The sequence below is a fragment of the Rhizobium mesoamericanum STM3625 genome, from assembly GCF_000312665.1.
GTDB classification, from domain to species: domain Bacteria; phylum Pseudomonadota; class Alphaproteobacteria; order Rhizobiales; family Rhizobiaceae; genus Rhizobium; species Rhizobium mesoamericanum.
In genome coordinates this window covers 2,300,007-2,356,478 of record NZ_HF536772.1, presented here as the reverse complement: position 1 = coordinate 2,356,478, position 56,472 = coordinate 2,300,007, and the positions used below count along the sequence as shown (strand labels likewise).

The following is a 56,472-nucleotide window of genomic DNA, read 5'->3' as shown; positions in this document are numbered from 1 at the left end:
GAACACGGCAACCGAATTCTCGATACGGGCAGCGGCAGCGACCTGGGGCAGAAGCGTCGAGCCAAGCACCAGGGAGAGCCCGGCTGCACGCAGGAGCTGGTTCCGCGTGAAAAGCGTCATATCTGCCCGTCTCCACAGTATCTTAAAATCGGAAGGCCGCAATCGCTGCGGCCATTCTGCGGGTAATGGTCAATTGTGGCCAAAAGCGGGGCCGGCACCGCCTGCTCAGTTGCCGGGTGTCCAGGCATCGTAGTCGCCAGTCACCCTTGGACGTTCGCCAGGAACGACCAGCGAACCAGGCGGACGATAAGCCTGCGGCGAACCCGTCGGGTTTGCGCGATGCGGCTTCTGCCATTCCTTGGCAACGTAGTTTTCCTGGCTTGGCGGAACATTCGTGCGGTGATGCATCCACCCATGCCAGCCCGGCGGAATGGCCGAGGCTTCGGCATAGCCCTTATAGATTACCCAACGTTTCGGAAGGCCGTAGGACGACATGCCGCCTTCGTAATAAACGTTGCCAAACTCGTCTTCACCGACGCGCTTGCCAAAACGCCAGGTCGCGAAACGCGTACCGATCGTCTGACCGTTCCACCAGGTGAAGATTTGCACGAGGAGATTCTTCATGTCTTTTCCTTGAGCTAGCCGGAGGCAAGCGGGACCAGAATTTGATCCCTCGCTTATGCCGCCAGCGATCCGCGTTGTCCAGTGATTCCGGCGCAACACCGGCTCATTTCAGCGCCATCTTGAAACCGAGATGCGATTGCTTGAAGCCGAGCCGCTCGTAGAAGCGGTGTGCGTCCTTGCGGCTGGCGTTCGAGGTTAATTGGACAAGCCGCAGGCCGCGACGTTTTGCCTGCGCGATGGCGAACTGGATCATCTGCGCGCCGATACCCTGCCCACGCATGTCGGCGCGCGTCTGCACCGCTTCGATAATCATCGACGACGAGCCACGACCGACAAGCGACGTCACGATCATCGTCTGGAACGTGCCGACAACCTGTTCCTCGCGCTCGGCGACGTAGAGCGCCTGATCGCTTGACGAAGCGACCCGCTCGAAAGCCCTGAGATAGTCGCCAAGGGCCTCGGGAGCCGTCGTATCGCCGTGCCCGCCGAGTTCATCGGCAGCGAAGATGGCGACGAGTGCGGCCACGTCGGCGCTACGCGCCTCGCGAATGATGATGGGGGTCATGATCTCACGGGCGCTAGCGCAGTTCGAGAGTTTTTTCGAGGATGAGCGTCGGGATGCCGGATTGTCCCGGCCCGTCATTTTCGTTGCGGCCGACATCCTCGAAGCCATGGGCATGATAGAAGGCGATTGCCGTCGTGTTCCGTGGCTCGACCTCCAGGCGCATAATTTCGGCGTCGGGAAAGCAGGTTTCCAGCTCGGCAAAAATCTCGCGCCCGATGCCCTGGCGATGCAGCGGCGGTCGGACATAGAGCAGATGGAGCATGACAGTCTTCGTCATTTCATCCGACATGGCGGCATAGCCAACGCCGCCGATATCCTTGCCGTTGTCGGCAACGAGGAACTCGGCATTCTTCTTCGCCAGCCGCGCCTGCAGCGCCGCCGGCGAAAACAGATGCGCAACGAGCTCCTTCACCTTCGCTTCGCCATAGATGCCAGCATAGGTCGCGCGAAAACCCTCATCCAGCAAGGTGCGCATCTTGCTGAGATCACTCTCGCTGGCGGTGCGCACGAAATACACAGTCTTACTCCTCGATGCCGAGTTTCGCCTTCACGAGAGCCTGGACCGCCTGCGGATTGGCCTTGCCGCCGGTAGCCTTCATGACCTGACCAACGAACCAGCCTGCAAGCGTCGGCTTGGCCTGAACCTTTGCAACCTGATCCGGGTTGGCAGCGATGATCTCGTCGACCGCCCGTTCGATCGCGCCGGTGTCGGTCACCTGCTTCATGCCCCTGACTTCGACGATCTCGGCTGGATCGCCGCCCTCGTTGAGCACGATCTCGAACAGGTCCTTCGCGATCTTTCCAGAAATAGTCTCCGCCTTGATGAGGTCAATGATCGTGCCAAGCTGAGCCGGCGAAACAGAGGTTTCCTCGATGCTCTTGCCGGTGCGGTTCAGGGCACCAAGCAGATCGTTGATCACCCAGTTGGCGGCTGTCTTGCCGTCGCGGCCATCAGCCACGGCTTCGAAATAGTCGGCGATCGCCTTTTCCGAGACCAGAACGGAAGCGTCGTAGACCGAGAGGCGGAGTTCGCGCACAAAGCGCTCCTTCTTGTCGTCGGGCAGTTCCGGAAGGTCGGCTTCGAGCCCCTTGACGAAGGCATCGTCGAACTCGAGCGGCAAAAGATCCGGATCCGGGAAGTAGCGGTAGTCGTGCGCATCTTCCTTCGAACGCATCGAACGCGTCTCACCCTTGTTCGGGTCGAAGAGACGGGTCTCCTGCTCGATCGAGCCGCCGTCCTCCAAAATGCCGATCTGACGCCTGGCTTCGTATTCGATCGCCTGGCCAATGAAGCGGATGGAGTTGACGTTCTTGATTTCGCAACGCGTGCCGAATTCTTCGCCCGGGCGGCGCACGGAGACGTTGACGTCGGCGCGCATCGAGCCCTCGTCCATGTTGCCGTCGCAGGTGCCGAGGTAGCGCACGATCGAGCGCAGCTTCGTCATGTAGGCCTTGGCTTCCTCCGACGAGCGCATGTCAGGCTTGGAGACGATCTCCATCAGTGCGACGCCCGAGCGGTTCAGATCGACATAGGACATGGTGGCGTGCTGGTCATGCACCAACTTGCCGGCGTCCTGTTCCAGATGCAGGCGCTCGATGCCGATCTCGATGTCCTCGAACTGGCCCTGGCGATCCGGGCCAAGCGAGATGATGATCGTGCCCTCGCCGACGATCGGATCCTTGTACTGCGAGATCTGATAGCCCTGCGGCAGGTCCGGATAGAAATAGTTTTTGCGGTCGAAGACCGAACGCTTGTTGATTTGCGCCTTCAGACCAAGACCCGTACGGACGGCCTGCCTCACGCATTCCTCGTTGATGACAGGCAGCATGCCGGGCATGGCCGCATCGACGAGCGACACGTTGGAATTCTGCGGCTTGCCGAATTCCGTCGCGGCGCCCGAAAACAGCTTCGAATTGGACAGCACCTGCGCATGGACTTCCATGCCGATGATGACTTCCCAATCGCCAGTGGCGCCGGGAATGAAGCGTTTCGGATCAGGCGTGCGAACGTCGACAATGGTCATTGGGATGCTCTTTTTGAGGCTGTTCTTTTCAACTGGTGAGGTAACGGAAATGGCTTGCCGGTGCAAGGCTTTCGGCTATGCGTCGCGGCAACCCGGCCGGTTTGGCGCGTGTTAACGCATCCACAATAGCCTGCCCCGAACATGGCAACCCATTTTCTGATGATCATTGCGCTTTTTATGGCACTCAACGCCCTCGCGTTCGCAGCCTATTTTCTGGACAAGCAAGCCGCCCACAAGCGTCGGAGGCGGATCAGGGAGAGGACGCTTCTGACGCTGGCACTCATCGGCGGCAGTCTAGGCGCCGTTTGCGCGCAGAAACTGCTACGTCACAAGACACAGAAGGAGCCTTTCCGCTCGATCCTGAAGGCCATCATTGTCTTTCACGTCGCGGCCGCTCTGCTCCTATCGGTCGGTTACGTCGTACTAGCCTAATAGGCAAAACCTGATGTGCCGTGCTCCGCGGTTTCCAGAGACTTTGACAGACCGACGGACGGCACATCACGATCGAGCTTCGGATTGTAGGCGATCGACAGCCAATGAATTGCGTATCCCCGCTTCTGGAAGAAGCTGATTGCTTCAGAGTTCCCGGAGTGTGTCTGCATCATCGCCGTATCGAGCCCCTGTACGGCGATGTCTTTTTCGATATTTTGTAGGAGCGCCGTGCCGAGACCATGACCAGTAAAGGCAGGATCGATCCAGAAATCTGAAATCTTCTCGTCGAGGGTCTCACGCGCGGCCCATCCTGCCGGATGTCCGTTCCACTCGATGACGGTGGCGGTGATCCAGCTACCTGCGACGAAATTGAAGAACGCGCTTCGCGCGGCATCGACCATGGCATCCCCCTCGCCGAGGGACGCCATCGCCTTCTGCCAAGCCCTTACACCGATCTCGCTCAGGAGTTCGGCTTCGTCTTCGCGGGCATTGCGAATATGGATCACCGGTACCTCCACGTTTCCACTGAAGTAAAACACCGAATCACCGCATTTTCAAAGCCTCGCGTTTTGCGCGTTGCCAGTCGCACAATCCTCCATCGGTTGCAAAAACTTGACGGGATCTCGAGCAGCCGTTATGACGACCAAATGTTGAACCTGTCTTCTCAGACCCGGTAGTGGCCCCTGCCCGCAGGTTTTTACTTGCGCGCACGGGCCCGAAAAGAACGAAGCCCTGACGTCCGATCGGACGCCAGATCGTTTTTGTACGCCCCTCGGGCGTTACCACCGGATCAACATTCCATGGATATTTCACGCACGGAGCAGCGCATCCTCCACCTATTGGCCCAGGGTGGCCGCATTGAAATCGAACGCGACGAAAACCGAAAGATCGAGGCGGTGAAGTGCTTTACACGCGATGGCTGGGTTTATCCCGGCTTCGGCCTCGAGCTGTTTCGCAAGCTGAAGCAGAAGCGGGCCATCAAGTCCTCGGGGGGCGGGCCCTATCGCATCACAGAACGGGGATTGGTTCTGGTGAGAGCGGAACAGGATAATAGATAGCTTTCGAATTTGGCTGCGCGTCGATTCGGCGCGCGGCTCTTCCTAACGGTGGGTGGAAAGCTCGGCTCTCATCGCAGACCACTCCTCGGCCACCGGCCGGTTCTCGCGGCGCTTGCCCGCTCGCCGGTACCAGTAGTCCGCATTCCACTCGTCGCCTTCGATACGGTGGCAGAGCGCGTGCCCCCAGTCGAAAGGCGCTTCTCCTTCATGCGCCTGGCAGATCTCGTGAACGGCCCGCCATTGCGCACCCATCGTGAAATCCGCCGCCGCCAAGCGGTCGAACGCTTCGATCATATCCACCAGCTGCTGTTTGGACATAAGCCTCCTCCCGAGATTGCGGCCTTAGCCGAGACGCTCCTAAAAGTGCACCTTTTCGAGCGGAATATGGAGTTGCGCATCGATCTTCTCATCACGCCAGGCAATTAAGAAGCCCGCTCGCTCGACGATCCTGCCTTCGATTTCAACAACGGCGACATCGCCCTTTCGCCCGCAGCGGGATAATGGAAGAATGTTTGCGGGCACGTTAAATGACATGTGCCTGGTGGAAGCCAACCTCTTTGGCGTCGCTCGATTTTCCCGGCGGCAAAACCGACTTCGCCGACCATGTTATGGTCGGCGACGGTCATTTCCCGGATTTTAAGCTCGCTTACCACCACTTGGCAGGCGTGAACTTGCCTGCGGCCCGTTCGATTACGTGCGCCGTCTTGAACAGCGTCTCTTCGTCGAAGGGCTTGCCGATCAGCTGCAGGCCGAGCGGGAGGCCCTTATGGTCGAGTCCAGCCGGAACTGCGATGCCCGGCAAACCGGCCATGTTGACCGTGACCGTGAAGATGTCGTTCAGATACATCTTGACCGGATCGGAGGCGAGGTTCTCGTCGGCGACGCCGAAGGCCGACGACGGCGTCGCGGGCGTCAGGATCGCATCGACACCTGCGTTGAAAGCCAGTTCGAAGTCACGCTTGATCAGCGTGCGGACCTTCTGGGCCTTGATGTAGTACGCATCATAGTAGCCGGCGGAAAGAACGTAGGTGCCGATCATGATGCGGCGCTTGACTTCTTTGCCGAAGCCGGCAGCACGCGTCTTTTCGTACATGTCGATGATGTCCTTGCCATCGACGCGCAGGCCATAGCGGACGCCGTCATAGCGCGCGAGGTTCGACGAGGCTTCCGCCGGAGCGACGATGTAGTAGGCCGGCAGGGCGTACTTTGTGTGGGGCAGCGAGATGTTGACGATCTCGGCGCCGGCGTCCCGCAGCCAGGCAATTCCCTGCTGCCAGAGCGTTTCGATCTCCTCCGGCATTCCATCGACGCGGTACTCGTTCGGAATGCCGATCTTCATGCCCTTCAGCGACTGCCCGAGTGCTGCCTCATAATCCGGAACCGGCAGGTCGACCGAGGTCGTGTCCTTGGGATCGACCGACGCCATCGACTTCAACAGGATCGCGGCATCGCGCACGTCCCGCGCAATCGGGCCTGCCTGATCGAGCGAGGATGCGAAGGCGACTGTCCCCCAGCGCGAGCAGCGGCCATAGGTCGGCTTGATGCCGACCGTGCCGGTGAAGGCGGCAGGCTGGCGGATCGAGCCGCCCGTGTCGGTTGCCGTTGCGCCGGCGCAAAGGTGGGCTGCAACGGCAGCTGCAGAGCCGCCCGAGGAGCCGCCGGGTACCAGTTGCTGGTTGGAGCCAGCCGAACGCCAGGGATTGATCACCGCGCCGTAGTAAGACGTCTCGTTGGAAGAGCCCATGGCGAACTCGTCCATGTTGAGCTTGCCGAGCATGACGGCGCCATCGTCCCACAGGTTCTGCGTCACGGTCGACTCGTAGTGCGGCTTGAAACCATCGAGAATGTGGCTGCAGGCCTGGGTGTGAATGCCCTCGGTGGCAAACAGGTCCTTGATGCCGAGCGGAATACCTTCGAGCTCGCCGCCCTTGCCGCCAGCGAGCCGTGCGTCGGAGGCTTCTGCCATCTGCAACGCCTTCTCGGGCGTGACCTTGATATAGGCGTTGAGCTTATCGTTGGCCGCTTCGATCGCCGAAATATAGGCTTCGGTCAGTTCGGTCGCTTTGATTTCCTTGGCGCGCAGCTTCGTGCGGGCTTCGGCAATGGTCAGGCTGGTGAGTTCGCTCATGGTAATTCGCTTCAAATGTGGAACGGCAACGGAGGTCGGAAAGCGGCGAAAGCCTTATTCGACGACTTTGGGTACCAGGAAGAAATTCTGATCGGTGACGGGCGCATTCGATACGATGTCGGCGGCCTTGTTGCCGTCGGTCACGTCGTCCGTGCGCTTTTTCATCTCCACCGGCGTGACCGATGTCATTGCCTCGACGCCCTCGACGTCGACCTCGGACAGCTGCTCGACGAAGCCTAAGATGCCATTGAGCTCACCCACCATGCGATTTGCTTCTTCTTCGGAGACGGCAATACGGGCAAGGCGCGCTACGCGCTTAACGGTGGCAAAGTCGACGGACATGGTATTCTCCGGATAGGATTTTTCCTACCCGCTATAAAGGCCATGCCCGCTATGCGCAACGGGCATGCCTTTGGATCACGTAGAATTCCGCCGCCGAAATCGACGTGATTTCGGCAGGACCTCGATCAGAGAGAAATGCTTTCGCCCGGCTTCGGCGCCTTCACTGCCGTCTTCGATCCCTCCATGCCGGAGACGAACTTCTCGGGCGTCTGGTCGATGATCGGGAAGGTGCCATAGTGGCAGGGAATGGCGGTCTTGAAGTTGAAGTAGCGCTGGCAGGCGAGGGCTGCCACCGCGCCGCCCATCGTGAAGCGGTCACCGACCGGCACGAAGCCGATATCCGGCTGATGCAGTTCGTCGATCAGCGCCATGTCCGAAAAGAGGTCGGTGTCGCCCATTGCCAGGATAGAAGCTTCCTCGTCGAAGTGCAGCATCAGGCCGTTGGCATTGCCGAGGGCGTGCGAAACGCCGTCCTCGGTGATCTGCGCGGAGGAATGCAGCGCATTGGTGAAGGTCGCCGAGAAACCGTTGAACGAAATCGTACCGCCGGTGTTGCCCGGTTCGATCTTCTTCAGGCCCTTGGAGCCAAGCCAGGCTGCAAGATCGGCGTTGGCGAGAACGACCGCGCCGGTCTCCTTGGCGAGTGCGACGGTATCACCGACATGATCGCCGTGACCATGTGTCAGAAGGATATGTGTGATGCCGCTCGCCACATCCTTCGCTGTCTGGCCGGCAAAGGACGGATTGTGCGACAAGAATGGATCCAGCAGGATTTTCGCCTTTCCGATCTCGATGCGGAAAGCGGAGTGACCAAGCCAAGTGATCTTCATGAAATTCTCCCTTTATTACTGGATGCAAAAGCCTGCTTTGCTGGTTATGGACATATCGGATGCCGCTACAAAGAAAAGCGGCATTACTTCAATTTCTTTTGACGGGATGAAACGACGATGACGGTGCTGACGATCGAGGAACTTGCGACGGTGCTACAGCCGGGACAGGCGATCGCCGGTCTCGATCTCGGCACGAAGACAATCGGTCTTTCGATGTCTGATCTCGGACGGCGCTTTTCGACACCACGGCCGGTCATCAGGCGTGAGAAATTCGCGATCGATGCGGTCACACTGCTGGAGTTCGCCGCAAGGGAAAAGGTCGCAGCCTTCGTTATCGGTCTGCCGATGAATATGGACGGATCGGCTGGACCCCGTGTCCAGGCAACACGCGCCTTCGTGCGCAATATGGAGCAGAAGACCGATTTGCCCTTCGTCTACTGGGACGAACGACTGTCGACGGTTGCCGCCGAGCGCGCGCTCTTGGAAATGGATGTGTCGCGCAGGCAGCGTGCCGAGCGGATCGACTCGGCCGCGGCAAGCTTCATTCTTCAAGGAGCGCTGGACAGGCTGTCCTTGCTCGGCAGAGCAGCATCGGACGACTTGGACGCCTGACGCGCACGCCACCAGGCGGCGATTGCCTTGCGTCGGCGGAACCCGATGATTGCAAAGACGACGAGGCTGTCGATGGCGATTGCGCGGGCGACCAGCGGCGGAATAGTTTCCGGCGGAATGCCAAGGACCTTTCCATAGATCTGGAACGTCAGGTCATGAACCTGCCTGCTCAGCATAAAGATGCCGAAGTTCATGTCGTAATAGGAAAGCCAGTACCATCCCGCCAAAAACACAATGGGACCGGCCCAGAAGATCAGAAACCACTTCATGCGGTCGTCTCTCGTTCTTTTCGAACGGATAGTCCCTCGTCAGAAACCAGCCATATCGACATAGCCATCGAACCCAGAACCAGCGCCGGCACAGCGATATCCAGCGCAAGCACAGCGAAAAACATTATCGCGGCAACAAGAAACGCGGCTCTCGCGATTTTGGTTCCCATGGTTCCAGACACCCGACATTTTGGACTGCCCTGCAACCTGACTTCTTAACCGGAAAGGCGCAACGTAAACCATTTGTTAAGGTTAACGCGGGGCCCTCGCACCTGTGGAAAGATCCTCTCTGCTTCAGCCGTAGACGCCGCGAACGATGCGTTTGAGAGCGGTCGCCGCCTTCTCCCAATCCTTCGACGTTTTGAGGGCCAGTCCGGCGCACTGGCCGCCGGCGGATGCGGAAAGGACGAGATGCTGGATGGCTGCGATCAAAATCGCATTGACGGCCACGACGTCGACTCCCTTCGGCGGCGTCAGCGATCCGCGCATGCGGTCGAGCCAGTTTGCCAAGGCCTTCGACCGCGCCTCGGACAGTCGACGGACCTGCTCGGTGCTTTCGGAGACCTCCCAGGCAACAATGCGACGAACAAGCGGATCATCCCGCAACGCTTCCAGGAAAAGCAGCGATAGCCGCTCCATCAGATCGCCGTAGGTCAGGAGGAACATGCCGCCGGTGTCCTCGGGAATGCGGTCCCTAACCCAATTACCAAGATCGGCACCGATCGCCTCCACCAGACCGTTCAAGCCGCCATAGTAGCGATAGATCAGCTGTTTGTCGCATCCTGCGCGGCGGGCAACCGCATTGATCCCGAAATTCTGGAACCCCTCCTCCGCTAGCAGCGACTTGGCTGCCTTCAGGATGGCCTTCTCGGTCGCGCTCCGGTCTCGGATACGCTTTTCCGGCTCGACACGGATTGCCTCGGTAACAGGCGCCAGCACCATGGGATCATTGAGCATTGGGATTCGGTCCGAATTGTCACTTTGTGGTGAGTAGCAACCTCACCCACCACCGGCAACGGACAAGCCTTTGAAAGATTGTGGACAGCATGCCAAAGACGCCGTCAGCAACTGACGTCACCGTTCGGCGACACGATGGTAACTAGAGCTTCTGCCCAAACCACGCAGTCGGATCGGACGCATCCACCAAAGGAGGTTCGAGGCGGACAAACCCACGCGCCCCCCAGAAGCGCAGCGCATCATGGTTGTTAGCGCTGGCGCCGAGGTGGACAGCACTTACGCCAGCCTCTCGGGCATTCTTCAACCATCTCTCAAGAAGCATGGTGCCTACCCCCTGCCCCTGACGGCGCGGCAGAAGGTTCATGTGAATATGGGCGGGAAAGACGTCGACGATCGCAGCAGGCACGTGGGGCGGGTGATGGATTGACGCGGCATACGCCTCATCCGCGTTCCAACTGGAAGGATCGCCCTGCGGGTCGGTATAGATCTTGCGAAGCGAGGGCCACCACTCGCGTTCGAGGCGCTGCTCGAATCCGACCGTGTCGAAAGCACCGACAATGTAGCCGGCAACGCCTTGCGTATCTTCTGCCACGAAAGCCGTTTCGGGACTGAGCGAGACGTAAGGCGCTGAGTAGACATGCCCGATCAGCTTGCCGTCGCGATGCAGCCCGGACGCATCGCGGCCTGCATGGCCCGTCACCAGCGAGATTCGATAGATCTGTTCGAGATCATCGGCTCGGACGGGGCGCAGTACAGTCATCAGCTTGCTGGCGGATAGAGCAGATCGACGATGTAGCTGGCGTCGAAGCGCGAATCCAGCATGCCATAGGTGGAGCGCCAGCCGCCTGCCAGACGGGTCTCGATGAAGGCGTCGGCGATCCGCCCCGCTCCCAGACGATAGAGTTCGGCAGCGCCGGCGGCCAGTGCCAGTTGTTCGACCAAGAGACGCGCAGCGCCCTCGTCCCGCTCGCAAAGCGCCATGGCGGCGCGCAGCACGTCGATGGTCTTCTTGCCCGCAGGCCCGAGATCACGCGCGAGCCCGGCAAAAACCGTCTCGAAGAGATCCTTGCCGCGGTCAAGGATGCGCAGTACATCCAGCGCCATGACGTTGCCCGAGCCTTCCCAGATCGCGTTGACCGGCGCTTCCCGGTAATGGCGGGCGATCGGACGCTCCTCGATGTAACCACTGCCGCCGATGCACTCCATTGCCTCGTAGATCAGTGACGGCGCGATCTTGCAGCACCAGTATTTTGCAACCGGCGTCATGACGCGGGCGTAGGCCGCCTCTTCGGCACTGCCCCGCGCCCGGTCGAACGCATCGGCAAGGCGGAAGGACAGCGCCGTGGCGGCCGCCACATCGAGCGCCATATCCGCCAAAACCCGCGTCATGATCGGCTGGCTCACCAGCATCTTGCCGAAAACGCTGCGTCCGCGGGTATGATGTACGGCCTCAGCGAGCGAGGCACGCATGATGCCCGAGGAGGCGAGCGCGCAGTCCAGGCGCGTCAATGTCACCATGTCTAGAATGGTTCGGATACCGCCATCCGGCGTGCCGAGCAGGAAGCCGAAGGTATCGCTGAATTCGACTTCAGACGAGGCGTTGGAGCGGTTGCCGACCTTGTCCTTCAGACGCTGGAAGTGCAGGCCATTTGCCGAACCGTCTTCGAGAAGACGTGGAACGAGGAAGCAACCCATCCCATCCTTCGTTTGTGCCAGCATCACAAAGGCATCGCTCATCGGCGCCGACATGAACCACTTGTGACCGGACAGGCGGTAGATGCCTTCGCTGACCTTTTCGGCCGTCGTCTTGTTGGCGCGAACGTCGGTGCCGCCCTGCTTCTCGGTCATGCCCATGCCGATCGTCACGGAGGATTTCTGCATGGCGGGCTTGTTGGTGGAATCATATTTGCGCGACAGGATTTTCGGCGCCCAGTCCTTCTGCACGCCAGGCGAAGCAGACAGCGCTGCCACGGAGGCACTCGTCATCGTCAGCGGGCAAAGGTGGCCGCATTCGAGTTGCGCCGTGAGGTAGAAGCGGGCCGCCCTGACCTTGTGGGCCTGATTTTTCGCCTCCGTATCCGACTGCGGATCCCATACCGACGAATGGAGCCCCGATGACATCGAACGGCGCATCAGTGCGTGCCAGGCAGGATGGAACTCGACGACATCGAGCCGCTCGCCGCGCGGACCATGCGTGCGCAGCTGCGGCGTGCCCTGATTCGCCATGCGCGCCAGCTCCTGGGCCTCTGGCGATGTCACGTAACGGCCCATATTGTCGAGATCGTCGCGGATCCCGCGCGGCAGCGTTCCCGTCAGGTCGACGATCAGCGGATCGGACCTGTAGGCATTGATGCCGGACCACAGGCTCGGCTGGTTGAGTTCGGCAAGTTTCTCTTCGGCGGGCGTCATGAATCGCTTCTAGTGCAAGAGGCAGGCAAAGGGAAACCGGAAGTTATAATTTCCCTATCCTCTGCAATAGTTGAATTCGGGTAAAATTGCAGGGGGAGACGGTTCTTTGCCCACAGCGCAAGCTTGCCGCCGCCAGGCTCACTCTTTATAGACCCCGCAGACGACAGCAAGAGGCAGGTTCATGGTCTTCTTTCCCCACCGCCACCTCATCGGTATCAAAGGGCTCACAGAGCAGGATATCACCTTTCTCCTCGACAAGGCGGACGAGGCCGTCAAGATCAGCCGTCAGAGAGAGAAGAAGACATCGACGCTGCGAGGCCTCACGCAAATCAACCTGTTTTTCGAAGCCTCAACGCGCACGCAATCTTCCTTCGAGCTCGCCGGAAAGCGCCTCGGCGCCGACGTGATGAACATGTCGGTCGGTAACTCTTCGGTGAAGAAGGGCGAGACGCTGATTGACACGGCAATGACGCTGAACGCGATGCGGCCCGATGTGCTCGTTATCCGCCATTCCAGTGCCGGTGCCGCTGCCCTGCTTGCACAGAAGGTATCCTGCTCGGTGGTCAACGCCGGCGACGGCCAGCACGAGCATCCGACCCAAGCGCTGCTCGACGCTCTGACAATCCGCCGCGCCAAGGGCAAGCTGTCGCGGATCATCGTCGCGATCTGCGGCGACGTTCTGCATTCGCGCGTGGCGCGCTCGAACATCCTGCTGCTGAACGCGATGGGCGCGCGCGTGCGTGTCGTGGCGCCCGCAACGCTGCTGCCTGCCGGTATCGCCGAGATGGGCGTCGAGGTCTTTCATTCCATGAAGGAGGGCCTGAAAGACGCTGACGTGGTGATGATGCTGCGCCTGCAGCGCGAGCGCATGTCCGGCGCCTTCGTGCCGTCGGTGCGCGAATACTATCATTTCTATGGTCTCGACGCGGAGACCCTCAAGGCGGCAAAGGAAGATGCCCTTGTCATGCATCCCGGCCCAATGAACCGGGGCGTCGAGATCTCCTCCGAGGTCGCCGACGGCCCGCAGAGTGTGATTGCGCAACAGGTGGAAATGGGAGTTGCCGTGCGTATGGCCGTGATGGAGACGCTGCTGGTCTCGCAGAACCAGGGTCCCCGAACCGAAGGAGCCGGCGCATGAAGAACTCGATCGTCCTCAAGAACGTTCGCATCGTCGACCCCTCGCGCAATCTCGACGAAGTCGGCACGATCATTGTCAAGGATGGTTTGATCGTCGCGGCTGGCGCGGACGCGCAGAGCCAGGCAACGCCAACTGGCGCCCACGTACGCGATTGCACCGGCCTCGTCGCCACACCAGGCCTCGTGGACGCACGCGTCCATATCGGTGAACCCGGCGCGGAACATCGCGAGACGATCGCGTCGGCAAGCCGTGCGGCTGCAGCCGGCGGCGTCACCTCGATCATCATGATGCCCGACACCGATCCTGTCATCGACGACATCGCACTGGTCGAGTTCGTCAAGAAGACGGCGAAGGACAAGGCGCTCATCAACGTCTATCCGGCAGCGGCGATCACCAAGCATCTTGCCGGCGAGGAAATGACCGAGATCGGCCTGCTGATGGAGGCCGGCGCCGTCGCGTTCACCGATGGCCGCTCGAGCGTCCATGACACGCAGGTCCTGCGCCGGGTGATGACCTATGCGCGGGAATTCGGCGCGGTGATCTCCTGCGAGACCCGCGACAAGTATCTTGGCGCCACCGGAGTCATGCATGAGGGACTGTTCGCCAGCTGGCTCGGCCTCGGCGGCATCCCGAAGGAAGCAGAGCTCATCCCGCTCGAACGTGACCTGCGTATCGCCAAGCTGACGCGCGGCCACTATCACGCTGCGATGATCTCCGTGCCGGAATCAGTCGAGGCGATCGAGCTTGCCAGGACCCGTGGGGCCACGGTGACCTGCGGCATCTCGATCAACAATCTCTCGCTCAACGAAAACGACATCGGCGAATATCGCACCTTCTTCAAGCTCTACCCACCGCTGCGTTCCGAGGACGACCGTGTGGCGATGGTGGATGCGCTGGCGCGCGGCGCGATCGATATTATCGTCTCCTCGCACGATCCGCAGGATGTCGACACGAAGCGCCTGCCTTTCGGCGAGGCAGCGGACGGCGCCGTCGGCCTTGAAACGATGCTAGCTGCGGGGCTGCGCCTTTATCATAGCGGTCAGGTCAGCCTGATGCGGCTGATCGATGCCATGTCAACGCGGCCGGCGCAGATCTTCGGCCTCGAGGCCGGCACGCTGAACCCGGGCGCCAAGGCAGATATCACGCTGATCGATCTCGATGACCCTTGGCTTGTTTCGAAGGACATGCTTCTTTCCCGCTCGAAGAACACGCCGTTCGAAGACGCGCGCTTCAGCGGACGGGCTGTTGCGACCTACGTCGCAGGACAGTGCGTGCACACGATATAAAGAATAAAGACCACCGGAGGGAACATGGTCTCGGATCTCATGACCTGGCAGATCACGCTGCCGATCGCACTGGCGGCAGCTGCCATCGGCTACCTGCTTGGCTCCATCCCTTTCGGCCTGATCCTGACAAAGGCGGCCGGGCTTGGCGACGTGCGCAGCATCGGATCCGGCAATATCGGCGCGACCAACGTACTCAGAACCGGCAACAAGAAGCTCGCGGCCGCAACGCTTCTGCTCGATGCACTGAAGGCATCCGCCGCAGTCTGGATCGTCGGCTACTTCCTGGGCAACGAAGCGGCGCTGATTGCAGGCTTCTTTGCCTTTGTCGGTCACCTCTTCCCGGTCTGGATCGGTTTCAAGGGCGGCAAGGGTGTTGCCACCTATATCGGAACGCTGCTCGGCGTTGCGCCGATCATGGTTCTGGCTTTCGCCGCGGTCTGGTTGGCTGTCGCTTTCACGACCCGCTACTCGTCGCTTTCGGCACTGGTTGCAATGCTTGTCATTCCGATTGCATTGTGGATACTGGACGCCGAGAAGGTTGCAGCGATCATGGCAATCATGACCGTCATCTCCTATTGGAAGCACAAGGCCAACATCTCCCGCCTGATCAGCGGGACGGAAAGCAAGATCGGGGCGAAGGGATAAGATGGACGCTCGCAGCGCAAGGCCAAGGGAATTGCGCTGACGGAACACCAACACATAATCATGTGGCTCTGTCTCTTCGTTCCGACAATGTCGGGCCGGCGAACTTTCGCGACCTCATCAGTCACTTGGAACCCGCCAAGAGGGCGCTTGCCGCCCTCTCCGAACTTTCCGCTCATGGGGCGCGACTATACTATCTCTCACTCGTTGTATCGCGTTGCATCGCGTAAAAATGAAGTCAAACCACTTGACCGAAGCGATTTCCCTGTCCATGTCGAGGGACCGGTTATCTTGGCGCGGCTGGGATTCCATCTGTTTATCCGCCGGCCTGGCACGTTTTTTAGAGAATCATGATGAATGTTGTAGTGGTAGAATCGCCTGCCAAGGCAAAGACGATCAACAAGTATCTGGGCTCCGGATACAAGGTGCTCGCCTCCTTCGGCCACGTCCGCGATCTACCTGCCAAGGACGGCTCAGTTCTTCCGGATCAGGATTTCGAAATGCTGTGGGAGGTCGACGGCGCGTCGGCCAAGCGGCTGAAGGATATTGCCGACGCGGTGAAGTCGTCCGACGGCCTGTTCCTCGCGACCGACCCGGATCGCGAGGGTGAAGCGATTTCCTGGCACGTCCTCGACATGCTGAACAAAAAGCGCGTCCTGAACGGCAAGACAGTGAAGCGGGTCGTTTTCAACGCAATCACGAAGAAGGCCGTGCTCGATGCCATGGCCGATCCGCGCGATATCGATGTGCCGCTGGTTGATGCCTATCTGGCGCGCCGAGCACTCGACTATCTCGTCGGCTTCAACCTGTCGCCGGTTCTCTGGCGCAAGCTTCCTGGCGCGCGTTCTGCCGGCCGCGTTCAGTCGGTGGCGCTACGGCTCGTTTGTGATCGTGAATCCGAGATCGAGCGCTTCATCTCCGAGGAATACTGGAACCTTTCCGCTCTCCTGAAAACACCGCGGGGCGACGAGTTCGAAGCAAAGCTGGTTGCAGCGAACGGCAAGCGGTTGCAGCCTCGCTCGATCGCAAATGGCGAAGAGGCTGGCACGCTCAAAGCGCTTCTGGAAGGCGCGACATACGTCGTTGACACGGTCGAGGCAAAGCCGGTCAAGCGCAACCCGGGACCACCCTTCACGACTTCTACGCTGCAGCAGGCCGCCTCCTCGAAGCTAGGCTTTTCGGCGTCGCGCACCATGCAGATCGCCCAGAAGCTCTACGAGGGCGTCGACATCGGTGGCGAGACGGTCGGTCTGATCACCTATATGCGTACGGACGGCGTTCAGATGGCGCCGGAAGCCATCGATGCGGCACGCAAGGCCATCGTTGATCAGTTCGGCCAGCGCTACATGCCGGAGAAGGCTCGTTTCTATTCGACCAAGGCCAAGAACGCACAGGAAGCGCACGAGGCGATCCGCCCGACCGATTTCAACCGCTCGCCCGACCTGGTCCGGCAGTTCCTCGATGCCGACCAGCTAAGGCTTTACGACCTTATCTGGAAGCGCGGCATTGCGAGCCAGATGGCCTCGGCTGAGATAGAACGCACGACAGCTGAAATCACTGCCGACAACAAAGGCGAAAAAGCCGGTCTGCGCGCTGTCGGTTCGGTGATCCGTTTCGACGGTTTCATCGCCGCCTATACCGACCAGAAGGAGGACGGCGAACAGAGCGATGATGGTGACGAGGATGGTCGCCTGCCCGAGATCAACGCGCGCGAAAACCTCGCAAAGCAGAAGATCAATTCGACGCAGCACTTTACCGAGCCGCCGCCGCGCTATTCGGAGGCTTCGCTGATCAAGAAGATGGAAGAGCTGGGCATCGGGCGTCCGTCGACTTACGCTGCGACACTCGCGACGCTGCGCGATCGCGAATACGTCACCATCGACAAGCGCAAGCTCATCCCCCAGGCCAAGGGCCGGCTGGTGACGGCCTTCCTCGAAAGCTTCTTCACCAAGTACGTCGAATATGATTTCACCGCTGATCTTGAGGAGAAGCTTGACCGGATCTCGGCCGGAGAGCTGAACTGGAAGCAGGTGCTGCGCGATTTCTGGAAAGACTTCTTCTCCCAGATCGAGGACACGAAGGAACTTCGCGTTACCAACGTCCTCGATTCGCTCAATGAGGCACTGGCGCCACTCGTTTTCCCGAAGCGCGAAGACGGCGGCGATCCGCGTATTTGCCAGGTCTGCGGCACCGGCAATCTTTCTCTGAAGCTCGGAAAATACGGCGCCTTCGTCGGCTGCTCAAACTATCCGGAATGCAACTATACCCGCCAGCTTTCTTCCGAAGGTGGATCGGAAGCCGAAGGTGTTGCGTTGAACGAGCCGAAGAATCTGGGTGTCGACCCGGTGACCGGCGAAGAATTGACGCTGCGTTCGGGACGCTTCGGCCCCTACATCCAACGTGGAGACGGCAAGGAAGCCAAGCGTTCTTCCCTGCCGAAGGGCTGGAAGCCTGAGGACATCGACTATGAAAAGGCGATGGCGCTGATTTCGCTGCCGCGCGATATCGGCAAGCACCCGGAGACCGGCAAGATGATTTCTTCCGGCATCGGTCGCTACGGGCCGTTCCTTCTGCATGATGGTGGATACGCCAACCTTGAAAGCGTCGAAGACGTCTTCTCGATCGGTCTCAACCGAGCTGTGACAGTGATCGCTGAGAAGGCGAACAAGGCGCCTGGCGGACGTGGGCGAACGGCTGCGGCGGCGCTGAAGGAGCTCGGCGAGCATCCAGACGGCGGCGCGATTACTGTTCGCGACGGCAAGTACGGTCCCTATGTGAACTGGGGCAAGGTCAATGCGACCCTGCCGAAGGGTTCCGATCCGCAGGCTCTGACTGTCGAAGAAGCGCTGGTGCTGATTGCCACGAAGGCGGGCAAGGCACCAGCATCAAAGAGCAAGGCAAAGCCGAAGGCGAAGGCCGCCGCGGCTGAAACCAAGACGACCAAGACCGCCGCCAAGCCGAAGACGGCGAAGGCCAAGGCACCGGCAAAGACGAAAAAGAGCAAAGAGTGAGCAAAATCCCGCGGGAAAGAACGAAGGGCATGGGCAAGCGTCCCGGCAAGATCGGACGCGCCAGCCAGCAACCCGCGGCCGACCCGTTGAATATCGCCCACGGGTCTCTGCCCTCCCGCGAAGTGATTTTGCGTTTTATCGCCGATCATCCGCAGAAGGCGTCGAAGCGAGAGCTCGCGAAGGCCTTTGGGCTCAAGGGAGAAAACCGCGTCGAGTTGAAGCACCTTCTGCGCGAACTGGAGCAGGAAGGAATGCTCCAGAAGACACGCAAGTCACTGATCCGGCCGGGCGCACTGCCGCCGGTCACGGTGCTCGACATCACGACACGCGACAAGGATGGCGAACTGATCGGTCGTCCGGCAGAGTGGCCTGACGATCAAGGGGTTGCACCTGCCGTCGCCATTCGCCAATCGACGTCTCCGGCCGGGCGCAACGGCAAGGGCAAGGCCCCGGTTGCCGGGATGGGTGATCGCATCCTGGCCAAGATCTTTCCGGCCGCCGATCGCGGCGGCCCAGCCTACACGGCGCGCATCATCAAGATCCTCGACAAGCGCCGCGGTGCACTGCTCGGCGTGTTCAAGGATGCGCCAGGCGGAGCCGGCCGCCTGCTGCCGATCGACCGGCGTGGCGAGGAGATGGTGATCGACCCTGACTACAAGGGCGAAGCCAAGGACGGCGATCTTGTCGAAGTCGAAGTCGCCCGTCTCGGCCGCTTCGGCCTGCCACGCGCGAAGGTGCTGTCGATCATTGGTTCCGTTGCATCGGAGAAGGCGATCTCAATGATCGCAATCCATGCGCACGGTATTCCCTACATTTTCCCGCCTGCCGTTGTCGCCGAAGCCGACGATGCCAAGTCGGCGACGATGTCGCATCGCGAGGACTGGCGTGATGTGCCGCTAATTACCATCGATCCGGCGGATGCGAAGGACCATGACGACGCCGTTTATGCGCAGGCGGATCCTTCGCCCGACAATCCGGATGGGGTGATCGTTACTGTCGCCATCGCCGACGTTTCCTATTACGTGCGGCCAAACTCGCCACTCGATCGCGAAGCTTTGAGGCGCGGCAACTCGGTCTATTTCCCCGACCGGGTGGTGCCAATGCTGCCGGAGCGGATCTCGAATGATCTCTGCTCGCTGAGAGAAGGCGTCGATCGACCCGCGCTTGCCGTTCGCATGGTATTTTCGAAGGAGGGACGAAAAATCGGCCACACCTTCCATCGCATCATGATGAAGAGCGCGGCCAAGCTCTCCTATCAGCAGGCGCAGGCGGCGATCGACGGCAAAGCCGACGACAAGTCCGGCCCGCTTCTGGAGCCTATCCTGAAGCCGCTCTGGAATGCCTACAGGATCATGACCCGCGGCCGCGAGCGCAGGCAGCCGCTCGAGCTTGACATGCCGGAGCGTAAGATCCTGCTGAAGCCTGACGGCACCGTGGATCGCGTCTTCGTGCCGCCGCGCCTCGATGCGCACAAGCTGATCGAGGAAATGATGATCCAGGCCAACGTCTCGGCTGCCGAGACGCTGGAGAAGAAGCGGCAGGTCCTGATCTATCGTATTCATGATGGGCCGACACTGGCAAAGCAGGAAGTGCTGCGCGAGTTCCTGGCGACGCTTGGCATTTCGCTCGCCAAGGGCGGCAACATGCGCGCCAACAATTTCAACATGATCCTCGCCAAGGCGGATGACACCCCGCACCAAACGATGGTCAACGAAATGGTGCTGCGCTCGCAGAGCCAGGCAATCTATAGCCCCGAAAATATTGGGCATTTCGGCCTGAATCTGATGAAGTACGCGCACTTCACCTCGCCCATCCGCCGCTATGCGGACCTCATCGTGCACCGGGCGCTGGTTGGCTCGCTTGGCTTCGGTGAAGGCGCAATCACGCCCGATGAAGAAGCAGCACTCGACGATATTGCCGCCGAGATCTCGACGTTCGAGCGCCGCGCCATGGCCGCCGAGCGCGAAACCGTGGACCGGCTGATTGCGCATCATCTTGCCGGCCGCGTCGGCGAGGAATTCGAAGGACGCGTATCAGGCGTGACGAAATCGGGACTATTTGTCACTCTCCCGGACTATGGAGCGGACGGCTTCGTTCCTATATCTACGCTCGGAACGGACTACTTCATCTATGATGAGGCGCATCAGGCGCTGTCTGGCGAAAAGACCGGGCTCGGATATCGCCTCGGCGACAGCGTCACGGTCAAGCTCGCAGAAGCCATTCCGCTTGCCGGTGCGCTACGCTTCGAGATGATCAGCGAGGGGCGCAAGATGCCCACCGCTGTACGTTCGTTCCACAAGGGGCGCCGTCGCGATGCAGGCCGCGCGCGCAAGCAGGTCGGAACAAGGCCGCCAAGAGGGCGGCGATAGGCGTATAGGGACGCCGCGAAAGGAAACGAACGATGACGACCACCTCGACCGACCAGGCAATCCGTTACGGAGGAAATGAGGAGGTGGAACGTCCGCTTGGCCGCTCTATCAAGCGCGGCATGCTGAACACCTGCCCCGCATGCGGCAGCGGCAAGCTCTTCAAGAGCTTCCTGAAGCCGGTGGACAATTGTGCAGCCTGCGGCGAGGCCATGTACCATCATCGCTCGGACGACCTTCCGCCTTACCTCGCGATCGTCATTATCGGCCACCTCATCATTGGCGGATATATGGCGACGGATCTCGTTTGGCCAATGCCGCTCTGGCTGACATTTGCAATCTGGACGCCTATAACGCTGGCGGCAACATTGCTGATCATCCAGCCGATCAAAGGCGGCGTCATCGGTCTGCAATGGGCACTGAGGATGCACGGCTTTGGTGGGCATACCGACGATCACGACGCCTACGAGATACCGGGCCGCAAACGCTAGGCGTACCTGCCCTGCCCTTCACCTTCACGACACAATTGACGTGTAGTGGCACGCTCCAACGGTCCCTTGGCCCCGCGGGCGAAATCTCGTGCTTATTCGGTAAGGCTCTTTGACTACACCAATTCAAGATCATCCAGGTTATTGCCGCCAGCGCGTTTCATCTTGTAAAGCACAGCCGTCACTTGGATTTGGTACGACTGTGCCTTTCTATGGTGCTTCGCAGTGAGCGATTCTGTGCAGCAAGTCTCTAAGGATGCGTATATGTCTCAGCCGCGAAACGGCACAACACCAGGCGACGTCGAAGAAATTCATTGGCCTTCGCTGGTGGCAGCCGTCTCGTCAATTTCCGCTGTTGGCATCGCAATCGGTCTGGGACTACCACTCCTCAGCATCATTCTCGAAAAGCGCGGCATTCCCTCGACACTTATCGGATTGAACACGGCGATGGCCGGGATTGCCGCAATGGCGGCGGCTCCGGTCACCACGAAACTGGCGCATAAATACGGTGTCGCGCCGACCATGATCTGGGCTGTCGTGATTTCGGCGATCAGCGCCCTCGGTTTCTACTACGCCCGGGATTTCTGGATGTGGTTTCCGCTGCGGTTCGCCTTTCACGGCGCGACAACGACGCTGTTTATTCTGTCGGAATTCTGGATCAATGCCGCTTCCCCGCCTTCGAAGCGTGGGTTTGTCCTTGGGATCTATGCAACTGTGCTATCGCTAGGATTTGCAGGCGGGCCGCTGCTTTTTTCGATTCTCGGCAGTGATGGTATCCTGCCCTTTGCGGTCGGCGCTGGCGCCGTTCTGTTGGCTGCCATTCCGATCTATATCGCGCGATACGAAAGCCCGGTTCTCGAAGAGAAGCCGGAGCTGCACTTCATGCGCTATGTCTTCCTGGTGCCCACCGCAACCGCTGCCGTCTTTATCTTCGGCGCGGTCGAAGCTGGCGGCCTGGCGCTATTCCCGATCTATGCGGTCCGCGCTTCCTTTACAGAAGCGCAGGCCGCCTTGCTGCTGACCGTGATGGGAATCGGCAATGTGATTTTCCAGATTCCGGTTGGCCTGCTTTCGGACCAGATGAAGGACAAACGCCCGCTGCTGGCCGCAATGGCCTTCATGGGGCTGATCGGCGCTTTGATGTTGCCGGTCCTCGTGCATAGCTGGCTTCTGATGGCAGCCATATTGCTCTTCTGGGGCGGGTGCGTTGCAGGTCTCTATACCGTTGGTCTCAGTCACCTCGGTTCACGCCTGACCGGCTCCGATCTTGCAGCAGCCAACGCAGCGTTTGTATTCTGTTATGCCGTTGGCACGGTGGCCGGGCCGCAGGTGATCGGTGCAGCCATCGACGTTGCCGGCAACAACGGTTTTGCCTGGGCTATCGCCGGGTTCTTTGGGCTTTATGCCCTGCTTTCGGCCGTCAGACTGCTTTTCCTCCGAAAGCGGGCTTGACTTTTCGGGCGGGATTCGTAGTTTCGCGCCAGAATTTGCCGTGGAGCCTATCCGGCCTGCCACGGCTTTCATTTTATTAAAGGCAGGACGACCATGGCCAAGGCTACCACAATCAAGATCAAGCTGCTGTCGACGGCCGACACCGGTTTCTTCTACGTCACGACGAAGAACAGCCGTACGATGACCGACAAGATGACGAAGACCAAGTACGACCCGATTGCTAAGAAGCACGTCGAGTTCAAGGAAACCAAGATCAAGTAATCACTTGATCTGACCGTTTCAAAAAAGGCGCGCGCCACCGGCTGCGCGCCTTTTTTGTTTGCCGGCTTTACGGCTTGATTTCGCTGCTCAAAACAGAAACGCCGTCCTCCCGAAAATGCGGAAAGGACGGCGTTTTCTTGAAAGGGGGTCGACCAGCAAGCAACGCGGCACGAGGAACCGCTTAATGTTGCAAACCAGCCGACCGACCCCACGACCCAGGAGATGCGGCGGACCTGAGCATCATGGGGTATCTCGGACTCCTCACAGGGAGTGCTTATCTCTTATGGTCCGATAATTTGCTCGAAAACGAAAGAAAATCAACAAATTCTTAATGGTTAGTTTTGCGAGGCTGATTTTATGGTTAAAAGTACGGCTTTAGGACAGTTTTTAGACCTGCGATTCGAGTTCAACGGGAAGAATAGCGCTAAAGTTGGCAAGGAACGTCGCAATATAGGTCAATAGTGTTAGTCGCGAATACTGCAGATCATGACTTGAGCATGACCCATGCGCAGCCGAATGCCGGCTAAATCTGACGCATCGTCACATTTAGCGCGGACCGACATCAAGGTTTGCTTGGAACAATAGGTTTCGAGCAAGCTGGAATGCGATCTTATGACCGGCTTTCTCCTCGAACTACTTCATTCCAGCGCCTCGGCGCATAGCTGTGGATGACGCGAAAACCGGGCTAAAAGGCCCGCTCAGGCGGCGGCAACAACCCGATTTCGACCGCCCGTTTTTGCCTGGTAGAGTGCCAGATCCGCCTGCTTCATCAACTGCCCCGGCGTGATCACCGATGAGATCCGCGACGATATGCCGAAGGAGGCCGTAACGCTCAACTCCTGCCCCGACGACTTCAGCTGGAACGGTGTCGTCTCGACCACGGAGCGCAGTCGCTCCGCGACTGTGGCGGCCACCTCGGGTGAAGTATCAGGCATGACGACCACGAATTCCTCGCCGCCATAGCGGCATGCAAGATCGGCGCCGCGGACCGTGGATCGAATGCGGTTCGCAAACTCCCGCAGCACGTCATCCCCCGCATCATGCCCATAGGTGTCGTTGACCTGTTTGAACCGATCGATATCAGTAATCAGCACCGCCAGCGGACGCCCCCGCGCCATCGAGCGACTAAACAGAGTGCTCAGGTGATTATCCAGGTAGCGGCGGTTGCTGAGCCCGGTCAACGGATCCGTGACAGCAAGCTCGATCGTCTGCTTGACACTCGCGCGTAGGCGATCGTTGTAGCGTTTGCGGCGCATCTGCGTAAGGCTGCGCGCCACGAGTTCGTTGGGATCGACTGGCCGAACGATATAGTCGTTGACGCCGAGTTCCAGCGCCCGGACGACCATCTCGTCATCCCCCTGTTCGGTGATGATCAGGATCGGCAGAAAACGCGTGCGCTCAAGAGAACGAAGCTGCGAGCACAGACGCAGGGGGTCGTAATCGTCGAAGTTGGAGTTGACGATAACCAGTTCAAAGGGATTTTCCGAAGCCTCGAACAGAGCCGCCTGCGGATCCGAGATTGCCGACACATCGGCGATCGGCTTCAGAGCCTTGATAATGCGTTCCTGCGAATTGGCACGACCATCGACCAGCAGCACCTGGCCAGATTCGTCGCCACGACCCTCGCCGGAGCGCAGCAGTTCATCGATTCCCATCGTATGGGCGGTTTCAGCGCGAATCCGTAATTCGTCGCTGAGCGTCTTTAATCGCAAGAGGCTCTTCACCCGCGAGATCAACTGAAGGTCATTGACCGGCTTGGTGAGAAAGTCATCGGCGCCGGCCTTCAGTCCACGCACGCGATCGGCCGGCTGATCCAAGGCCGTCACCATGACAACGGGTATGTGCGACGTCTTTGGATTGGCCTTCAGGCGCTCGCAGACCTCGAAGCCGTCCATCCCCGGCATCATGATATCAAGAAGGACAAGATCGACCTGATTGCGCTCGCAGATTGCCAGAGCTTGGTAGCCGTCACCAGCGGTCAATACGTCGAAATACTCGGCGACCAGCCGAGCCTCGAGCAACTTGACGTTGGCCGGAATGTCATCAACCACGAGAATGCGCGCAGTCATAGCTTCTTTCCGATGCGTCAGGCATCGCCCAGATAAGTCTTAATCGTCTCAATGAACTTAGGAACGGAAATGGGTTTGGAGACATAGGCTTCGCAGCCGCCCTGGCGGATACGCTCCTCGTCCCCTTTCATGGCAAATGCTGTAACGGCGATAACAGGAATGACGTGCAGGTCATCGTCTTCCTTCAGCCATTTGGTGACCTCGAGACCAGAAACTTCGGGGAGCTGAATGTCCATCAAAATCAGATCGGGCCGGTATTTGCGCGCGAGATCGAGCGCTTCCATGCCGTTTCGGGTCTGGATCGTCGTGTAGCCGGACGCCTCGATGAGGTCGCGAAAGAGCTTCATGTTGAGCTCGTTATCTTCTACAATCATTACCTGTTTGGGCATGACACGCGTCCTACGTCCGTTCTGGTACCGCTTCCCCGCATGAAGAAGACTTATGCGGCGGCATGGTTCCATAGAACCGATGGCGGCACACTATCGCTATTTGGTTGAAAAATAGGTAATTTACCCAGAGAAATGCAGAGCAACTTCAAGACTTCAAAACAACTCGCGGCCGACCCGCAGGAGACCGTGATCTCCGTTCTTGCCTGGCTTGCCAACGAACCGGATCTATTCGGTCGTTTCCTTGCATTGACAGGCGTCCAACCGGCGCAGGTCCGCCACGCTGTCAACGATCCCGGGTTTATTTCGGGCATGATGGACTTCATCATGCAACATGAGCCAACAGCGATGGCCTTTTGCCAGGCGACTGGCGTCGCGCCCGACACATTGAATGCAGCATGGCTGCACTTTTCACCGCCGGGACTTGGCTCGGGAGAATATTGAGCATGGATATTGCCACCAACGTCAGCCAGGTGCGGCTCGGTGACCGGCCTTTGGTGGTCTGCGACATCGACGAAGTGGTTCTCGAGTTCCTCACTCCCTTTACCGCTTTTCTGCGCTCGCATAGTTACGACCTCCTGCCGCGGTCGTTCCGCCTCTACGGCAATATCGTTTCGCTGCTGGATGGCAGGGAGTTGGAAAAAGCGGACGTCGATGCGTTCGAGGAAGTCTTCTTTGCGAACCAGCACCTCTGGCAGAAGCCAGCGGAAAAGGCCGTCGAAACACTGCAGTCGCTTTCGGCCGACGCCGACATTGTCTTCCTGACCGCCATGCCACCTCGCCACCACGGTATCCGGCGCGAATTTCTCGACCAGCTTCACCTCTCCTTCGATCTGATCGCCACGCAAGAGGCCAAAGGACCGGTTGTCGCAAGGCTCCATGATGGTCGAAGCCTTCCGGTCGCCTTCATCGATGATATGCAACGCAATCTCCTTTCCGTTGCCGATCATGTGCCCGATTGCCTGCTCCTGACCATGATGGCCAACGCCGATTTCAAGGCTTTCGCACCACCGCCAGTTGGAAACATCGTCGCGGCGACTGGCTGGGACCATGCCGCCGAGTTGCTAAGGGCACATTTCGCTGCCGATGTTCTCACGAGTGCAAATCCAGCCGCATGAGCGGGCGGCTATCCTTCCGTTTTGCCACGATCTCAAATCCGGCCGCATCGAAGATCGCGGTCGACCCTGTACAGAGCGTCACCGATTTCGATTGCTTGACCTGGTCGATCGGGCAGCCTTCGAGATAGCGAGCGCCATGGCGCCGCGCATGGTCAATCGCACCGGCAAGGAGACGGTGACTGAGCCCGTGCCCGCGCAAATGCGAGGTCAGGAAGAAACAACTTACCGCCCAAAACGACGGATCGTGCGCATCCCGCTCTTCCACCGGTCGGGACACGGTTCGAGGTGAATTGAATTGCGGCACGTCGTGCCTTGGCCCAACCTGAACCCATGCGACCGGCTCGTCATCGGCGTAGGCGAGAATTCCTGGTGGCGGCCCCACGGCTATCCGTCCGAACATGTGTGACTTGCGCTCATCGGGCCGCATCTTCGTGCGGACGGCATGAGGCAGGCGAAGCGCGACACACCAGCAGTCACAGAAGGCTCCGCGGGCACCGAAAAGCCGTTCGAAGTCGCTCCACCGGTCTGCAGTCACCGGCTCGAAACGGAGATCAATATCCAATGCAACCTCCCAACCTCTCTTGAGACTCAAAAGTTTAGAGGCTAGTGTTGCGATGTTCAATCTTTGTTCTTGCCATGACACCTGCGTACGCCAAGACACCCGGCTTCTGTCGCGACTGCCTTGCCGAGCAGAAGGCCGACACGCGCCGTTGCTCGGCATGCGGAAGTCCTCGTCTCCTGCGACACAAGGAACTCTATGAGCTGACGCTGGCGCACATCGATTGCGACGCCTTCTACGCTGCAATCGAGAAGCGCGACAATCCGGAACTCGCCGACAAGCCTGTCATCATCGGTGGTGGCAAGCGCGGGGTGGTTTCCACAGCCTGCTATGTCGCCCGCATCCATGGTGTTCGCTCGGCAATGCCGATGTTCAAGGCTCTCGAGGCCTGTCCACAGGCAGTCGTCATTCCACCTCACATGGAAAAATACGTGAAGGTCGGACGCGAGGTCCGCATTTTGATGGAGGAACTCACTCCGTTGGTTCAGCCGCTTTCGATCGATGAAGCCTTCTTGGAACTCGGCGGCACCGAACGCCTGCATCACGATCCGCCGGCGCGCACACTCGCCAAGTTCGTGCAGCGGATCGAGAAGGAGATCGGTATCACCATCTCCGTTGGTCTTTCCTACTGCAAATTCCTCGCCAAGGTCGCGTCCGACCTGCAGAAGCCCAGAGGCTTCTCGGTCATCGGTCGGGACGAGGCGGTTTCCTTCCTTGCGCCCCGACCGGTGACGACGATCTGGGGTGTCGGCAAGGCGTTTGCAGCAACGCTCGAGGCAGATGGCATCCGAACGATCGGCCAATTGCAGACAATGGAGGAAAGCGACCTCATGCGCCGATACGGCAGCATGGGGCAGCGGCTTGCACGCCTCTCACGCGGCATCGACGATCGCGAGGTTCATCTCAACGACGCAGCAAAAAGTGTTTCGTCCGAAACGACCTTCTTCGATGATATTTCCCGCCATGACGAACTCGTCCCGATACTGCGCAGCCTTTCGGAAAAGGTTTCCTGGCGGCTGAAGAAGCATGATATCGCCGGTCGGACGGTGGTTCTGAAATTGAAGACGGCGGACTTCAAGTTGCGCACCCGCAATCGCAAGCTCGAAGACCCGACCCAGCTTGCCGACCGAATATTCCGCACGGGGCTGGAACTCCTCAAGAAGGAGACGGATGGTACGAAGTTTCGGCTGATCGGGATCGGCGTGGCCGATCTTTGCGACCCCGCGCGCGCCGATCCGCCCGACCTCATCGACGTGCAATCGGGTCGCAGGGCTGCCGCGGAAGCTGCGATGGACAAGCTTCGCGACAAGTTCGGAAAAGGCACCGTCCAGACTGGATATACCTTTGGCGGGAAGCGCGATGACTAGCATGTAAGCCTGCTTCAATTCCGCTATTTCAAGTTTTCCTTAAGCTTCGGCGTCTAGGCTCGCGCTTCAAGTATTGCGTATCGGTTGAGTCATATGTTGTCGCGTCTCGTTTTCGGCCTTGGCTTGCTGTCGGCCACCGCAATCGTGCACCCCGCGCTTGCCGCGGATTCACGCACGCTGCAAATTTTCGTATCGAAGGATGCCCAGTCGCTTACCCTCTACGACGGCAGCGAGATCGTGGCGACTTCGAAGGTTTCGACGGGAAAGACTGGCCATACGACGCCGAGTGGCATCTTTTCCGTCATCGAGAAGCAGAGGTATCACGAGTCGAATATCTATTCGGCTGCACCGATGCCCTTCATGCAGCGCCTGACCTGGTCAGGAATTGCGCTTCATGAGTCGAACGCCGTGCCCCGCTATCCAGCATCGCATGGCTGCGTCCGGATGCCAGCGGCTTTTGCAAAGCACCTCTACAAGATGACGGGAGTGGGCGTACCGGTTGTCATAACCGACGCCGAACTAGCGCCGGAACCGATCGATCACCCGACGCTCTTCCGGCCGGACGCTCCAGCGTCCCCGGCGTTGCTTTCCGATGCTGCTTTGCGACCCGCGATCGGGCAGGCTCCCGTTCAGGTCGCCATGAACGACGTCGCACTACCGTCTCCCCAGGTCCCGGCGGCAAGGGCTCCCGAGAACGACACGCCGATCCGCATTCTCATTACGCGCCGCAGCATGCGCGAGGAGATCATCGATCTACAGACATACCTCAACGAACTCGGATTTGCTGCGGGTGAACCCGACGGCTTGCTTGGCACGGCAACACTGCAAGCGATCAGTGATTTCAAATTGAAGTATCCGATTGAGCCTACGGTAGACAAGTCACCGATGAGTGACGCACTCCTCAAGGCCGTCTATGCCGCGGCGGGCAAGGGAGCGCCACCGAACGGCGTCCTCATGGTTCGCCAAGGTTTCCAGCCGGTCCTTGAAGCGCCGATCTCGATCGAGAACCCCGGGCTTGCCCTCGGCACGCACTTCTTCTTTGTCCATAACGTCGATTTCGAAACGGGTTCGGCGGACTGGATGGGAGCAACGCTTCCCAACACGCTCTCGCGCGCAACCATGACGCGGCTCGGCATCAGCAGCCTCGAAAGCTCGATCATATCTGGCACACCGATCGCCAATGCCCTCAGCCGTATTGATATTCCCGAGGAAACACGGCGCAAAATCGACGCCATCTTGACGACCGGCTCGACGCTGACAATCTCCGACACTGGCCTCGGCACCGAGACGGGCGAAGGGACGGACTTCATTACCCTTACGAAGGGGTGAGGTCAGACCAGCTCGACGTCGATGACGCCCGGTGCTGCACGAAGGGCTGCGGCAATCTCAGCCGTGATGCGGTACTTCTGCGGAAGCTCGACCTCCACCTCGCGCTTGCCTTCCTCCTTGATCACGATGAAGGAGACCAAGCCGTCGCCCTTGGCATTCAGGTGCGATGCAACCGCCCGCAGAGGCCCTGAATCCCGCACGTAGACGCGGAGGGCCTTTTGCATTTGTAGCGATTTCTCTTCAAGCGACTGGATGGTCTGCAGGCGAAGGCCGACGCCCTCCGGCCGCTCCTCCCCCGTCGCCGTGATAACGAAGGACTTTCCCGATTCCAGCACGTCACGATACTGGTTCAGCATTTCGGAAAACAGCACAGCTTCGAACTGACCCGAGGAATCCGAAAACACGATGATGCCCATCTTGTTGCCGGTCCTTGTCTTGCGCTCCTGCTTGGAGATAACCGTCCCTGCAAGGCGGCCGTTACTCGCGCCCTGCTTCACCGCGGCCGAAAACTCGGCGAAGGTCTGGACCCGCATCCTCTGCAGAATATTCTGGTAGCTGTCGAGCGGATGTGCCGTCAGGTAGAAGCCCAGGACCTGAAACTCCTTGAGCAGCTTCTCGGAGGCCAGCCAAGGCGAAAACGGCGGCAGCGAGATTTTCTCCGGCCCGGACGAAAGCGCGCTGCCGAAGATATCCGATTGGCCGCTCAGCTTGTTCTCCTGCGCACGCTGAGCATAGCCCATGATCCGGTCGAGACCGCCTGCAAGTTGCGCCCGATCAAGCCCGAAGCAATCGAAAGCACCGGCAAAGATCAGGCTTTCCAGCACACGCCGGTTGACCTGTCGTGGATCGATGCGCAGGCAGAAATCCTCGAGGCTCGCGAACGGGGTGCCGCCCCGAACTTCAACGATGTGATCGACGGCCGATTCGCCGACACCCTTCAGCGCCGCCAGCGCATAGTAGATCTTGTTGTCGCCGGTTTCGAAGTGGCGGAACGAGGTCTGCACCGAGGGTGGAATTACCTCAATGCCGAGGCGCTTGGCGTCCTGGCGGAAGTCGTTCACCTTCTCGGTGTTCGACATATCGAGTGTCATCGACGCGGCAAGGAACTCGACCGGATAGTGCGCCTTCATGTAGGCGGTCTGGTAGGAGACAATTGCGTAGGCGGCGGCGTGTGACTTGTTGAAGCCGTAGTTTGCGAACTTTGCCAGCAGTTCGAAGATGTTCTCGGCCTGCGGCTTCGACACGCCGTTCTTGACGGCGCCATCGACGAAGCGCTCGCGTTGCTGATCCATCTCCGCCTTGATCTTCTTACCCATGGCGCGGCGCAGAAGATCGGCTTCGCCGAGCGAATAGCCCGACAGGACCTGGGCGATCTGCATCACCTGCTCCTGGTAGACGATAACCCCCTGCGTTTCCTTCAGCAGATAGTCGATCGTCGGATGGATCGACTCGACCTCTTCCTCACCGTGCTTGCGAGCATTGTAAGTCGGAATATTCTCCATCGGACCCGGTCGATAAAGGGCTACAAGCGCGATGATATCCTCAATGCAGTCCGGCTTCATGCCGATCAGCGCCTTGCGCATCCCAGCACTTTCGACCTGGAACACGCCGACGGTCTCGCCACGCGAAAGCATCTCGTAGGTCTTCTTGTCATCGAGCGGGATCGAGGCGAGGTCGACCTTGGTGCCGCGCTTGGCGACGAAATCGACGGCGACCTTCAACACCGTCAGCGTCTTCAGACCGAGGAAGTCGAACTTAACGAGGCCGGCCTGCTCGACCCATTTCATGTTGAACTGGGTGACCGGCATGTCCGAGCGCGGATCGCGATACATTGGTACCAGCTTCGACAGCGGTCGGTCGCCGATGACGATACCGGCGGCGTGGGTGGAGGCGTGGCGGTACAGGCCCTCGATCTTCTGGGCAATGTCGAGCAGGCGCGCAACGACAGGTTCCTTGTCGGCCTCCTCCTGCAGTTTCGGTTCCTCCTCGATCGCCTTTGACAGCGGCGTCGGGTTCGCCGGGTTGTTGGGAACCAGCTTGCAGATCTTGTCGACCTGACCGTAGGGCATTTCGAGCACACGGCCGACGTCACGCAGTGCCGCGCGCGCCTGCAGCGAACCAAAGGTGATGATCTGCGCCACCTGCTCGCGGCCATACTTGCGTTGCACATACCGGATCACCTCTTCGCGGCGATCCTGGCAGAAGTCGATGTCGAAGTCCGGCATCGAAACGCGTTCCGGGTTGAGGAAGCGTTCGAAGAGCAGCGAGAAACGCAGCGGATCGACATCGGTGATCGTCAGCGCATAGGCGACCAGAGATCCCGCACCCGAGCCGCGACCGGGGCCGACGGGAATGTCATGCTGCTTTGCCCACTTGATAAAGTCCGAAACGATCAGGAAGTAGCCCGGGAACTTCATGCGTTCGATAACGCTGAGTTCAAACTCCAGCCGCTCGCGGTAGTCCTTCTCCTCGTAGCCAGGCGACATGCCGAGTGTCGCAAGGCGACTATCCAGTCCCTCCACCGCTTGCCGGCGCAGTTCGAGCGCCTCTTCGCGCTCCGCTTCCTCAGGATCGGCCGTTGCGCCGGTGAAGCGCGGCAGAATTGGCTTGCGCGTCTTCAGGATGAAGGAGCAGCGCCGCGCGATCTCGATGGTATTTTCCAGCGCTTCGGGCAGATCGGCAAAAAGCTTTGCCATTTCGGCGCGGCTTTTCAGGTAATGATCAGGCGTCAGACGGAACCGCGTATCGTCAGAAACGATCGCGTTATGGGCGACCGCCATAAGCGCGTCATGCGCATCATAGTCGTCACGGGTCGGAAAAAAGGCTTCGTTTGTGGCGACAAGCGGCAAATCGTGCTTATAAGCAAGGCCGATGACCTTCTGCTCATGGCGCTTGTCATATGTGCCGTGCCGCTGCAGTTCGACGTAAAGCCGGTCGCCGAAATGACGCTTCAAGAGCAGGAGGCGGGCCTCCGCCTGAGCTGTGTGCCCATCCTTGAGCGCCATGTCGATCGGCCCCGTTAACGCCCCGGTCAAAGCGATCAGGCCTTCGGTTCCGATCTCATCGAGCCAAGCGGCGCGGATGTGGATGGATTGACCATTGCCCTCGCCGCCGAGATAGGCGCGGCTGACGAGATCCACCAGGCGCTCGTAGCCATCGTCCGTGGCCGCCAAGAGGACCAGCGACGGCAGCTTGGCGGGCGCCTGCTGGCCGCCGCGCCGCTCTGTCTCCAGACCATCTTCCATATCGATCGAGACCTGACAGCCGATGATCGGCTGCAGTCCTTCATCCATCGCCTTCTGCGAAAACTCGAGGGCGACAAACAGATTGTTGGTGTCGGTGATCGCAATCGCCGGCTGGCTGTCACTCGAGGCCTTATAGAGGATCTTCTTGAGCGGCAGCGCGCCTTCGAGCAGCGAATAGGCCGAGTGGACACGAAGGTGAACGAAGCCCGGCGTACCGCCGATGAAACCACTTGCCGCGTCTATCTCCGCACCCGCCATGCCATGCCTTCCGATCACCTGAATCAAATCAGGTCTATTCTCAGCATTGGGGGGATGATGTCCAGACAAGGGTCGCGTTCGGACCGCATGACAGCCATGCGGTCCCCGAAATTCTTACATTGCCATGCAGATCAACGAGAAGCTGGCAACGAACATTGCGATGGAGGTGAATGCTGCGATATCACGGATCATGTCAGTCATTTGGCTCTCCTGTTCTCTTATGTTTTCAGTTTGTTCCGCTATTGTTCTATTGTCAACAGGATTCTTTTCCGCTCTTCTGGCCGCGTGGCGATAGGAGAAAAGCATGTTTAAGTTTGTATTAATTGCGGGATTGGTTCTATCGACAGAGTTTACCGCAAGAGCCGAGGAGATCGATCCCGCCCGCATCGTCGAGGCGGCGACAGGCGATTGGGATGGCGACGGGCGTGCGGATCTCGCGCTGCTGCGGCTTTCCCTGAGCGCGCCAAACAAGATTTGGGGCAGCACCAGCGCTGACGGCGTCTTTGGCCAGGAACCGTCGTTGAAAGCCGCTGGCAAGTCGTCGATCGCGATACACTCACAGAACAGCGCCATCGGGCGCGACCGCTGGGACCAGACACTGACGGTGGCCTACCGCAACAAACAGTTCGTTGTCGCAGGTTACACCTACAATCAGTACGACACGCTCGACCCCAACGCCGGCGGCACCTGCGACTACAATGCGTTGACCGGCAAGCTGCAGAAGAATGGCAAAGACATCAAGGCCGAGCCGCGCGTTATCCCAATTACCCAGTGGAATGACGAAACAGCGCAAGCGGTCTGCAGGCAATAGGTTTCGTTCTTATTTTGTCTTCACAATCAGCACGGTTATTGAGAGGCTGCCGGCCAGGAGGAAACAGGCCATGAATATTGCCGCGTTAAACAGTTTCATCGTGGAGGCAAAAGCCAATACCTATGTCGGCGGCGGAAGCCCTGCACCCGCTTGCCGGACGGGATCGCACGACATCGGTTATCAGCGTGGGCCATGGCGTTACCTCGACAGTTATTTCGGTGGAGCCGATTTCGCCGGGCAGGAAGTAGTCTGGCTGGACAGCGAACCGATCTGGGCGATGAATTATTTCGGCCGCATCGTCGAGCATGCGCTGATCGACGGAGAACGGGCGGGGACGGTGATCAAGGCCGCACTGTCAAAAATGTATGCCGAGCACCGACGCTTTCTCGGCGGTTTGGAATTCGATCATGCCTTCGGCTTCTATGCCGATCAAAGCATGGGCGACTGCAGTCATTTCGCCGGCCGCGAAGTAATCGTCGTGAACGAGCGCAGGGCCTATGAACTGGACTACCGCGGCGGCCTGATACGTCCCTGATCAGAAATCCACGACCTTTCCGTCGGTGATTGTGACGCGCCGGTCCATGCGGCCGGCGAGCTCGTGGTTGTGGGTCGCAATCAGCGCCGCAAGACCGGACTGGCGGACCAGCGCTTCAAGCGCGTCAAAGACATAGCTTGCGGTTTCGGGATCCAGATTGCCCGTGGGCTCGTCCGCCAAAAGCAAGCTTGGTGCATTGGCGACGGCGCGGGCAATCGCCACACGCTGCTGTTCGCCACCGGAAAGCTCCCCAGGTCGATGAGCGCCGCGATGGCCGATGCGCATGTACTCGAGCAATTGCCCGGCTCGCTCCTTTGCTTCCTTGCGCGGCAGTCCTGCAATCATTTGCGGCATCATGATATTCTCGATCGCAGAGAATTCCGGCAGCAGGTGATGGAACTGGTAGACGAAGCCGATCTCGTTGCGACGGATCGCGGTGCGCTTGTCGTCCGGCAAGCCGTCACAGGCGTGGCCATTGATGATGACCTCTCCCCCATCAGGGTGCTCGAGAAGACCGGCAACATGCAGCAGCGTCGATTTACCCGTGCCTGACGGGGCGACGAGGGCGACGATCTCGCCGCTGTTCAGCGTGAAATCCGCCCCCTTCAGAATCGAGAGCAGCGTCTCGCCCTGGCCATAGTGGCGCTCGACACCGGAAAGCTTGAGAACGGTATTCCGCTTCATGAAGAGAGCATTCCTTATTCGTAGCGGAGGGCTTGCACGGGATCGAGCTTGGAGGCCCGCCATGCCGGGAAGATGGTGGCGAGGAAGGACAGCGTCAGGGCCATGATGACGACGGAGAGCGTCTCCCTGAGGCTCATTTCTGCCGGTAGTTGGCTGAGGAAATAGAGCTGCGGATCGAACAGCACCGTGCCGGAAACCCAGGAAAAGAACTCGCGGATCTTCTCGATATTGACACAGACAATGACGCCGAGCAGGACACCGGCGAGCGTACCGACAACGCCAATGGCGGCACCCGTCATGAAAAAGATGCGCATGATCGCGCCGGAGGTTGCACCCATCGTGCGCAAGATTGCGATGTCGCTGCCCTTATCCTTTACCAGCATGATGAGGCCGGAAATGATGTTCAGCGCTGCAACGAGAACGATGAGCGTGAGGATCATGAACATGACATTGCGCTCGACCTCAAGGGCGGAGAAGAAGGTCTGGTTGCGTTGCCGCCAGTCGGTGATCGCAATCTGGCGGCCGGCCGCAGCTTCCACCTTCGGCCGCATGGTGTCGACGTCGTCGGGATTGTCGACGAAGAGCTCAATGGATTGAACCAGCCCCTCGGCATTGAAGTAAAGCTGTGCTTCCTCGAGCGGCATGTAGATGATCGTCGCGTCGTACTCCGACATACCGATCTCGAAAATGCCGGAAACCTTGTAGGATTTGACCCGCGGATTGACGCCCATCGGCGTGACGTCGCCCTCCGGCGATATCAACGTGATGGTGTCACCGGCCTGGAGGCCGAGCTGTGTTGCCATGCCCGAGCCGATCAGGACACCTTGCCCGGCGGCAAAGCCGACAAGATCCCCGGACTTGATGTTGCCCGAGACCGTCTTCACCTTGTCCAGGTCTTCAGGCCGAATACCGCGTACCAGCGCGCCTGTGCCGGCACCGCCCTGCCCGGAGGCCAACGTCTGCCCCTCCACGAGCGGCAGGGCCAGCTTGACGCCCGGCACGGCGCCAAGCCTGTCGGTCAGCGCCGGATAGTCGTTGAACGGCGTATCGACAGGCTGAACGATCATGTGGCCGTTGATGCCGAGAATGCGGGAGATCAGCTCCGTGCGAAATCCGTTCATCACAGCCATGACGATGATGAGCGTGGCAACACCAAGCATAATGCCGATGAAGGAGAAGCCGGCGATCACCGAAATGAACGCCTCCTTGCGGCGTGCGCGCAGATAGCGCCACGCCACGAGCCGTTCGAAGGCTGAAAATGGCCGCCCGGCCGGCGAGGAGCCGGATCTGGAACCCTGCCGCTGGCTCACCGCTGCATCTGCCATCTTGCCTCCCGCCCTTCTCAGCCCAAGAGCTTGTTGATCGCCGCGTCGATGGTCATCGTTTCGCGGGCTCCCGTTTTCCGGTCCTTCACTTCGACTTCGCCGCTTGCAACGGCACGCGGGCCGGCAATGATCTGCAGCGGAACGCCGATCAGGTCGGCGGCCGCGAATTTCGTCCCGGCGCGATCGTCGGTATCGTCATAGAGGACGTCCTTGCCGGCATTCGAGAGCGCCGCGTAGATCTTCTCGCACGCCGCATCGCACGCCGCATCACCAGCCTTCATGTTGATCACGACCGCATCGAACGGCGCGACGGACGTCGGCCAGATGATTCCGTTCTCGTCATGCGATGCTTCGATGATGGCGGGAACAAGGCGGGTCGGGCCGATCCCGTAGGAACCCATGTGAACAGTATGTTCCTTGCCGTCGGGACCCTGCACCTTCGCGCCCATTGGCTCGGAATACTTCGTGCCGAAGTAGAAGATATGACCCACCTCAATGCCGCGTGCAGAGAGGCGATCCTTTTCCGGAACCGCGTTGAACGCGGCTTCGTCATGCATCTCCGACGTGGCGGCATAAAGCGACGTCCACTTGTCGAAGACTGCCTTCAGGCCCTCGACGCTGTCGAAGTCGGTATTTTCAGCCGGGATAGCAAAGTTCACGAAGTCCTTGTGGCAGAACACCTCGGACTCGCCGGTGTCGGCCAGAATGATGAACTCATGGCTGAGATTGCCACCAATCGGCCCGGTATCGGCACGCATCGGAATGGCGCGCAGGCCCAGACGGTCGAACGTGCGCAAATAGGCGGTGAACATCTTGTTATAGGAATGCTCGGCGCCCTCGCGCGTCAGATCGAAGGAATAGGCGTCCTTCATCATAAATTCACGCGAGCGCATGGTGCCGAAGCGCGGACGGATCTCGTCGCGGAACTTCAGCTGGATGTGATACAGGTTGAGCGGGAGGCTCTTGTAGGACTTCACGTAGGACCGGAAAATATCCGTGACCATTTCCTCGTTCGTCGGGCCGTACAGCATCGGGCGATCCTGGCGATCCTTGATGCGCAGCATCTCCTTGCCGTAGGCGTCGTAGCGCCCGCTTTCCTGCCAGAGCTCGGCGGACTGCAGCGTCGGCATCGACAGTTCGATCGCGCCGGCGCGGTTCTGTTCCTCACGGATGATGTTGTTGACCTTGTCGAGGACCCGCTTGCCGAGCGGCAACCAGGAATAGATGCCCTGCGACTGCTGCCGGATCATGCCGGCGCGCAGCATCAGCCGATGGGAGACGATTTCCGCCTCCTTGGGGTTTTCCTTCAGGATGGGCATGAAATAGCGAGACAGGCGCATGGCGAATTCCAGAGCTGTTGAGACACCGCATGTCGCGGAATCGAAGGCGATCACAAATATTGGCAGCGTTCATAGCTGCTTCGCGAAAGGAAAGAAACCCGCGACGGGCTGAAGCGGTCTGCCGTCAAAGCAAGTTCGCACCTCGCAAGCAGGCAAAGTAAGAAAAAGGCGAAATTATAATGGTTTGTGCGAAATTCTTATCAACAGAAAAAAATTGCTCGGGTGTAGCAAAAATGCAAAAAAACCTGATGACAAAGCCCATTCTTTGAGCTAGCTTTAGCCCACAAAACAGGCAGGGAGCTAAATTCCTGCCGATTTCGCGGTCAAGTCTTGGGAGGATCAGATCTTAGGCGCGCTTGTCGCAGCCCCGGCAACGGATAAGGATCACGCGATACTTAAAACAAGGCTTTCAGCCTTGTTTTTTTTTGGCTTTTATCAACAGTGTTCCGCCTTCCGAGACCCTTCGCTGCCCTAGCGTAAGGCCTTGCATTCCGTTGCGGCACCTCCATGCCGCAACTTCATGACATGTACATGACAACGAATCTGCGTCCGCTCAAAAACTGAGCAAACGCCCTTAGACATTGGAGAACGAAGGGCCGATTTGCGGTAGAGCGTCAAAGCCCCAGCCAAAGTAATTCGAAGAAATATACCAGAGCCCATAGATCACAGCGGAGATGATCGTCGTCATCGAAAAGACAAATACCGGCCGGAACCGGCTCGGGGCGCTGTGTACGGTTCCCAATACGATATCATTGTCTTCCGCTTGAGTACGCAGGCCGATTGGGAGGACGGCAAAGAGCGTAATCCACCAGACGATAAAGTAGACAGCAAAGCCCTGTAGAAATATCTGCAGCATCGAATTGTCCCGCTAGACTCTTTGCGACGTAACGCAACTGCGGTGCTTATAGGCCGAAATGTTCGTCAACTCAAAGCCGGTTCAGGCCTTTTCGCCGATCTCGGTCACTCTGCCGCAGCCTGCTCAGACCTGCTCTAGCTCAACCAGGGTGCCAAAAAAATCCTTCGGATGCAGAAAGAGGACCGGCTTCCCATGGGCGCCAATCTTTGGCTCGCCGTTGCCAAGAACTCTCGCACCACGTTGGACTAAATGGTCGCGAGCGGCGAGGATATCGGTCACTTCGTAGCAGATATGGTGCATTCCGCCAGACGGGTTTTTGCCAAGGAACGCAGCGATCGGCGAACCCGCTCCCAGTGGCTCCAGCAACTCGATTTTGGTATTCGGCAACTCCACGAAGACAACTGTAACGCCGTGCTGCGGCAAAGCCTGCGGGGCGGACACGGTTGCGCCGAGCATGTCCCGGTAGGCAGCCGTTGCGGCCGTAAGGTCCGGAACGGCAATGGCGACATGGTTGACCCGACCGAGCATGCGTCACACCTTCGTAACAAACACCGTGACCACGGGCTTTTTGCCCCAAGTCTGGTTTGCCGCGGCGCGGATGGCACGGCGCACCGACTCCTGTAGCAGGTCGAGATCCTTCCTGCGTGCCCGCGGAATACTTTCTATAGCACCAACCGCAGCATCGTAGAGCGTGTCCTCCATCTCGTCGCCCTCATCGTCATAGACAGGCAGGCCGATTGCAACGAGGTCCGGATCGCCAATGATATCGTAGCGGCCGTCGATCACCACGTTGACAGCGACATGACCGACATAGGAGAGCTTCTTACGCTCGCCGATACCCATCTCGTCGAAATCGCCAATCAGCGAACCGTCCTTGTAGATGCGGCCATGCGGCGCCTCGTCGATCACCTCGACAGCTCCCGGCGCCAAACGAAGAATGTCTCCGTTGCGCACCCGCGGCACGATCGAGATGCCCGACTGCTCCGCGAGTTCCTTGTGCGCCGTAAGATGCGTCGCCTCGCCGTGCACCGGCACGACGATCTTTGGCCGTGTCAGCTCGTACATCTTCTGCAGCTCGTTGCGGCGCGGATGTCCGGAAACATGAACAAGGGCCTCATTGTCGGTGATGACATGAACGCCCTGCTCGATCAGGCCGTTCTTGATATCCTGGATCGCCTTCTCGTTGCCCGGAATAGCGCGGGAAGAGAAAACGACGATATCGCCTGGTGCAAGCGCCACGTTCCGCATCTCGTCGCGCGACAGTTTGGCAAGGGCAGCGCGTGGCTCACCCTGGCTGCCGGTCAGGATGACCACGACCTTGTCGCGCGGGATATAGCCGTACTCCTCCTCGGAAATAAACGGCTTGATGCCTTCCATCAGGCCGATATCGCGAGACACGTCGACAACGCGCTTGAGCGAACTGCCAAGCAAAAGAACTTCGCGGCCTTCAGCCTCGGCCGCCTCGGCCACGGTGCGAATACGGCCGACATTCGATGAGAACGTCGTAACCGCAACACGACCTTCGGCATTCTCGATGATCTTGCGCAAACTCTCGGAGACGTCCTTCTCCGACGGCGATACGCCATCTCGAAGAGCGTTCGTGGAATCGCACATCAACGCAAGAACGCCTTCGTCGCCAAGCTGGCGGAAACGGGTCTCGTCTGTCAACGGACCGAGCGAGGGTTCATGATCGATTTTCCAGTCCCCGGTATGGATCACATTTCCGAGTGGCGTGCGTATCACCAACGACATCGGCTCCGGAATGGAGTGGTTAACCGCCACACCTTCGACGCTGAAGGGGCCCGCATTGACGGTATCGCCCGCCGTGAACAGTGTCACCGGGATCTCGCCGATGGCCGACTTCTCAAAATTGCGCTTCGCCTCGAGAAGCCCTGCTGTAAAGGCCGAGGCATAGACCGGAACGTTGAGGCCTGGCCAGAGATCGGCGAGCGCGCCGTAGTGGTCCTCATGTGCGTGGGTGATGAAGATCGCCTTCAGGCTCTTGCGCTCGCTGGCGAGATACCGAATATCGGGCAACACAAGATCGACACCTGGCAAGTCAGGTCCGGGAAAGGTGACGCCACAGTCGACCATGATCCACTGGCGATGATCCGGCGGGCCGTAGCCGTAAAGGGCGAGATTCATTCCGATCTCGCCTACGCCGCCCAACGGCAGAAATACCAGTTCGTCCTGCTTCGCCATATTATTCTTTTTTCCAATCAACCAAAGAAGACGTCGCCGGCGGCAATCGTCATCATCCTGCCTGCGCCGGTATCGAGCATCAACAGGCCATTATCATCAATTCCGGCGAAGCGGCCGGAAATCGACCGGTCCGGCAGGTTCACAGTTATCTTTTCACCAATGCCGCAGGCAACGCGGCGCCAGCGTTCGGTGATTTCGCGCACGCCACGGCCGCGATCCCATGCCACCAGGACTTCGGCCATCGACGCAAAGAGATGGGCGAAAACCTCTTCAGGGGAAGCGGAGCTCCCTTGCTCGCGCAGGCAGGTCACTGGATAGATCGGGTTGTCGGGCATGATTGCGACGTTGATACCGATGCCGACGACGAGCGCATGACGCCCGTCCGGAAGGGTTTCGCCTTCGACGAGAATGCCACAAGTCTTCTTTCGTCCGATCAGGATATCGTTCGGCCACTTCACTTCCAGTGGCTCGGCTGTGTGCGGCAGCACATGGCGAACAGCCTGATGCACTGCGACGGCAACTGCCAGGGGCAGCGAGCCGAGGCGCTCCATGGGAGCCGGATCGATGAGAAGAAGCGAGGCATAGAGATTGCCCCGCTCTGAAACCCAAGGGCGTCCCCGGCGACCGCGGCCGCCGGTCTGCTTTTCCGCCGTGATCCAGAGGAGCCCGCGATCCCCTGCCCGCGCGCGGGCAAGGCATTCGCTGTTCGTCGACGATGTCTGGGACAGAGCCTCGTGCCTGAAATCGTCGAGCGATATCCGGCGCCGTGCCTCAGAGTTCATCAAAACAGCGTCGCAGCAGCAAGCTCGGCCGCACCGCCGATCGGGCCGCCGATGAAGACATAGGCGAGAACGAAGAGGCCGGACAAACCAAAGACCAGACGAAGAGACCCCGAGACGCGAGCGAACTCGCCCGTGGCTTCATCAAACCACATCAGCTTGATGACGCGCAGGTAATAGTAGGCGCCGACGACGGACGCCAGAACGCCGATGATGGCAAGCGCATAGAGCTTGGCCTCGATCGCAGCGACAAACACGAAGTACTTCGCGAAGAAGCCTGCGAGCGGAGGAATGCCTGCCAGCGAGAACATGAGAATAGTCAGCACCGTCGCCATGAACGGATTGGTGGTCGACAGGCCAGCCAAGTCGTTGACCTCCTCGACAACCGTGCCGTCCTTGCGACGCATCGACATGATGATCGCGAAGCTCCCGAGCGTCATCACCATGTAGATGACCATATAGAGCATGACGCCGGACACGCCGGTCTGGTTGCCGGCGGCAAGGCCAACCAATGCGTAACCCATGTGACCGATCGACGAATAGGCCATCAGTCGCTTGATGTTCTTCTGACCGATTGCGGCAAACGAACCAAGCAGCATGGAGGCAATCGAAATGAACACCACGACCTGCTGCCAATCCGCCAAGACCGGCTGGAAGGCGGTGATCACAATGCGGGTCATCATCGCCATCGCGGCAACCTTCGGGGCACTGGCAAGGAAAGCCGTGACCGGGGTCGGCGCACCTTCATAAACATCCGGCGTCCACATATGAAACGGAACCGCGGAAATCTTGAAAGCGATGCCGGCAAGGATGAACACGAGGCCAAAGACGAGACCAAGCGAGCGCGCACCGTCGACGGTCAGAGCCTGGGCGATATCAGCGAAATGCGTGTGACCGGTGAAGCCATAAACCAGCGACATACCGTACAGCAGCATGCCCGAGGAAAGCGCACCCAGCACGAAGTACTTCAGGCCGGCTTCCGTCGACCTGACGCTCTCGCGATTGATCGCAGCAACGACGTAGATCGCAAGCGATTGCAGTTCAAGACCGAGGTAGAGCGAGATGAGATCGTTGGCCGATATCATCAGCAGGATACCGAGCGTGCAGAGCACGAGCAGCACCGGAAACTCGAACTTGTCGAGCTGGTTTTCCTTGGCAAGGCCGACCGACATGAAGAGCGCCGAGATCGAACCAACCAATGCCGTGATCTTCATGAAGCGGCCGAATCCGTCCGACAGGAAGACGCCGCCATAGCCAACGCCTTCGCTCGGAACGAAGATCAGCCAGAGCGCGGCAGCGGCCAGCACGATCATCGCGAGAATGCTGACCATACGGCCCGACCGCTCTCCCGAGAAGACGCCGATCATTAGCAAAGCCAAAGCGCCGACTGCGAGGATCAGCTCCGGAATGGAAAGATGCAGGCTTGCGAGAATAGTTTCAGAGGTCATGTCCCAAAAGTCCCGTCATCATTTCATCGACAGCGCAACGTCCTGCGCTGCCTGGACTGCGGCCGTATAGCTATGGATCAGCTGGTCAACCGATGCAGCGGTCACATCGAAGACCGGAGCCGGATAGACGCCGAAGAAGATTGTCAGTGCGATCAGTGGATAGAGGATCAGCTGCTCACGCGGAGAAAGGTCGAGCAGCGCCTTCAGCTTTTCCTTCTCAAGCGCCCCGAAGATCACCCGGCGATAGAGCCAGAGTGCATAGGCGGCGGAGAGGATAACGCCTGTCGCGGCAAAGAGCGCAACCCAGGTATTGACGCGGAACACGCCAATCAGCGTCAGAAATTCGCCGATGAAGCCCGAGGTGCCCGGCAGACCGACGTTTGCCATCGTGAAGACCATCATCGCAACCGCATACTTCGGCATGTTGTTGACCAGACCACCATAGGCCGCGATCTCACGGGTATGGGTTCGGTCGTAGATCACGCCGACGCAAAGGAAGAGAGCGCCCGAGACGATGCCGTGCGACAGCATCTGGAAGATCGAGCCCTGCAAACCCTGCACATTCGCCGCGAAGATGCCCATCGTGACGTAACCCATGTGGGCAACCGACGAGTAAGCGATCAGCTTCTTCATGTCGTCCTGCATAAGCGCCACCAGAGAGGTGTAGATGATGGCGATGACAGACAACGCGAAGACAAGCGGTGCGAAGAACTCGGAGGCAATCGGGAACATACCGAGCGAGAAGCGGATCAGACCGTAGCCGCCGAGCTTCAGCAGCACGCCAGCCAGGATGACCGAGCCTGCGGTCGGCGCTTGAACGTGCGCATCCGGAAGCCAGGTGTGAACCGGCCACATCGGCATCTTTACTGCGAAGGACGCGAAGAAGGCCAACCAGAGCCAGGTCTGCATCTGCGGCGGGAACTTATATGCGAGCAGTGCGGGAATATCCGTCGTGCCGGCCTGCCAGTACATCGCCATTATGGCGAGCAGCATCAAAACGGAGCCCAGCAGCGTGTAGAGGAAAAACTTGTAGCTGGCGTAGACACGATCCTTGCCACCCCAAACGCCGATGATGAGGAACATCGGAATGAGACCGGCCTCAAAGAAGACGTAGAAGAGAACGATGTCGAGCGAAACAAAGACGCCGACCATCATCACTTCCAGGATCAGGAAGGCGATCATGTAGTCCTTCAGGCGCTTCTCGATCGAAAGCCAGCTCGCCAGCACGCAGAAAGGCATGAGGAAGGTCGTCAGGATCACGAAAAGCATCGAGATCCCGTCAACGCCGAGATGATAGCTGATGCCGGTGCCGAGCCAGTTGTGCTTCTCGATCATCTGGAAACCGGGGTTCGCATTGTCGAAGCCGATCCAGACGAAGAGCGAGAGGACAAACGTCACGATCGTCGTGATCAACGAGATGTTGAGCACGTTGCGGCGGCCACTCGGACCATTTTCATTCATCAGCAGCAGGAGCACCACGCCGACGAGCGGCAGGAAGGTGACCGTTGAAAGAATAGGCCAATCGGTCATCAGAAGGAACTCCCGAGCATCATCCAGGTAACAAGCGCCGCAACGCCGATCAGCATGGCGAAAGCGTAGTGATAGAGGTAACCGGTCTGCAAGCGCACGACGCGGTTCGTAACATCCACGACGCGGGCAGCGACGCCGTTCGGGCCGTAGGTATCGATGACGCCGACATCACCCTTCTTCCACAGGAACCGACCGACCGCCTTTGCCGAGCGGACGAAAAGGAAGTCGTAGAGTTCGTCGAAGTACCACTTGTTCAGAAGGAATTGGTACAGCACACGATGCTGCTGCGCCAGCACACGCGGCGTCGACGGTGACTTGATGTACATGTACCAGGCCGTCACGAAACCGATGAGCATGGCGATGAACGGGCTGAGGCTGACCCAGGCTGGAACGTGATGGAACTCTTCTAGCAGCTCGTTGTGCTGCGATGTGAAGATCGCACCCTTCCAGAACTCGGCATATTCCTCCCCGTAGAAGCGACCTTCGAAAAGGACGCCGGCAAGAACCGCTCCGGCAGCGAGCAGGTAGAGGGGCACGAGCATGACCTGCGGGGACTCGTGAACGTGATGCATCACTTCATGGGAGGCACGCGGTTCGCCAAAGAAAGTCAGGAAAGCCAGACGCCAAGAATAGAAGCTCGTGAACAGGGCTGCGATAACCAGCAGCGTAAAGGCAAAGCCTGCGACCGGCGAATGCGAAGCGTAAGCCGCCTCGATGATCACGTCCTTCGAGAAGAAGCCGGCAAAACCAATCGGTGTGAACGGAATACCGACGCCGGTGAGCGCAAGGGTGCCGATCGTCATCATCCAAAAGGTCACGGGGATGTGCTTACGCAAACCACCCATGTATCGCATGTCCTGCTCGCCATCGACCGCGTGGATGACCGAGCCGGCGCCAAGGAACAGCAGAGCCTTGAAGAAGGCGTGCGTGAAGAGGTGGAAGATGGCGGCGCCATAGGCGCCGACGCCGAGTGCGACGAACATATAGCCGAGCTGCGAGCAGGTCGAGTAAGCGATGACGCGCTTGATGTCGTTCTGCACGAGGCCGACCGTTGCCGCGAAGAACGCGGTGATGGCGCCGATCGTCGTTACGAAGACAAGCGCATCTGGCGAAAGCTCAAATAGCGGCGACATGCGGGCGACGAGGAAGACGCCTGCGGTAACCATCGTAGCGGCATGGATGAGCGCCGAAACAGGCGTCGGACCTTCCATGGCGTCAGGTAGCCAGGTATGCAGCAGGAACTGCGCCGATTTACCCATCGCACCCATGAAGAGCAGAAGGCAGGCGCCGGTCAGCGCGTGTGCCTTGTCGAGGTGCATGCCGAAGAGGTTGAGAACGATCTCGCCGCCCGTGCCACCGCCCTCGGCCGGAGCAAAGCTCGCGGCATTTGCGAAGATGGTGTCAAGGTTGATCGCACCGAACAGGACAAACACGCTTGCAATGCCGAGGATGAAGCCAAAGTCACCGACGCGGTTAACGACGAAAGCCTTGATCGCGGCCGCGTTTGCCGACGGCTTCTTGAACCAGAAGCCGATCAGCAGATACGAAGCGAGACCAACGCCCTCCCAGCCGAAGAACATCTGCGCCAGGTTGTCGGCCGTTACCAGCATCAGCATCGCGAAGGTGAAGAGCGAGAGATAGGCGAAGAAGCGTGGACGATGCGGATCATGATGCATGTATCCGATCGAATAGACGTGCACCAGGGTCGAGACCGTGTTGACCACGATCAACATGACCGAGGTGAGCGTATCGACGCGCAGCGACCAGGATACGTCGATGCCACCGGACTGAATCCAGCGCAGCACCTCGACCTTGATCGGGCCGCCTTCATGGTTGCCCATACCGACGGTGATGAAGACATACCACGACAGCACCGCCGCGATGATCATCAGGCCCGATGTAACGTATTCCGATGCCTTGGCGCCAATCGCGCGGCCGAAGAGGCCGGCGATGATTGCGCCAATCAGGGGAAGAAAGACGATAGCCTTATATAAAAACATAGCCTTATCAGCCCTTCATCATATTGACGTCTTCGACGCCGATCGAGCCGCGGTTGCGGTAGAAGACGACGAGAATTGCAAGACCGATAGCCGCTTCAGCCGCAGCGACGGTCAGAATAAACAATGCGAAAACCTGGCCGACGATGTCGTTGAGGAACGACGAGAAGGCGACCATGTTGATGTTGACCGCAAGCAGAATTAGCTCGATCGACATCAGAATGACGATGATGTTCTTGCGGTTCAGGAAGATGCCGAAGACGCCGAGCGTGAAGAGGATGGCGCTGACCGTCAGGTAATGGGAAAGTCCGATGACCATTGTATTTGTTCCTTAAGCTCGCGCCTGCCTCACACGCCCTGACCCGGCTTGACCTTGACCACTTCGACGGCGGTCTCGGGGCTGCGGGCAACCTGGCGGGCGATATTCTGCCGCTTGATGTTCTGGCGATGCTTGAGTGTCAGCACGATCGCACCGATCATCGCGACGAGCAGCACCAGACCAGCGATCTGGAAGAAGTAGACGTAATTCGTATAGAGCACATCGCCGAGAGCGGCGGTATTGGTGCGCTCGGTCAATGGCGGTATCGGCATCGTCACCGTCTTGGCGATCTCCGGCGAGATCACACTGCCACCGCCGACAACGATCAGCTCAGCCGCAAGGATCAACCCGATGATCGCACCGATCGGTGCGTATTCGAGGACGCCCGCGCGCAACTCCGTAAAGTCGATGTCGAGCATCATCACCACGAAGAGGAAGAGAACGGCGACGGCACCGACGTAAACGACGAGCAGGATCATCGCCAGGAATTCGGCGCCGAGCAGCAGGAAGAGGCCAGCCGCGTTGAAGAAAACCAGGATCAGGAAGAGAACCGAATGAACCGGATTCTTCGACCAGATGACCATGAACGCCGACGCTACCGCGACAAAGGCGAAAAGATAGAAAAATAGAGCCTGCAGACCCATGTTGGTGCCTTTTTCATCTTCCCCCGGGCTGCCGGGAGTTTCCCTGCCCCATGAAGCTTCGCGCGGAACTCTCCGGCAAAACTCCGGTGCATGTTGACCGGAAGCCACGCAAGCGGCGACACTCCGGCATTTCAATTTCGATCAACGGTACGGCGCGTCCAGTGCGATGTTGCGCGCGATCTCGCGCTCCCACCGGTCGCCGTTGTCGAGGAGCTTCTGCTTGTCGAAGTAGAGCTCTTCGCGCGTTTCCGTCGCAAATTCGAAATTCGGGCCCTCGACGATCGCATCGACCGGGCACGCTTCCTGGCAGAAGCCGCAGTAGATGCACTTGACCATGTCGATATCGTAACGAACCGTGCGGCGCGTGCCATCATTGCGGCGCGGGCCTGCTTCGATGGTGATCGCCTGTGCAGGACAGATAGCCTCACAAAGCTTGCAGGCGATGCAGCGCTCTTCGCCGTTGGGATAACGACGCAGCGCGTGTTCGCCGCGGAAGCGCGGGCTGACCGGTCCCTTTTCGAACGGGTAGTTGACCGTTGCCTTTTGCTTAAAAAAGTACCGGAAGGTCAGCCAGAACGCACCGACGAATTCCTTCAGGAACAGCGAGCTGACCGCGTTGGACAAGCCTGCCATCTTCAACCTCCAATATTGCTTGAAACGAGGGCCGGCATGATCATGCCCAACCCGTCAGCTTCAGCACGAATGCAACGATAACGACCATGGCGAGCGACAGCGGAAGGAAGACCTTCCAGCCGAGGCGCATCAGCTGGTCGTAGCGATAGCGCGGCACGAATGCCTTGACCATCGCGAACATAAAGAACACCAGGCACGACTTCAGCGTGAACCAGATAACACCTGGAACCCAGTTCAGGAACCATACGTCGACGGGCGGCAGCCAGCCTCCGAGGAACAGGATCGTGGTCAGCGAGCACATCAGAACGATGGCCGCGTATTCGCCGAGCATGAACATCATGTAGAGCGAGGAGCCGTATTCGACCATGAAGCCGGCGACGAGTTCGGATTCGGCTTCCGGAAGATCAAAAGGCGGGCGGTTCGTTTCAGCCAGCGCCGAAATGAAGAAGACAATGAACATCGGGAACAGCGCCAGCCAGTGCCAGTCGAGGAAGGACGACGGCAGACCAAGGCGCGTACCGAGGCCAGCCTGCTGGGCATGGACGATGTCTGTCAGGTTCAGCGAGCCAACGCAGAGCAGAACGGTGACGATAACAAAGCCGATCGAGACTTCGTAGGAAACCATCTGTGCGGCTGAGCGCAACGCGCCAAGGAAGGGGTACTTCGAGTTCGAAGCCCAGCCGCCCATGATGATGCCGTACACTTCAAGCGACGAGATCGCGAAGATGTAGAGTATGCCGACATTGATGTTGGCGATAACCCAGCCATCTGCCAGCGGCACGACCGCCCAGGTCGACAGTGCCAGAAGCACGGTGACGAGAGGAGCAAGCAAGAAGACCGCCTTGTTGGCACCGGCTGGAATAACCGGCTCCTTGAAGACGAATTTCAAAAGATCGGCGAAAGACTGGAAAAGACCCCACGGGCCCACCACATTCGGACCGCGGCGAAGCTGCACGGCTGCCCAGATCTTACGGTCGGCCAACAGGATGTAGGCGATGAAGACGAGCAGGCAGACCAGGAGAAGAAGCGACTGACCGACCATCAGGAGGCCGGGCAAGACATAAGTTGAAACAAACGATTCCATAGTCCCCTGCCCTTACTCTGCCGCGACTTTGAAGTTGTTGCGGGCCAATGCCGAGCACTCGGCCATCACTGCCGAGGCGCGCGCGATCGGGTTCGTCAAATAGAAGTCTTTGACCGGCGACGCAAACCCGGATTTGGTCATCTTGCCGGCTTTTTTCGCGACTGCGGCAATTTTGGCGCTGTCGCTTTCAGCGATCTCGTCGATCAGCGCGAAATGCGGGAACGCGGCATAGAGCTTCGCCCGCAATTCGCTAAGCGAATCAAACGGAAGCTTCTTGCCAAGCACGTCTGAAAGCGCACGCAGGATCGCCCAGTCTTCGCGGGCGTCGCCCGGCGCGAAGCCGGCGCGATTGCCCATCTGAACGCGACCCTCGGTGTTGACCCAGATGCCAGACTTTTCGGTGTAGGCAGCCGCCGGCAGGATGACGTCGGCATTGTGGGCACCATTGTCGCCGTGCGAGCCGATGTAGACCGTCAGCTTTGCCTTCTTGGCAGCGAAATCAAGTTCGTCGGCGCCAAGCAGGAAGAGAACGTCCATCGAGGTCAGCATCTCGGCGGCGTTAACGCCCTTGGCACCGGGAACAAAGCCAAGGTCAAGACCGCCGACGCGTGATGCCGCGGTGTGCAGCACGGCAAAGCCGTTCCAGCCTTCGACGACTGCGCCGACGGTGCCAGCAAGCTTTGCAGCCGTTGCAAGAACACCAGCCCCATCAGTGCGTGACAGAGCGCCTTGACCGATGAGGATCATCGGCTTCTTGGCATCCGTCAGGACCTTCGCGAACGCATGGTTGCCGTCGGCGAGATCCTTCAGCGTATCCGGACCAGCACCGAGATATTCATAGTCATATCGCAGTTCACCAGCTTCACCGATCACGCCGATCGGGAAGTTGCCGCGACGCCAGCGCTTGCGGATGCGGGCGTTGAGCACGGCAGCTTCGAAGCGCGGGTTGGCGCCGATGATCAGCAGTGCGTCCGCCTGCTCGATGCCTTCAATCGTCGGGTTGAAGAGGTAGCTTGCGCGGCCGAGCGACGGATCAAGTGCCGTCCCATCTTGGCGACAGTCAAGGTTGTCGGAACCAAGCGACTTTACGAGCTCCGACAGCGCGTACATTTCTTCGACGGATGCGAGATCGCCGGCGATCGCACCGATCTTCTCGCCGCTGGTTGCTGCAACGGCGGCTTTGATGGCGCCGAAGGCTTCGCCCCAGGTCGCTGCCTGCAGGCGGCCATCCTTGCGGACGTAGGGTCGGTCGAGACGCTGTGTCTTCAGACCATCCCAGATGAAGCGGCTCTTGTCAGAAATCCACTCCTCGTTGATCTGATCGTTGACGCGCGGCATGACGCGCATGACTTCACGGCCACGCGTGTCCACACGGATTGCGGAGCCAAGCGCGTCCATGACGTCGATCGTTTCGGTCTTGTTCAACTCCCACGGACGCGCCGTGAAGGCGAACGGCTTCGAGGTCAACGCTCCGACCGGGCAGAGGTCAACGATGTTACCCTGCAGCTCGGAGGTCATCGCCTGCTCGAGGTAAGTGGTAATTTCAGCGTCTTCGCCGCGGCCGATCAGGCCGAGTTCGGAGATACCGGCCACTTCAGTCGTAAAGCGAACGCAGCGCGTGCAGTGAATGCAACGGTTCATGACCGTCTTTACGAGCGGCCCAATGTACTTGTCCTCGACGGCGCGCTTGTCTTCCTGATAGCGGGACGAGTCGATGCCAAAGGCCATCGCCTGGTCCTGCAGGTCGCATTCGCCGCCCTGGTCGCAGATCGGGCAATCCAGCGGGTGGTTGATCAGCAGGAACTCCATCACGCCTTCGCGGGCCTTCTTGACCATCGGCGTGTTGGTGAAAACCTCTGGGAGTTCGCCGTTCGGGCCGCCGCGGATGTCGCGAACGCCCATGGCGCAAGATGCCTGCGGCTTCGGCGGGCCGCCCTTCACCTCAACGAGGCACATGCGGCAGTTGCCGGCAACCGAAAGGCGCTCATGGAAGCAGAAGCGCGGAACTTCAGCCCCGGCTTCCTCGCACGCCTGCAGCAGCGTGAAATGATCCGGAACTTCGATCTCGTTGCCGTCAATCTTCAGTTTTGCCATCGTCACTCAGTCCTGTTTTCCGTTTGCCGGATGGCGGCAAACAAACCCACTTTGCAACAGTTTCGCTGCCAGGCCGGATTCTTATCCCGTTGGCATCGGTGTCGCTCAAATTCTCCGCCGATCCCGTAGCCCCGGATCAGCCTTCGGCCTCAGCAGTTTCAGGCCCTGCCCTCCACTCTTCAGCCTTGACCTTGCTCCGACCTATTCGGCCGAAAAATTCACTTCCGCTTTCGCCCCTTGGCGGCCAGTGCTTTGGCCTGGCCAACCCAGCCGTCACGAGCGATCCGTCCGTCAAAACCAAGCTCTGCGTCGATGCGGGCGACATCCTCGTCGGACCAACCGGCGATTACCGCGAAGGAATGGATGCCCATGGCATTCAGCACCTGCTCGATCTTCGGGCCGATTCCGGCAATCTGCTTCAGATCGTCGGTCTTGCGAGCGCGCGATGCGCGCTTGGCAGCCACATCGGGCTTGGCAGCAGGCTTGAGTGGAACGACAGAAAGCTCGACTTTTTCCGCGCCCTTTTTTGCAGCCGCCGGGCGAATGTTCTCCGGTCTTACCTCAACCAGCGGCTTGCCCTCTTCGGGCGGCGACTCGTCGAGAGCGGCTGCGAGCTTACTTGTTGCATCGAGTGCGCCCTGCAGGGCGCCGAAGAATGCGCCTGCCATCTGCGTCGTAAAGCCGAAGCCGATCGCCGTGGCTGCAGCCATTGCGGCCGCCGGGTTCACCATCACAGGCGGCACCGGCAGCGCTTGGGCGTTCTCCAGCATCTCGGCAGCAAGGCGGCCGAACTCGGCCGAGAAATCAGCCACTTCCGCCTTCTTTCTGCTCTCGGATGCCTTCGTTGTCATCGCGCTTACTCTGCAGCCTCAAGAACAGCACCGTGGTCCAGTGCGCTTGCCGTATACTGGTCGATGCGCGCCTCAATCTCGGGACGGAAATTGCGGATCAGACCCTGCACGGGCCATGCGGCGGCATCGCCGAGCGCACAGATGGTATGACCTTCGATCTGCTTGGTGACCTGGAACAGCATGTCGATCTCGCGCTTCTGGGCATTGCCCTTGGCCATGCGCTCCATCACTCGCCACATCCAGCCGGTGCCTTCACGGCACGGCGTGCACTGGCCGCAGCTCTCATGCTTGAAGAAGGCCGAGATGCGAGCGATCGCCTTGATGACGTCGGTCGACTTATCCATGACAATCGATGCGGCGGTACCGAAGGACGAACCGACAGCGCGCAGGCCGTCGAAATCCATCGGGCAATCGATGATGTCCTTGGCCGGAACGATCGGGCACGATGCGCCGCCCGGAATAACCGCGAGCAGGTTATCCCATCCGCCTCGGATGCCACCTGCGTGGCGATCGACGAGCTCACGGAACGTGATGCCCATTTCCTCTTCGACTGTGCACGGCTTGTTTACGTGGCCCGACAGCATGAACAGCTTGGTGCCGACGTTGTTCGGACGACCGATCGCCGAGAACCAGCCAGCACCGCGACGCAGAATGGTCGGAGCGACAGCAATCGACTCGACGTTGTTGACTGTCGTGGGGCAGCCATAGAGACCCATGTTTGCCGGGAATGGGGGCTTCAGGCGCGGTTGGCCCTTCTTGCCTTCCAAGCTTTCGAGCAGCGCAGTTTCCTCGCCGCAAATATAAGCGCCAGCACCATGGTGGACGAAAATGTCCATATCCCAGCCGAGCTTGTTGTTCTTGCCGAGCAGGCCGTAGTCATAGCATTCGTCAATTGCCGCCTGCAGAGCCTCACGCTCGCGGATATATTCTCCGCGGACGTAGATGTACGCAGTATTCGCCCCCATCGCAAAGCTCGCGATGACGCAGCCTTCGATCAGCGTATGCGGATCGTGGCGCATGATATCGCGGTCTTTGCAGGTGCCCGGCTCTGACTCGTCGGCATTAACGACGAGATAGTGCGGGCGACCATCACTCTCCTTCGGCATAAAGGACCACTTGAGACCGGTTGGGAAGCCGGCGCCGCCACGACCACGAAGACCAGAGGCCTTCATTTCGTTGATGATCCAGTCGCGACCCTTTTCCAGGATCTGCTTGGTGCCATCCCAGTGGCCTCGCGCCATCGCACCCTTCAGGGACTTGTCCTTGAGGCCGTAAATGTTGGTAAAGATGCGGTCTTTATCGTGTAACATACTTCACCCCTTACCGCGGCTTCTTACCGAAGACTTTAACGTATTCGGCTTCGCCGCCCTTGGCGAGCGCCTTGGCCTGCTTGACCCAGTCGTCCCGCTCGATGCGCCCCTTGAAGTTAAGGTACCCATCGACCCATTCGCGCTCGGCCTTCTTCCAGCCCGCAACCTGCGCGAAGGTGAAGATGCCGATTTCGTGCAGGGTTGCCTCGATCTTCGGGCCTACACCGGAAATCATTTTCAGATCGTCGGGCGTCGCGGGCTTTTCGATGCTGGCAGGACGGTTCTTGTCGGTCAAAGACGGCTTGCCGATAGTTTGCACCAACGCTGTGGTTGCCGGCGCGGGCTGCTCTTCCACCGCCTTGACATTCTTGGCTGCGGATTTCGGCGCAGTGACCGGTGTTTTCAGCGCTGCATTGGTTTCAGCATCGGTGCTTTTCGCACGGGCTGCCTCGGACGGAGGAACCGGCGCCGCGTCAACGGTGGCTGTCACAGCTTCTTCGACTGCCCGCTTGGCAGAAACCTTCTTCACCTTCTCTTCGGTCAGCGTCGTCGGGCCGCCTTCCGGCGACGAGAAATGACGGTTGATCTGCGGGCCGGGCGCGATGCTTGCACCTTTTCCAGCCTCGAACGTATCGATGATCTCCCCGAGACGTTCAGGTGTCAGATCCTCGTAGGTGTCCTTGCCAATCATCACCATCGGCGCGTTGACGCAAGCCCCGAGACACTCGACTTCTTCCCACGAAAGCGTCCCCTCGGCGTTGCGCTCGAAGGGATGATCGTGGATTTTGCTCTTGCAGACCGCCATCAGGCTTTCCGAACCGCGCAGCATGCAGGGCGTCGTCCCGCACACCTGGATGTGGGCGCGCGTGCCGACCGGGTTCAGCTGGAACTGCGTGTAGAAGGTCGCGACTTCGAGTACGCGGATGTAGGCCATATCGAGCATATCGGCGACCTTTTCAATCGCGGCACGCGTGACCCAACCATCCTGTTCCTGCGCCCGCATCAACAGCGGGATGACCGCGGATTGCTGACGGCCTGCGGGATATTTCTTGATCGTCTTTTCCGCCCAGACCGCGTTCTCGTCATTGAAGGCGAACGCAGCAGGCTGGAATTGATCTTCGGCTAATCGACGAACGGACATTCTTCCTCACGCCTTGTCAGTTTATGGTCCCACACTGCGATGCCGTCAGAGACTTCATCTCGCATGCGTAGGCCGACTGGTCTTTTTGCAAAAACACAACGAACTTGCCGCCGTTCGGGACGGCGGCCTTGATTTCATAGCCCTTGGACAAGAGCTCACGCACAGATGCAGTTGCTGCCGGCGGCTTCACCTCGTCCTGGCCCAACTTCGGGCCCATTCCGCCGACGTCCTGGGCGAAAGCCCCGGAAGCAACGAAAAGAACGAGAGCGGCAAGCGGCAGCAGCTTCATCAGCGGTCCACCTCACCGAACACGATGTCGAGCGAGCCGAGCACGGCCGTCACGTCAGCGAGCATGTGGCCCTTGCAGAGGAAGTCCATCGCCTGCAGGTGGGCGTAGCCCGGTGCACGGATCTTGCAACGGTATGGCTTGTTGCTGCCGTCGGCGACGACATAGACGCCGAACTCGCCCTTCGGTGCTTCGACGGCTGCATAAACTTCGCCGGCTGGTACGTGGTAGCCTTCGGTGTAAAGCTTGAAGTGGTGGATGAGCGCTTCCATCGAACGCTTCATTTCGCCGCGCTTCGGCGGAACGACCTTGCCGTCGATCGACGAAACCGGTCCGGTCAAGGAGCTGCCCATCAGGCGCTCCACGCACTGCTTCATGATGCGAACCGATTGGCGCATCTCGATCATGCGGATCAGGTACCGGTCGTAGCAGTCACCGTTCTTGCCGATCGGAATGTCGAACTCCAGGTCGGAGTAGCACTCGTAGGGTTGCGAGCGGCGCAGGTCCCAGGCGGCGCCCGAGCCGCGAACCATCACGCCCGAAAAACCCCATGACCAGGCGTCCGCCAGCGACACAACGCCAATATCAACGTTGCGCTGCTTGAAGATACGGTTGTCGGTCAAAAGGCCTTCGATATCGTCCAGAACCTTCAGGAACGGATCGCACCACTTGCCAATATCCTCGACCAGTTCCGGCGGGATATCCTGGTGGACACCACCCGGACGGAAATAAGCCGAGTGCATACGGGCGCCACAGGCGCGCTCGTAGAACACCATGAGCTTTTCGCGCTCTTCGAAGCCCCAAACCGGCGGCGTCATCGCGCCGACGTCCATGGCCTGCGTCGTCACGTTCATGATGTGCGACAGAATTCGGCCAATTTCGGAATACAAAACTCGAATCAGCTGACCGCGAATCGGAATCTCGAGCTTCAGCATCTTTTCGACAGCGAGCGCGAAAGCGTGTTCCTGGTTCATCGGCGCGACGTAATCGAGGCGATCGAAATAAGGAACGGCCTGGAGATAGGTCTTCGATTCGATCAGCTTCTCGGTGCCGCGGTGCAGCAGGCCGATATGCGGATCGACGCGTTCGATGATTTCGCCATCGAGCTCCAGCACGAGGCGCAGAACACCGTGCGCGGACGGGTGTTCCGGCCCAAAATTGATCGTAAAATTGCGAACGTTATGTTCAGTCATAGCGACGCGCTCCGCGCTGGCAATTGGCATGAGACGGCGAACAGAGAGGCTTCAAGAAATCCGAGCCTCATCTTCACTTCGCCGCCTTCTCGTCTCCCGGCAGCACGTATTCAGTGCCTTCCCACGGGGACAAGAAGTCGAAATTGCGGAATTCCTGCTTCAGTTCGACAGGTTCATAGACGACG

The 56,472-nt window shown here is 59.3% G+C and carries 56 protein-coding genes and 1 pseudogene (2 of these 57 running past the window's edge); 18 read left to right on the top strand and 39 right to left on the bottom strand.

All coding sequences use genetic code 11. The features are described 5' to 3' along the window. From BN77_RS11550 to gatB, 5 genes are all read right to left on the bottom strand, one after another. Positions 1-120 carry the 5' end (the start) of a DUF2155 domain-containing protein gene (locus BN77_RS11550; protein ID WP_007531908.1) on the bottom strand. It extends 312 nt beyond the left edge of the window, so 120 of the gene's 432 nt are visible here — the first part of the coding sequence; the start codon lies at positions 118-120; its stop codon lies beyond the left edge, outside the window. Between the two features lie 105 nt (positions 121-225). After that, positions 226-624: an NADH:ubiquinone oxidoreductase subunit NDUFA12 gene (locus BN77_RS11545; protein ID WP_007531906.1), complete on the bottom strand. Its 399-nt coding sequence runs from the start codon at positions 622-624 to the stop codon at positions 226-228. A 103-nt stretch (positions 625-727) separates the two neighbouring features. Then, on the bottom strand, positions 728-1,189 hold the full coding sequence (locus BN77_RS11540) for a GNAT family N-acetyltransferase (protein WP_007531904.1): 462 nt from the start codon (positions 1,187-1,189) through the stop codon (positions 728-730). A gap of 13 nt (positions 1,190-1,202) precedes the next feature. Then, positions 1,203-1,706, bottom strand: coding sequence for a GNAT family N-acetyltransferase (locus BN77_RS11535; RefSeq protein WP_007531902.1), 504 nt, complete (start codon positions 1,704-1,706; stop codon positions 1,203-1,205). A 4-nt stretch (positions 1,707-1,710) separates the two neighbouring features. Then, positions 1,711-3,213: an Asp-tRNA(Asn)/Glu-tRNA(Gln) amidotransferase subunit GatB gene (gene gatB / locus BN77_RS11530; RefSeq protein ID WP_007531901.1), complete on the bottom strand. Its 1,503-nt coding sequence runs from the start codon at positions 3,211-3,213 to the stop codon at positions 1,711-1,713. 141 nt (positions 3,214-3,354) lie between these two features. Between gatB and BN77_RS11525 the strand changes: the two genes are divergently transcribed. After that, a complete protein-coding gene (locus BN77_RS11525) occupies positions 3,355-3,645 on the top strand; it encodes a DUF1294 domain-containing protein (RefSeq protein ID WP_007531899.1) in 291 nt (96 codons plus the stop codon). Here the strand turns inward: BN77_RS11525 and BN77_RS11520 are convergent. Beyond that, positions 3,642-4,151, bottom strand: coding sequence for a GNAT family N-acetyltransferase (locus tag BN77_RS11520; RefSeq protein WP_007531897.1), 510 nt, complete (start codon positions 4,149-4,151; stop codon positions 3,642-3,644). The genes BN77_RS11525 and BN77_RS11520 overlap by 4 nt on opposite strands. A 294-nt stretch (positions 4,152-4,445) precedes the next feature. On the opposite strand from BN77_RS11520, the gene BN77_RS11515 reads away from it, so the two are divergent. Beyond that, on the top strand, positions 4,446-4,703 hold the full coding sequence (locus BN77_RS11515; protein ID WP_007531893.1) for a YjhX family toxin: 258 nt from the start codon (positions 4,446-4,448) through the stop codon (positions 4,701-4,703). Between the two features lie 42 nt (positions 4,704-4,745). On the opposite strand, the gene BN77_RS11510 is transcribed toward BN77_RS11515, so the two are convergent. From BN77_RS11510 to BN77_RS11495, 4 genes are all read right to left on the bottom strand, one after another. Further along, positions 4,746-5,021: a hypothetical protein gene (locus BN77_RS11510; protein ID WP_007531892.1), complete on the bottom strand. Its 276-nt coding sequence runs from the start codon at positions 5,019-5,021 to the stop codon at positions 4,746-4,748. 328 nt (positions 5,022-5,349) lie between these two features. Beyond that, on the bottom strand, positions 5,350-6,831 hold the full coding sequence (gene gatA / locus BN77_RS11505) for an Asp-tRNA(Asn)/Glu-tRNA(Gln) amidotransferase subunit GatA (RefSeq protein WP_007531890.1): 1,482 nt from the start codon (positions 6,829-6,831) through the stop codon (positions 5,350-5,352). A 54-nt stretch (positions 6,832-6,885) separates the two neighbouring features. Beyond that, complete coding sequence (gatC, locus tag BN77_RS11500; protein WP_007531888.1) at positions 6,886-7,173, bottom strand: Asp-tRNA(Asn)/Glu-tRNA(Gln) amidotransferase subunit GatC; 288 nt, start codon at positions 7,171-7,173, stop codon at positions 6,886-6,888. Positions 7,174-7,298: 125 nt separating this feature from the next. Then, positions 7,299-8,003 carry a metal-dependent hydrolase gene (locus BN77_RS11495; protein WP_007531886.1) on the bottom strand — a complete coding sequence of 235 codons (705 nt, stop codon included), beginning with the start codon at positions 8,001-8,003 and terminating at the stop codon, positions 7,299-7,301. A gap of 117 nt (positions 8,004-8,120) precedes the next feature. On the opposite strand from BN77_RS11495, the gene ruvX reads away from it, so the two are divergent. Then, entirely contained in the window at positions 8,121-8,615 is a 495-nt protein-coding gene (ruvX, locus tag BN77_RS11490) for a Holliday junction resolvase RuvX (RefSeq protein WP_007531884.1), read from the top strand. Here ruvX and BN77_RS11485 read toward each other — a convergent pair. The 4 genes from BN77_RS11485 to BN77_RS11465 all read right to left on the bottom strand — a co-directional run bounded on the left by BN77_RS11485 (position 8,552) and on the right by BN77_RS11465 (position 12,250). After that, complete coding sequence (locus BN77_RS11485) at positions 8,552-8,884, bottom strand: DUF6105 family protein (RefSeq protein WP_007531882.1); 333 nt, start codon at positions 8,882-8,884, stop codon at positions 8,552-8,554. The genes ruvX and BN77_RS11485 overlap by 64 nt on opposite strands. Before the next feature lie 294 nt (positions 8,885-9,178). Further along, a complete protein-coding gene (locus BN77_RS11475; protein ID WP_007531878.1) occupies positions 9,179-9,841 on the bottom strand; it encodes a TetR/AcrR family transcriptional regulator in 663 nt (220 codons plus the stop codon). 142 nt (positions 9,842-9,983) lie between these two features. Continuing rightward, on the bottom strand, positions 9,984-10,601 hold the full coding sequence (locus BN77_RS11470; protein ID WP_007531876.1) for a GNAT family N-acetyltransferase: 618 nt from the start codon (positions 10,599-10,601) through the stop codon (positions 9,984-9,986). After that, entirely contained in the window at positions 10,601-12,250 is a 1,650-nt protein-coding gene (locus BN77_RS11465) for an acyl-CoA dehydrogenase family protein (protein WP_007531874.1), read from the bottom strand. The genes BN77_RS11470 and BN77_RS11465 overlap by 1 nt, the downstream gene beginning before the upstream one ends. Before the next feature lie 181 nt (positions 12,251-12,431). On the opposite strand from BN77_RS11465, the gene BN77_RS11460 reads away from it, so the two are divergent. The 9 genes and pseudogenes from BN77_RS11460 (at position 12,432) to rpmG (ending at position 22,894) form a co-directional block, all read left to right on the top strand. Beyond that, positions 12,432-13,388, top strand: coding sequence for an aspartate carbamoyltransferase catalytic subunit (locus tag BN77_RS11460; protein WP_007531869.1), 957 nt, complete (start codon positions 12,432-12,434; stop codon positions 13,386-13,388). After that, a complete protein-coding gene (locus tag BN77_RS11455) occupies positions 13,385-14,674 on the top strand; it encodes a dihydroorotase (protein ID WP_007531866.1) in 1,290 nt (429 codons plus the stop codon). The genes BN77_RS11460 and BN77_RS11455 overlap by 4 nt, the downstream gene beginning before the upstream one ends. A 24-nt stretch (positions 14,675-14,698) precedes the next feature. Further along, a complete protein-coding gene (gene plsY / locus BN77_RS11450) occupies positions 14,699-15,319 on the top strand; it encodes a glycerol-3-phosphate 1-O-acyltransferase PlsY (RefSeq protein ID WP_007531864.1) in 621 nt (206 codons plus the stop codon). A 60-nt stretch (positions 15,320-15,379) separates the two neighbouring features. After that, positions 15,380-15,498 (top strand): annotated as a pseudogene (locus tag BN77_RS35820) (DNA-processing protein DprA); the annotation flags it as partial. Positions 15,499-15,669: 171 nt separating this feature from the next. Further along, the gene (topA, locus tag BN77_RS11445) at positions 15,670-18,327 is read left to right on the top strand and encodes a type I DNA topoisomerase (protein WP_007531862.1); all 2,658 of its coding nucleotides are present in this window, start codon (positions 15,670-15,672) and stop codon (positions 18,325-18,327) included. Next, a complete protein-coding gene (gene rnr / locus BN77_RS11440; protein ID WP_040677056.1) occupies positions 18,324-20,696 on the top strand; it encodes a ribonuclease R in 2,373 nt (790 codons plus the stop codon). Before topA ends, rnr begins: the two co-directional genes overlap by 4 nt. 32 nt (positions 20,697-20,728) lie before the next feature. Continuing rightward, on the top strand, positions 20,729-21,184 hold the full coding sequence (locus BN77_RS11435) for a DUF983 domain-containing protein (protein ID WP_007531858.1): 456 nt from the start codon (positions 20,729-20,731) through the stop codon (positions 21,182-21,184). 261 nt (positions 21,185-21,445) lie between these two features. Next, positions 21,446-22,633: an MFS transporter gene (locus tag BN77_RS11430; protein WP_007531856.1), complete on the top strand. Its 1,188-nt coding sequence runs from the start codon at positions 21,446-21,448 to the stop codon at positions 22,631-22,633. A 93-nt stretch (positions 22,634-22,726) separates the two neighbouring features. Beyond that, a complete protein-coding gene (rpmG, locus tag BN77_RS11425; protein ID WP_003587245.1) occupies positions 22,727-22,894 on the top strand; it encodes a 50S ribosomal protein L33 in 168 nt (55 codons plus the stop codon). A 698-nt stretch (positions 22,895-23,592) separates the two neighbouring features. Here the strand turns inward: rpmG and BN77_RS11420 are convergent. Continuing rightward, positions 23,593-24,963 carry a PleD family two-component system response regulator gene (locus BN77_RS11420; RefSeq protein WP_007531843.1) on the bottom strand — a complete coding sequence of 457 codons (1,371 nt, stop codon included), beginning with the start codon at positions 24,961-24,963 and terminating at the stop codon, positions 23,593-23,595. 17 nt (positions 24,964-24,980) lie between these two features. After that, positions 24,981-25,352: a response regulator gene (locus BN77_RS11415; protein ID WP_007531841.1), complete on the bottom strand. Its 372-nt coding sequence runs from the start codon at positions 25,350-25,352 to the stop codon at positions 24,981-24,983. A 132-nt stretch (positions 25,353-25,484) separates the two neighbouring features. On the opposite strand from BN77_RS11415, the gene BN77_RS11410 reads away from it, so the two are divergent. Both BN77_RS11410 and BN77_RS11405 read left to right on the top strand, forming a co-directional pair. Further along, positions 25,485-25,793 carry a DUF3572 domain-containing protein gene (locus tag BN77_RS11410; protein WP_007531839.1) on the top strand — a complete coding sequence of 103 codons (309 nt, stop codon included), beginning with the start codon at positions 25,485-25,487 and terminating at the stop codon, positions 25,791-25,793. A gap of 2 nt (positions 25,794-25,795) precedes the next feature. Next, complete coding sequence (locus tag BN77_RS11405) at positions 25,796-26,467, top strand: hypothetical protein (RefSeq protein WP_007531838.1); 672 nt, start codon at positions 25,796-25,798, stop codon at positions 26,465-26,467. Here BN77_RS11405 and BN77_RS11400 read toward each other — a convergent pair. Then, positions 26,442-27,029: a GNAT family N-acetyltransferase gene (locus BN77_RS11400; RefSeq protein WP_007531835.1), complete on the bottom strand. Its 588-nt coding sequence runs from the start codon at positions 27,027-27,029 to the stop codon at positions 26,442-26,444. The genes BN77_RS11405 and BN77_RS11400 overlap by 26 nt on opposite strands. A gap of 74 nt (positions 27,030-27,103) precedes the next feature. On the opposite strand from BN77_RS11400, the gene BN77_RS11395 reads away from it, so the two are divergent. Together BN77_RS11395 and BN77_RS11390 are read left to right on the top strand one after the other, a co-directional pair. Continuing rightward, a complete protein-coding gene (locus BN77_RS11395) occupies positions 27,104-28,393 on the top strand; it encodes a DNA polymerase IV (RefSeq protein ID WP_007531833.1) in 1,290 nt (429 codons plus the stop codon). 93 nt (positions 28,394-28,486) lie between these two features. Further along, on the top strand, positions 28,487-29,722 hold the full coding sequence (locus BN77_RS11390) for a L,D-transpeptidase family protein (RefSeq protein ID WP_007531831.1): 1,236 nt from the start codon (positions 28,487-28,489) through the stop codon (positions 29,720-29,722). Between the two features lie 2 nt (positions 29,723-29,724). On the opposite strand, the gene dnaE is transcribed toward BN77_RS11390, so the two are convergent. After that, complete coding sequence (gene dnaE, locus BN77_RS11385; RefSeq protein WP_007531829.1) at positions 29,725-33,225, bottom strand: DNA polymerase III subunit alpha; 3,501 nt, start codon at positions 33,223-33,225, stop codon at positions 29,725-29,727. 304 nt (positions 33,226-33,529) lie between these two features. Here dnaE and BN77_RS11380 point away from each other — a divergent pair, with 304 nt between their 5' ends. Further along, the gene (locus BN77_RS11380; protein WP_007531826.1) at positions 33,530-34,036 is read left to right on the top strand and encodes a hypothetical protein; all 507 of its coding nucleotides are present in this window, start codon (positions 33,530-33,532) and stop codon (positions 34,034-34,036) included. Between the two features lie 70 nt (positions 34,037-34,106). Continuing rightward, positions 34,107-34,571 (top strand): DUF5680 domain-containing protein, encoded by a 465-nt coding sequence (locus BN77_RS11375; RefSeq protein ID WP_007531824.1) that lies wholly within the window; start codon positions 34,107-34,109, stop codon positions 34,569-34,571. Here BN77_RS11375 and BN77_RS11370 read toward each other — a convergent pair whose 3' ends face one another. The 21 genes from BN77_RS11370 to BN77_RS11270 form a co-directional block, all read right to left on the bottom strand. Beyond that, entirely contained in the window at positions 34,572-35,255 is a 684-nt protein-coding gene (locus tag BN77_RS11370) for an ABC transporter ATP-binding protein (RefSeq protein ID WP_007531822.1), read from the bottom strand. It abuts the gene before it with no gap. A 14-nt stretch (positions 35,256-35,269) separates the two neighbouring features. Then, positions 35,270-36,580 (bottom strand): lipoprotein-releasing ABC transporter permease subunit, encoded by a 1,311-nt coding sequence (locus BN77_RS11365; RefSeq protein WP_007531820.1) that lies wholly within the window; start codon positions 36,578-36,580, stop codon positions 35,270-35,272. Positions 36,581-36,597: 17 nt separating this feature from the next. Continuing rightward, a complete protein-coding gene (proS, locus tag BN77_RS11360; RefSeq protein WP_007531818.1) occupies positions 36,598-37,920 on the bottom strand; it encodes a proline--tRNA ligase in 1,323 nt (440 codons plus the stop codon). Positions 37,921-38,494: 574 nt separating this feature from the next. Beyond that, positions 38,495-38,776, bottom strand: a complete 282-nt coding sequence (locus BN77_RS11355) for a DUF1467 family protein (RefSeq protein WP_007531817.1) — start codon at positions 38,774-38,776, stop codon at positions 38,495-38,497. 123 nt (positions 38,777-38,899) lie between these two features. Further along, positions 38,900-39,304 carry a methylmalonyl-CoA epimerase gene (mce, locus tag BN77_RS11350; protein ID WP_007531815.1) on the bottom strand — a complete coding sequence of 135 codons (405 nt, stop codon included), beginning with the start codon at positions 39,302-39,304 and terminating at the stop codon, positions 38,900-38,902. A 3-nt stretch (positions 39,305-39,307) separates the two neighbouring features. Further along, positions 39,308-40,978: a ribonuclease J gene (locus tag BN77_RS11345; protein ID WP_007531813.1), complete on the bottom strand. Its 1,671-nt coding sequence runs from the start codon at positions 40,976-40,978 to the stop codon at positions 39,308-39,310. A gap of 17 nt (positions 40,979-40,995) precedes the next feature. Continuing rightward, positions 40,996-41,760 (bottom strand): biotin--[acetyl-CoA-carboxylase] ligase, encoded by a 765-nt coding sequence (locus BN77_RS11340; RefSeq protein WP_007531811.1) that lies wholly within the window; start codon positions 41,758-41,760, stop codon positions 40,996-40,998. Beyond that, positions 41,760-43,205: an NADH-quinone oxidoreductase subunit NuoN gene (gene nuoN / locus BN77_RS11335; protein ID WP_007531809.1), complete on the bottom strand. Its 1,446-nt coding sequence runs from the start codon at positions 43,203-43,205 to the stop codon at positions 41,760-41,762. The genes BN77_RS11340 and nuoN overlap by 1 nt, the downstream gene beginning before the upstream one ends. Before the next feature lie 18 nt (positions 43,206-43,223). Further along, positions 43,224-44,735 carry an NADH-quinone oxidoreductase subunit M gene (locus BN77_RS11330; RefSeq protein ID WP_007531807.1) on the bottom strand — a complete coding sequence of 504 codons (1,512 nt, stop codon included), beginning with the start codon at positions 44,733-44,735 and terminating at the stop codon, positions 43,224-43,226. Then, positions 44,735-46,735: an NADH-quinone oxidoreductase subunit L gene (nuoL, locus tag BN77_RS11325; RefSeq protein ID WP_007531805.1), complete on the bottom strand. Its 2,001-nt coding sequence runs from the start codon at positions 46,733-46,735 to the stop codon at positions 44,735-44,737. The genes BN77_RS11330 and nuoL overlap by 1 nt, the downstream gene beginning before the upstream one ends. Before the next feature lie 7 nt (positions 46,736-46,742). Next, complete coding sequence (nuoK, locus tag BN77_RS11320; protein WP_007531803.1) at positions 46,743-47,051, bottom strand: NADH-quinone oxidoreductase subunit NuoK; 309 nt, start codon at positions 47,049-47,051, stop codon at positions 46,743-46,745. A 29-nt stretch (positions 47,052-47,080) separates the two neighbouring features. Further along, a complete protein-coding gene (locus BN77_RS11315) occupies positions 47,081-47,695 on the bottom strand; it encodes an NADH-quinone oxidoreductase subunit J (RefSeq protein ID WP_007531799.1) in 615 nt (204 codons plus the stop codon). Positions 47,696-47,836: 141 nt separating this feature from the next. Beyond that, the gene (gene nuoI / locus BN77_RS11310) at positions 47,837-48,328 is read right to left on the bottom strand and encodes an NADH-quinone oxidoreductase subunit NuoI (protein WP_007531797.1); all 492 of its coding nucleotides are present in this window, start codon (positions 48,326-48,328) and stop codon (positions 47,837-47,839) included. Between the two features lie 40 nt (positions 48,329-48,368). After that, positions 48,369-49,412, bottom strand: a complete 1,044-nt coding sequence (gene nuoH, locus BN77_RS11305; RefSeq protein WP_007531795.1) for an NADH-quinone oxidoreductase subunit NuoH — start codon at positions 49,410-49,412, stop codon at positions 48,369-48,371. A 12-nt stretch (positions 49,413-49,424) separates the two neighbouring features. After that, positions 49,425-51,506 (bottom strand): NADH-quinone oxidoreductase subunit NuoG, encoded by a 2,082-nt coding sequence (gene nuoG, locus BN77_RS11300; protein ID WP_007531793.1) that lies wholly within the window; start codon positions 51,504-51,506, stop codon positions 49,425-49,427. A gap of 218 nt (positions 51,507-51,724) precedes the next feature. Further along, complete coding sequence (locus BN77_RS11295) at positions 51,725-52,357, bottom strand: 5' DNA nuclease (protein WP_007531791.1); 633 nt, start codon at positions 52,355-52,357, stop codon at positions 51,725-51,727. Positions 52,358-52,362: 5 nt separating this feature from the next. Continuing rightward, positions 52,363-53,667 (bottom strand): NADH-quinone oxidoreductase subunit NuoF, encoded by a 1,305-nt coding sequence (nuoF, locus tag BN77_RS11290; RefSeq protein WP_007531789.1) that lies wholly within the window; start codon positions 53,665-53,667, stop codon positions 52,363-52,365. Between the two features lie 10 nt (positions 53,668-53,677). Then, positions 53,678-54,808 (bottom strand): NADH-quinone oxidoreductase subunit E, encoded by a 1,131-nt coding sequence (locus BN77_RS11285; protein WP_007531787.1) that lies wholly within the window; start codon positions 54,806-54,808, stop codon positions 53,678-53,680. A 16-nt stretch (positions 54,809-54,824) separates the two neighbouring features. Beyond that, entirely contained in the window at positions 54,825-55,097 is a 273-nt protein-coding gene (locus BN77_RS11280; RefSeq protein ID WP_007531785.1) for a hypothetical protein, read from the bottom strand. Beyond that, positions 55,097-56,287: an NADH-quinone oxidoreductase subunit D gene (locus BN77_RS11275; protein WP_028744856.1), complete on the bottom strand. Its 1,191-nt coding sequence runs from the start codon at positions 56,285-56,287 to the stop codon at positions 55,097-55,099. Before BN77_RS11275 ends, BN77_RS11280 begins: the two co-directional genes overlap by 1 nt. Positions 56,288-56,360: 73 nt before the next feature. Next, on the bottom strand, positions 56,361-56,472 hold the end of the coding sequence (locus BN77_RS11270; protein ID WP_007531780.1) for an NADH-quinone oxidoreductase subunit C. The gene runs 491 nt beyond the window's last position; 112 of the gene's 603 nt are visible here — the last part of the coding sequence; its start codon lies off the right edge, out of view; its stop codon occupies positions 56,361-56,363.

What these genes read in the sequence shown, in the direction of transcription:
- BN77_RS11455 (WP_007531866.1), top strand. Translation starts at nt 13,385, where the DNA reads ATGAAGAACTCGATCGTCCTCAAGAACGTTCGCATCGTCGACCCCTCG.
- BN77_RS11410 (WP_007531839.1), top strand. Translation starts at nt 25,485, where the DNA reads ATGCAGAGCAACTTCAAGACTTCAAAACAACTCGCGGCCGACCCGCAG.
- BN77_RS11460 (WP_007531869.1), top strand. Translation starts at nt 12,432, where the DNA reads ATGGTCTTCTTTCCCCACCGCCACCTCATCGGTATCAAAGGGCTCACA.
- BN77_RS11330 (WP_007531807.1), bottom strand. Translation starts at nt 44,735, where the DNA reads ATGACCGATTGGCCTATTCTTTCAACGGTCACCTTCCTGCCGCTCGTC.
- BN77_RS11315 (WP_007531799.1), bottom strand. Translation starts at nt 47,695, where the DNA reads ATGGGTCTGCAGGCTCTATTTTTCTATCTTTTCGCCTTTGTCGCGGTA.
- BN77_RS11285 (WP_007531787.1), bottom strand. Translation starts at nt 54,808, where the DNA reads ATGTCCGTTCGTCGATTAGCCGAAGATCAATTCCAGCCTGCTGCGTTC.
- BN77_RS11515 (WP_007531893.1), top strand. Translation starts at nt 4,446, where the DNA reads ATGGATATTTCACGCACGGAGCAGCGCATCCTCCACCTATTGGCCCAG.
- BN77_RS11420 (WP_007531843.1), bottom strand. Translation starts at nt 24,963, where the DNA reads ATGACTGCGCGCATTCTCGTGGTTGATGACATTCCGGCCAACGTCAAG.
- ruvX (WP_007531884.1), top strand. Translation starts at nt 8,121, where the DNA reads ATGACGGTGCTGACGATCGAGGAACTTGCGACGGTGCTACAGCCGGGA.
- nuoH (WP_007531795.1), bottom strand. Translation starts at nt 49,412, where the DNA reads ATGGAATCGTTTGTTTCAACTTATGTCTTGCCCGGCCTCCTGATGGTC.
- BN77_RS11340 (WP_007531811.1), bottom strand. Translation starts at nt 41,760, where the DNA reads ATGAACTCTGAGGCACGGCGCCGGATATCGCTCGACGATTTCAGGCAC.
- BN77_RS11415 (WP_007531841.1), bottom strand. Translation starts at nt 25,352, where the DNA reads ATGCCCAAACAGGTAATGATTGTAGAAGATAACGAGCTCAACATGAAG.
- BN77_RS11280 (WP_007531785.1), bottom strand. Translation starts at nt 55,097, where the DNA reads ATGAAGCTGCTGCCGCTTGCCGCTCTCGTTCTTTTCGTTGCTTCCGGG.
- dnaE (WP_007531829.1), bottom strand. Translation starts at nt 33,225, where the DNA reads ATGGCGGGTGCGGAGATAGACGCGGCAAGTGGTTTCATCGGCGGTACG.
- nuoG (WP_007531793.1), bottom strand. Translation starts at nt 51,506, where the DNA reads ATGGCAAAACTGAAGATTGACGGCAACGAGATCGAAGTTCCGGATCAT.
- gatA (WP_007531890.1), bottom strand. Translation starts at nt 6,831, where the DNA reads ATGAGCGAACTCACCAGCCTGACCATTGCCGAAGCCCGCACGAAGCTG.
- nuoN (WP_007531809.1), bottom strand. Translation starts at nt 43,205, where the DNA reads ATGACCTCTGAAACTATTCTCGCAAGCCTGCATCTTTCCATTCCGGAG.
- gatB (WP_007531901.1), bottom strand. Translation starts at nt 3,213, where the DNA reads ATGACCATTGTCGACGTTCGCACGCCTGATCCGAAACGCTTCATTCCC.
- BN77_RS11370 (WP_007531822.1), bottom strand. Translation starts at nt 35,255, where the DNA reads ATGAAGCGGAATACCGTTCTCAAGCTTTCCGGTGTCGAGCGCCACTAT.
- BN77_RS11275 (WP_028744856.1), bottom strand. Translation starts at nt 56,287, where the DNA reads ATGACTGAACATAACGTTCGCAATTTTACGATCAATTTTGGGCCGGAA.
- rpmG (WP_003587245.1), top strand. Translation starts at nt 22,727, where the DNA reads ATGGCCAAGGCTACCACAATCAAGATCAAGCTGCTGTCGACGGCCGAC.
- topA (WP_007531862.1), top strand. Translation starts at nt 15,670, where the DNA reads ATGAATGTTGTAGTGGTAGAATCGCCTGCCAAGGCAAAGACGATCAAC.
- proS (WP_007531818.1), bottom strand. Translation starts at nt 37,920, where the DNA reads ATGCGCCTGTCTCGCTATTTCATGCCCATCCTGAAGGAAAACCCCAAG.
- gatC (WP_007531888.1), bottom strand. Translation starts at nt 7,173, where the DNA reads ATGTCCGTCGACTTTGCCACCGTTAAGCGCGTAGCGCGCCTTGCCCGT.
- BN77_RS11475 (WP_007531878.1), bottom strand. Translation starts at nt 9,841, where the DNA reads ATGCTCAATGATCCCATGGTGCTGGCGCCTGTTACCGAGGCAATCCGT.
- BN77_RS11525 (WP_007531899.1), top strand. Translation starts at nt 3,355, where the DNA reads ATGGCAACCCATTTTCTGATGATCATTGCGCTTTTTATGGCACTCAAC.
- BN77_RS11390 (WP_007531831.1), top strand. Translation starts at nt 28,487, where the DNA reads ATGTTGTCGCGTCTCGTTTTCGGCCTTGGCTTGCTGTCGGCCACCGCA.
- nuoL (WP_007531805.1), bottom strand. Translation starts at nt 46,735, where the DNA reads ATGTTTTTATATAAGGCTATCGTCTTTCTTCCCCTGATTGGCGCAATC.
- BN77_RS11510 (WP_007531892.1), bottom strand. Translation starts at nt 5,021, where the DNA reads ATGTCCAAACAGCAGCTGGTGGATATGATCGAAGCGTTCGACCGCTTG.
- nuoK (WP_007531803.1), bottom strand. Translation starts at nt 47,051, where the DNA reads ATGGTCATCGGACTTTCCCATTACCTGACGGTCAGCGCCATCCTCTTC.
- nuoF (WP_007531789.1), bottom strand. Translation starts at nt 53,667, where the DNA reads ATGTTACACGATAAAGACCGCATCTTTACCAACATTTACGGCCTCAAG.
- BN77_RS11540 (WP_007531904.1), bottom strand. Translation starts at nt 1,189, where the DNA reads ATGACCCCCATCATCATTCGCGAGGCGCGTAGCGCCGACGTGGCCGCA.
- BN77_RS11470 (WP_007531876.1), bottom strand. Translation starts at nt 10,601, where the DNA reads ATGACTGTACTGCGCCCCGTCCGAGCCGATGATCTCGAACAGATCTAT.
- BN77_RS11545 (WP_007531906.1), bottom strand. Translation starts at nt 624, where the DNA reads ATGAAGAATCTCCTCGTGCAAATCTTCACCTGGTGGAACGGTCAGACG.
- BN77_RS11345 (WP_007531813.1), bottom strand. Translation starts at nt 40,978, where the DNA reads ATGGCGAAGCAGGACGAACTGGTATTTCTGCCGTTGGGCGGCGTAGGC.
- BN77_RS11380 (WP_007531826.1), top strand. Translation starts at nt 33,530, where the DNA reads ATGTTTAAGTTTGTATTAATTGCGGGATTGGTTCTATCGACAGAGTTT.
- BN77_RS11405 (WP_007531838.1), top strand. Translation starts at nt 25,796, where the DNA reads ATGGATATTGCCACCAACGTCAGCCAGGTGCGGCTCGGTGACCGGCCT.
- BN77_RS11435 (WP_007531858.1), top strand. Translation starts at nt 20,729, where the DNA reads ATGACGACCACCTCGACCGACCAGGCAATCCGTTACGGAGGAAATGAG.
- BN77_RS11465 (WP_007531874.1), bottom strand. Translation starts at nt 12,250, where the DNA reads ATGACGCCCGCCGAAGAGAAACTTGCCGAACTCAACCAGCCGAGCCTG.
- BN77_RS11355 (WP_007531817.1), bottom strand. Translation starts at nt 38,776, where the DNA reads ATGCTGCAGATATTTCTACAGGGCTTTGCTGTCTACTTTATCGTCTGG.
- nuoI (WP_007531797.1), bottom strand. Translation starts at nt 48,328, where the DNA reads ATGGCAGGCTTGTCCAACGCGGTCAGCTCGCTGTTCCTGAAGGAATTC.
- BN77_RS11485 (WP_007531882.1), bottom strand. Translation starts at nt 8,884, where the DNA reads ATGAAGTGGTTTCTGATCTTCTGGGCCGGTCCCATTGTGTTTTTGGCG.
- plsY (WP_007531864.1), top strand. Translation starts at nt 14,699, where the DNA reads ATGGTCTCGGATCTCATGACCTGGCAGATCACGCTGCCGATCGCACTG.
- BN77_RS11495 (WP_007531886.1), bottom strand. Translation starts at nt 8,003, where the DNA reads ATGAAGATCACTTGGCTTGGTCACTCCGCTTTCCGCATCGAGATCGGA.
- BN77_RS11365 (WP_007531820.1), bottom strand. Translation starts at nt 36,580, where the DNA reads ATGGCAGATGCAGCGGTGAGCCAGCGGCAGGGTTCCAGATCCGGCTCC.
- BN77_RS11430 (WP_007531856.1), top strand. Translation starts at nt 21,446, where the DNA reads ATGTCTCAGCCGCGAAACGGCACAACACCAGGCGACGTCGAAGAAATT.
- BN77_RS11395 (WP_007531833.1), top strand. Translation starts at nt 27,104, where the DNA reads ATGACACCTGCGTACGCCAAGACACCCGGCTTCTGTCGCGACTGCCTT.
- BN77_RS11295 (WP_007531791.1), bottom strand. Translation starts at nt 52,357, where the DNA reads ATGACAACGAAGGCATCCGAGAGCAGAAAGAAGGCGGAAGTGGCTGAT.
- mce (WP_007531815.1), bottom strand. Translation starts at nt 39,304, where the DNA reads ATGCTCGGTCGGGTCAACCATGTCGCCATTGCCGTTCCGGACCTTACG.
- BN77_RS11375 (WP_007531824.1), top strand. Translation starts at nt 34,107, where the DNA reads ATGAATATTGCCGCGTTAAACAGTTTCATCGTGGAGGCAAAAGCCAAT.